The organism is Pseudomonas sp. NFACC24-1 (assembly GCF_900115235.1).
Lineage (GTDB): Bacteria > Pseudomonadota > Gammaproteobacteria > Pseudomonadales > Pseudomonadaceae > Aquipseudomonas > Aquipseudomonas fluorescens_AA.
This window is the reverse complement of sequence record NZ_FOVS01000002.1, coordinates 169,799-225,800: the sequence shown is the minus strand read 5'-3', so window position 1 is coordinate 225,800 and position 56,002 is coordinate 169,799. Positions and strand designations below refer to the sequence as shown.

Genomic DNA, 56,002 nt, shown 5'->3' with positions numbered 1-56,002 from the left:
GAAAACCCGTGGCGCATGTCCACCGGGTGCAGGCCCAGGCGAATCACCGGGGCCTGGCGCCAGCGCTGTTCACGCTGGTCGCTGATGACCTTCGACAGGCCACGACGCCAGGCACTGCGGGCACTCCAGACCAGGCCCGGCGCGTCGATGGCGCTGAAGTCGGGCAGGCGATAGAGGTGTTGGGTGTCACTGGTGTAGCTCAGCGGTAACTGGCGCAAGGCTTGGCGCGTGCCTTCGCTCATCAGCCAGGCCGGGGCGACGAAACCGTCCAGGGGCCAATGGTAGCGCTCGAAGGTGTCGATCCCGGCGCGCAGGCGGGCGAGGGCGGCGGCTTCGGACAGGTTGTAGAACTCCCCCTCATGGGTATAGATCCGGCGCATGAACCAGTCCTTGGGGTGGCGGGCGACAGGGCCATCGTCGCAATGGTAGTAGCCATGCAGCACCAACTCGTCGCCGCGCTCGACCCGACGGTCGAGCAGGCGGCGAAAGTCGGGGTGAGCCTCCAAGGCATTGGCCCGGTGAAAGTCCGGCACCACCAGCCAGGTCATCGGCACTTGGCCGAGGGCATCCACGGCTTCGACGAAGGGCTGGTAGTCGGGCCAGGTTTGCGGTGCCACGTCGTGCAACACCAATAGCACGCTGGGCGAATAACTCATCGACACGGTCCTCGCCTCAACCATTGGCCAGCAACGGCATTTGTTCGCCGAGCACGGCGTAGTAGTGCCCCAGCAAGCTGTTGACCACGGTGTCCCAGGCGTAATGACGCTCCACATGCCGGCGCGCCAGCAGGCCACGGCGTTGGCAGCCTTCGCTGAACAGTTGCCGCACGGCATTGGCCATGGCCTGCGGATTGTTGGGTGTGCACAGCAGGCCGCAGTCCTCGTGGACGATTTCGGTGAAAGCCCCGGCCGCCACCGCCACCACGGGAATACCGCTGGCCATGGCTTCGAGGATTACCAGGCCGAAGGTCTCCTGGTCGCCGGCGTGCACCAGGGCATCGGCGCTGGCCATGAGCCGGGCGACTTGCGGCGCCGGGCAGAATTCGTCGACCACCGTGACGTTGTCCGGCACCACGGCGGGCATCGACGAGCCCACCAACAACAGGTGATAGCGCTCGCCCAGGCGTTTCATGCACTTGAGCAGCACCGGCAGGTTTTTTTCCTTGGAGCCGCGACCGGCGAAAATCAGCAGGCGCGTGTCTTCGGCGATACCCAGCTCGGCCCGCAATCCCGGGTCGCGGGCGGCGGGGGTGAAGGTTTGCAGGTCAACGCCCAAGGGTTGTACATAGACGTTCTTGACCCCCAGCCCGATCAGCTTGTCGGCCATGACCTGGCTCGGTGCGAGGACCCGGTCGAAATTGCCGTACAACTTGCTGACATAGGCTTCGATATTGGGGGTGAACCAGTTGCCCATGCGGTTGCTCACCAACAGCGGCAGGTCGGAGTGATAGAAGCCGATGACGGGCACGTCGAGCTGACGGCGGGCATCCAATGCGGCCCAGGCGGTGAGGTACGGATCGCCGACCTCGATCAGATCCGGTTGCAGATCGCGCAGGACATTGCGCCAGGGCGCCAGGCGAAGGGGGAAGCGATAGCCCTTGCCGAACGGCAGCGCAGGGGCTGGCACCTTGTAGATTCCGTCGTGCTCGCTCAAATGCGCGCCGGGGATCAACAGGCTGTGGCGAATACCGGGCCGATCGCCCAGGCGCCGGTGCTTGGCATCCAGATAAGTGCGCACGCCTCCGCTGGCGGGGGCGTAGAACATGGTTATGTCCGCTATATGCACGATGAACGTCCCTCCGGTCTGTGTTCTCCTGTGTTGACCTTTATGAAGAATAGATGTTCGGTTGGGGTTGTGGGGCGGGTGCGCTGCCAGTGGAGTATTGCGGGGTTTGACAGGGCCTCATCGCGAGCAAGCTCGCTCCCACATGGGATCTGTGCCCCGCCCCAAATCTCTGTGGGAGCGAGCTTGCTCGCGATAGGGCCTGCCCAGGTTCGCAGCTATTATTCCTGCTGCCAGGGCCTTGATGCGCCAGGCATGCTTTTATATAAGCGTGCAAAATGGCGTCATATCGCAAACACCACGGGTGACCACATGCCTGACTCATCGCAACTCGTTATCGGCGCCGACCTCAGCGGCCAGCCCATCGCCCAGGCCATGCGCCTGGCGAACCGTCATGGCCTGGTGGCGGGCGCCACCGGGACCGGCAAGACGGTCACTTTGCAGCGCCTGGCCGAAATGTTCAGCGATGCCGGCGTGGCGGTGTTCGCGGCGGATATCAAGGGTGACCTGTGCGGCCTGGGTGCTGCCGGCAACCCCCAGGGCAAGATCGCCGAGCGCATCGCCGGCATGCCCTGGCTCGACCACAAGCCCCAGGCTTATCCGGTGACCTTGTGGGATATCCACGGCCAGTCCGGGCATCCACTGCGCACTACCCTGAGTGAGATGGGGCCGTTGTTGATCGGCAGCCTGCTGGAACTCACGGACAGCCAGCAGGCGGCGCTCTACGCCGCGTTCAAGGTGGCCGACCGTGAAGGCCTGTTGTTGCTGGACCTCAAGGACCTGAAGGCGCTGCTCAATCATCTCAAGGACAACCCCGAGCTGCTGGGGGATGACGCGGCGCTGATGACCACCGGCTCCAGTCAGGCGCTGCTGCGGCGCCTGTCCACTTTGGAGCAGCAGGGCGCGGACGCGTTGTTCGGCGAGCCGGCGTTGCAGCTCGAAGACATCCTGCAACCGGCCAGCGATGGCCGTGGTCGCATCCACTTGCTCGACGCCAGCCGCCTGGTCCACGAAGCGCCGAAGGTCTACGCGACGTTCCTGCTGTGGCTGCTGGCCGAGCTGTTCGAACAGTTGCCCGAGCGCGGCGATGCGGACAAGCCGCTGCTGGCGCTGTTCTTCGATGAGGCGCACTTGCTCTTTGCCGGTACGCCCAAGGCTTTGCAGGAGCGCCTGGAGCAAGTGGTGCGCCTGATCCGTTCCAAGGGCGTGGGGGTGTATTTCGTGACCCAGTCGCCGGGCGATTTGCCGGACGATGTGCTCGCCCAGTTAGGGTTGCGCATCCAGCACGGTTTGCGGGCCTTCACGGCCAAGGAACAGAAATCCCTGCGGGCGGTGGCCGACGGTTTCCGGCCCAACCCGCAATTCGATGCCCTGGCGGTGCTGACCGAGCTGGGCATCGGTGAAGCCCTGGTGGGCACCTTGCAGGAAAAAGGCACGCCGGAAATGGTCCAGCGCGTGCTGGTGGCGCCCCCGCAATCACGCATCGGGCCGCTGAGCGAGGCCGAGCGCGCCGGGTTGATCGCCCGTTCGTCGCTGCAAGGGCGCTACGACAAGCCCATTGATCGCGAATCAGCCTACGAAGTGCTGATGGGACGCAAGGGGCTGGAACCCCAGGCCGAAGCGGTTCCGGGCAAACCAGCGGCCGAAGAACCCAGCTTCACCGAAAAGGCCGGCGAGTTCCTCGGCACGGCAGCCGGCCAGGCGCTTAAATCGGCGATGCGCCAGGCGGCCAATCAATTGGGCCGGCAACTGGTGCGCGGGTTGATGGGGTCGTTGCTGGGGGGCAGCAAGCGGCGCCGTTAGTCGAGACCGAGTTGCCCCCTTCGCGAGCAAGCTCGCTCCCACAAGGGATTGGTGTCGTACGCGAAATAGGTGGCCGCTGCAGTTCCACTGTGGGAGCGAGCTTGCTCGCGATTGCTATCTAGCCGGCGCCGAAAATCTCAATCCTTGGGCCGCGCATGCGCCGCCAACCGCTCCAGCGCCGCCCGCAGGTTGGGATCGGTGATGCCGTCGGCGGTGGCCTGGATGGTTGCCGCGGCGTCGGTGGACAGATCCAGCGTATGGCCCTTGGCGCCGACCTGGACGGTGGGTGGCTGCACCTTGAACAGGATCCGCGTCAGGTTGGCGAATTCTTCGAACGCCTGGAGTTGGCGCAGCAGGCGTTTTTGCTGGTAGCGCAGGCGCGTGGCCCAGTGGCCGTCGGTGACGATCAACAGCAGGCTGCCTTCGCGCCAGGACGCCACGTGGCAATGCTCGCGCGCGGCCGGTTGCAACTGGCTGTCCAGCAGGCGCTGCAAGTGGCCCAGGCGTTTGGCGTGGCCGAAGATGGCTTTCAGCGGCTTGGCTTCGCGCAGCAGAACGGCGGGCGCTTTGGCTGGAAGAGGGCGGAAGGCCATGAATGAATACCGCAAGTGACAGAGGCGCCATGGTAGCAGAAAGCGCCGGACCCGCCTCGACCCTCTCGCCCAGCGGCTTTTGGCCACACAATCAGTGAGTAACTTCTGCGCTTTGTGGGTTGAAGTTCGCGCAAAAGCCCTTATTTTAGGGTGGCCCCGTCACAGCGCTGTGCCAGCATCGTGGAATAACGCCACTTTCCTCTCCATCGTTTCCGGGTAGAATGCTCGTTCGCATGCGGCCATGAGGGCTGCACGGGCGACTCATGGGGCCGCCCTCCATCCCTTTAGTGTGGAAGATCCTGCCGATATGTTTGCGCCTTTGTTAAAGAAACTTTTTGGAAGCAAGAACGAGCGTGAAGTCAAGCGCATGCTCAAGACGGTACAGACTGTCAATGCCTTCGAAGAGCAAATGGTGGCCCTTTCGGACGATCAGTTACGCGCCAAGACTGCCGAATTCAAGGACCGCATCGCCAAGGGGGAAACCCTTGACCAGCTCCTGCCCGAAGCCTTTGCGGTCGCCCGTGAAGCCGGCAAGCGGATCATGGGCATGCGCCACTTCGACGTTCAGTTGATCGGCGGCATGACCTTGCACGAAGGCAAGATCGCCGAAATGCGTACCGGTGAGGGCAAGACCCTCGTGGCGACCCTGGGCGTTTACCTCAACGCACTGTCCGGCAAGGGCGTGCACGTGGTGACGGTCAACGACTACCTGGCCCGCCGCGACGCCAACTGGATGCGCCCGCTCTACGAATTCCTCGGCCTGACCGTCGGCGTCGTCACGCCGTTCCAGCCGCCGGAAGAGAAGCGCGCCGCCTATGCCGCCGATATCACCTACGGCACCAACAACGAATTCGGGTTCGACTACCTGCGCGACAACATGGCGTTCAGCATGGAAGAAAAATTCCAGCGTGAACTCAACTTTGCCGTGATCGACGAAGTCGACTCCATCCTCATCGACGAAGCCCGTACCCCGCTGATCATTTCCGGTCAGGCCGAGGACAGCTCCAAGCTGTACATCGAGATCAACAAGTTGATCCCGCAGCTCAAATTGCACGTCGAGGAAGTCGAAGGCGAAGTGACCCAGCCCGGGCACTACACCATCGACGAGAAGACCCGCCAGGTCGAACTCAACGAAGCCGGTCACCAGTTCATCGAGGAAATGCTCACCCGCGTCGGCTTGCTGGCCGAAGGCGAGAGCCTGTACTCGGCCCATAACCTGGGCCTGCTGACCCACGTCTATGCCGGCTTGCGTGCCCACAAGCTGTTCCATCGCAACGTCGAGTACATCGTCCAGGACGGCCAGGTCGTGCTGGTGGACGAACACACTGGCCGTACCATGCCGGGTCGTCGCCTGTCCGAGGGCCTGCACCAGGCCATCGAAGCCAAGGAAGGCCTGAACATCCAGGCCGAGAGCCAGACCCTGGCCTCGACCACCTTCCAGAACTACTTCCGCCTGTACAACAAGCTGTCCGGCATGACCGGTACCGCCGACACCGAGGCGTTCGAATTCCACCAGATCTATGGCCTGCAAGTGGTGGTGATCCCGCCGAACAAGCCACTGGCCCGCAAGGACTACAACGACCTGGTGTTCCTGACCGCCGAAGAGAAGTACGCGGCGATCATCAACGACATCAAGGACGGCATGGCCCAGGGCCGTCCGATCCTGGTCGGTACCGCCACCATCGAGACCTCCGAGCACATGTCCGCCTTGCTCAACAAGGAAGGCATCGAGCACAAGGTCCTCAACGCCAAGTTCCACGAGAAGGAAGCCGAGATCATCGCCCAGGCCGGTCGCCCGGGTGCGCTGACCATCGCCACCAACATGGCCGGTCGTGGTACCGACATCCTGCTGGGCGGCAACTGGGAAGTGGAAGTCGCCAGCCTGGAAAGCCCGACCCCCGAGCAGATCGCGCAGATCAAGGCCGACTGGCAGAAGCGTCACCAGCAGGTGCTGGAGTCCGGCGGTTTGCAGGTGATCGCCTCCGAGCGTCACGAATCCCGTCGTATCGACAACCAGTTGCGTGGCCGTGCCGGTCGCCAGGGCGACGCCGGCTCCAGCCGTTTCTACCTGTCCCTGGAAGACAGCCTGATGCGCATCTTCGCCTCTGACCGGGTGAAGAACTTCATGAAGGCCCTGGGCATGCAGCCCGGCGAGGCGATCGAGCACCGCATGGTGACCAACGCCATCGAGAAGGCCCAGCGCAAGGTCGAAGGCCGCAACTTCGATATCCGCAAGCAATTGCTCGAGTTCGACGACGTCAACAACGAACAGCGTAAAGTGATCTATCACATGCGTAACAGTTTGTTGGCCGCCGACAACATTGGCGAAACCATCGCCGATTTCCGCCAGGACGTGCTCAACGCCACCGTCAGCGCCCACATCCCGCCGCAGTCGCTGCCGGAGCAGTGGGACGTCGCCGGCCTGGAAGCCGCCTTGCAGAGCGATTTCGGCGTGGCATTGCCGATCCAGCAATGGCTCGACGAAGACGATCACCTGTACGAAGAAACCCTGCGCGAAAAACTGCTGGCCGAACTGATCGCTGCCTACAACGAGAAGGAAGACCAGGCCGGCGCCGAGGCACTGCGCTCCTTCGAGAAGCAGATTGTGCTGCGGGTACTGGACGATTTGTGGAAAGACCACCTGTCGACCATGGACCACCTGCGCCACGGTATCCATTTGCGTGGTTACGCCCAGAAGAATCCGAAGCAGGAGTACAAGCGCGAGTCCTACACGCTGTTCTCCGAGTTGCTCGATTCGATCAAGCGCGACTCGATCCGCGTGTTGTCACACGTACAGGTTCGCCGCGAAGACCCAGCCGAGGAAGAGGCTCGCCTGCGTCAGGAGGCCGAAGCCCTGGCTGCGCGCATGCAGTTCGAACACGCCGAAGCCCCTGGCCTGGAAGTGGTCGCCGAAGAGGGCGTCGATGTGGATGTCGCCCTGGCGACCGCACCGGTGCGCAACGAGCAGAAGCTGGGCCGCAACGAACTGTGCTATTGCGGTTCGGGCAAGAAATACAAGCATTGCCACGGGCAGATCCAATAAACCCGTCTCAACGCTGACCACCCGCGCCGCGACCGGATTCCATCCGTCGCGGCGTTTTGCCATTTTGATTCGCCGTCCCAATGAGGACGGCGTCGATATACATCTAATTTAGGAGCGCATTCATGGCTGTTGGTCTTGGTCCGTTGCCAACGTTGCACCCGGTTGCCGGTTTTGAACTCGGTATCGCTTCGGCGGGCATCAAGCGCCCCGGGCGCAAGGATGTCGTGGTGATGCGCTGCGCTGAAGGCTCGACGGTGGCGGGCGTGTTCACCCTCAATGCCTTTTGCGCCGCGCCGGTCATCCTGGCCAAGCAGCGCGTGCAAGGGGCGGTGCGTTACCTGCTGACCAACACCGGTAACGCCAACGCCGGCACCGGCGCGCCAGGTCTGGCCGCCGCCGAGCGCACCTGCGCCAAGCTGGCGGAGTTGACTGGCGTCGACGCCAGCCAGGTGCTGCCCTATTCCACCGGCGTGATCGGCGAACCGCTGCCGGTCGAGAAGATCGAAGGCGCACTGCAAGCCGCCCTCGACGACCTGTCGGAAAACAACTGGGCCGCCGCCGCCACCGGCATCATGACCACCGACACCCTGCCCAAGGGCGCGAGCCGCCAGTTCCAGCATGACGGCGTGACCATCACCGTCACTGGCATCAGCAAAGGCGCTGGCATGATCCGGCCGAATATGGCGACCATGCTCGGCTACATCGCCACCGACGCCAAGGTTTCGCGCCAGGTGCTGCAAGACCTGATGCTCGATGGCGCCAACAAGTCGTTCAACCGCATCACCATCGACGGCGACACCTCCACCAACGACTGCTGCATGCTGATCGCCACCGGCCAGGCCAACCTGCCGCAGATCACCGAGGCCAGCGGCCCGCTGTTCGCTGCCCTGAAGCAGGCGGTATTCGAAGTGTGCATGGAAGTGGCCCAGGCCATCGTCCGGGACGGCGAAGGCGCGACCAAGTTCGTCACCGTGCAGGTCAACGGCGGTGGCAATCACCAGGAATGCCTGGATGTCGGCTACACCGTGGCGCACTCGCCGCTGATCAAGACCGCACTGTTCGCCTCCGACCCGAACTGGGGCCGCATCCTCGCCGCCGTGGGCCGGGCCGGCGTGCCTGAGCTGGACGTGAGCAAGATCGACGTGTTCCTCGGCGAAGTCTGCATCGCCAGCCAGGGTGCCCGTGCTGCAACCTACACCGAAGCCCAGGGCGCGGCGGTGATGCAGCAGGAAGAAATCACCATCCGTATCGAGCTGGGACGGGGTGACTGCAGCGAAACCATCTGGACCACCGACCTGTCCCACGAGTACGTCAAGATCAACGCTGAGTATCGGACTTAAACCGAGTCGTCCCCATTCGCGAGCAAGCCCGCTCCCACAGGGGATTTGTGGTGTGAACACTTGCTATGTCACCCCGCAAATCCCCTGTGGGAGCGGGCTTGCTCGCGAAGGCAGCCTGACAGACATCGCAAATGTCTCTAATTGACCATAAGAAAGGAATCCGGATATGAGCCTGCACCTGATCATCGGCGACCAGCGCATTTCTTCCTGGTCCCTGCGCGGCGCGCTGGCCCTGGCGCTCACCGGCGCGAAGTACACCGAAGAGTTGGTCAGGCTCGACCAGCCCGACACCCGCGAAAAGCTGCTCAAGTATTCGGCCACGGCCAAGGTCCCGTTGCTCAAGACCGAATTCGGCGTGATCGCTGATTCCCTGGCGATTGCCGAATACCTGGCCGAACAGTTCCCGCAGGCCGGTCTCTGGCCCAAGGATGTGGCCGCCCGGGCCCAGGCACGCTCGGCCTGTGCGCAAATGCACAGCGGGTTTTTCGCCATCCGCAGCCACATGCCGTTTGACCTGCTGCGCGATGCACCGCTGTCGCCCATGCCGGCTGATGTCCAGGTGGAAATCGAGCGGATGCTGGCGCTGTGGGCCGAATGCCGTGCCGCGGCGACCGAGGCCGGTCCCTACCTGTTCGGCCGCGTCAGCCTGGCCGACGCGGTTTTTGCCCCTGTTGCCGTGCGCTTGCGCACTTATCAGGTGAAACTGTCCGAGGTCGATGAGGCCTACGTCGAAACCCTATATCAATGGCCAGCGTTCAAGGCGTGGCAACAGGCTGGCCTGGAGGACACTGCGCGGTGAAACGAGTCCATGTGGCGGCAGCGGTCATCCGCGATGCCGCCGGCAAAATCCTGATCGCCCGACGGGCCGACACCCAGCACCAGGGCGGCCTGTGGGAATTTCCTGGCGGCAAGGTCGAGGCTGATGAGTCCGTCGAAACCGCCCTGGCCCGTGAACTTCACGAAGAGCTGGGCATTGTCGTCGACGCCGCCCGGCCGTTGATCAAGGTGCGTCACGATTACCCGGACAAGCAGGTGTTGCTGGATGTCTGGGAAGTCTCGGCGTTCACCGGCGAGCCCCATGGCGCCGAAGGGCAGCCGTTGGCCTGGGTGACGGCCCGCGACCTGACGAACCATGAGTTCCCGGCGGCCAATCAGCCCATCGTCGCGGCGGCCCGTTTGCCGGGCGAATACCTGATCACCCCGGAAGGCCTTGAGACGCCGGCCTTGCTGCGGGGCATGCAGAAGGCGATTGCCGGCGGGATCAAGTTGGTCCAGCTACGTGCGCCCAACGGCTACGACCCGCAATACCGCGACCTGGCGGTGGATGCGGCGGGCTTGTGTGCCGGCAAGGCCCAACTGATGCTCAAGGGACCGTTCGAATGGCTGGGGGATTTTCCTTCCGCTGGCTGGCACATTACCGCCGCGCAACTGCGCAAGCATGCCGCGGCCGGTCGACCGTTCGGCAAGGATCGCTGGCTGGCGGCTTCCTGCCATAACGCCGAGGAGCTGTCCCTGGCGCAGCGAATGGACGTGGACTTCGTCACGCTTTCGCCGGTGCAGCCGACCCTGACCCATCCCGATGCACAGCCGTTGGGCTGGGGAGAAGCGGCACGCCTGATCGAAGGCTTCAACCGGCCGGTCTATCTGTTGGGCGGGGTCGGGCCTGGTGACCGGCAAAAAGCCTGGGAGGCCGGGGCCCAGGGTGTGGCGGGGATTCGGGCGTTTTGGCCTGACGCATGATTCTGGGGTGTTACTGATCATTCCCACGCTCTGCGTGGGAATACCTCAGCGGACGCTCCGCGTTCGGCTCTGGAGGGGACGCGGAGCGTCCCGGGCTGCATTCCCACGCGGAGCGTGGGAATGATCGCCACAGGCACTACTTTCTCTGATCAGCCCCCAGGCTTGGCCGCCGCTTCCCACAGCACCTCCGCCACTCCTTGCCGCCGGGCAATGACTCGAGCGGCCACGAACAGCAAGTCCGACAACCGATTGATATAGGCCAACCCCGGCCCCGTCAGCGGCTCTACCGCGTTCAATTGCTGACAACGCCGCTCGGCACTGCGGGCCAGGCTGCGGCAGACGTGGGCCTGGGCGATCAGCGTCGAGCCACCGGGCAGGATGAAGTTTTCCAGTGGCCCCAATTCCTCGTTCCACACATCGATCGCAGCTTCCAGCCGCTCGATTTCCGTCACGTTCAAGGCTTGGTAGGCCGGCATCGCCAGCTCACCGCCCAGGTCGAACAATCGATGCTGACAAGGCTCCAGCACATCGCTGACTTCCTTCAGCGCCGGGTACCGGGCGGTTTCGGCGGCGAGCCCGGCCAGCAACAAGCCCAACTGGCTGTTCAGTGTGTCCACTTCGCCGATGGCCTCGACCCGTGGGTGGTCCTTTGCCACGCGGCGACCATCGCCCAACCCGGTTTCACCTTTGTCGCCGGTGCGGGTGTAAATCTTCGACAGGCGAAAGCCCATGCTCAACGCTCCAGTGGTTTGTTTTCCTGCGCCACCATCGAGGGGCCCGTCAGGGGCAGGCGCAAGGTGAAGCAGGTGCCTTGGCCTGGCGCCGACTGTACTTCCATCTGGCCCTTGTGGTTGTTGGTAATGATGAAATACGAGACCGACAGCCCAAGGCCTGTGCCCTGGCCGATCTCCTTGGTGGTGAAGAAGGGTTCGAAGGTGCGCTTGCGCACGTTCTCGCTCATGCCGATGCCATTGTCCTCGACCTGGATTTCCGCCCACGGCGGATTCAACCGCGTACGCAGGATGATGCGCCCGGGTTCGCTGTCGTCCTGGCGTTGGTGGATGGCTTGGGCGGCGTTTTTCAGCAGGTTGAGCAGCACTTGTTCCAGTTCGTTGGCCGTGCCGGGCACCGGGCCCAGGTTCGGGTCGAACTGACGGATGATCGCCTGGCCCTTGAAATCGAAGCCGATCGCCAGGTCGAAGTCATTACCGGCGATTTCCACTGCCTGGTCGATCAGCGCCGGCAGGTCGCAGGGCGCCATCTGCCGCGTGCTGCGCCGGCTGAAGCTGAGCATGTGGGTGACGATTTTCGCTGCCCGCGCGCCGGCCTGCTGGATGCCGTCGAGCAATTGCGGGATTTCCCGGCTTTCCAGGTAACGGTTGACCACCGGTAATTCGATGCCCAGTTGCTCGGCCTGTTCGAGATTCTTCGGCAATTCCGGCGACAAGCGTCGGCGGATGTTCTGCACATTGTGCAGGATGGCACCCAGGGGGTTATTGATCTCATGGGCCATGCCCGCCGCAAGACCGCCGACCGAGAGCATTTTTTCCGATTGCACCATCATTTCCTCCAGCGACAGGCGCTGGGTGATGTCGTCGATGCGGATCACCACGCCCCGCCCGGCGCCGCCCATCAGTGGATAGAACGTCAGGGCGTAATGCCGGGCCTCGTCGTCCTTGGTCCAGGTGACGCGTTCGATCTTGGCCACCGTATGTTGCTCCACGGTCTGCTTGAGCTGGGGCAGGTACGGCTTGAGCGGTTCGAAGGCGAGGAAGATCGGTTGGTTCAGGGCCTCGTCCAGTCGTGTGCCGGAGAGGGCGCTGGCTTCCTGGTTCCATTGGGTGACGTAGAGTTGCTCGTCGAGGGCGATCAGGGCCGACGGCATGGAGTCGATGATGCTATTGAGGTAATTCTGGAAGCCCGTGAGTTTTTTCTCGATCTTGCTGCGCACCTGGACTTCCAGCTCCAGCTTGCGATTGGTATGGCGGGTTTCTTCCGCCAGGCCCTGGGCCTGGTCATAGGCGGCCTGGGAATCGTCGCGGGCACGTTTGAGCTGTTGCTCCCGGGCTTCGATCCGCGAGAGCATGGTATTGAATGCCTCGGCCAGGCTGCCGATCTCATCGTGGTTGCCCCGTGCGGCGCGCAGGGCATAGTTCTCCTCCCGGGTGACCTGGCGCGACAGCTCTTCGAGTTGATGAATCGGCTGGGTGATCAGGCGTTTGATCTGTTGGGCAATGATCAGCCACAGCAACACGCTGAAAATCAGGATGCCGAGGCTGGCGGTCAGGGTGCCGGTGTAGAACGCGGTCGGCAATTCGCTGCTGGCCACCAGCAACAGATGGCCAGGCGTCGTGCCGGGGCGGGGCAGGGTAATGACCTGGTTGCTGCGGAACTCGCCCGCTTGCCAGGCCTGTATGTTGCGGAAATGGTCCGGCAGCTTGAGCTTTTCGCCCTGTTGCAGCTGTGCCAGGCGATCGCCCTGGCCGTCGTACAACGCCGCCGCCCGCAGCGGTGCGTAGCTGTTGAGCTCGTCGAGCAGGCGCTGGGCACTTTGTGGCGATTGCAGGGCGTCAGAGATCAGGCTCGGGTTGGCGATCAGTCGGCCAATGGTCTGCAGGGCCTGGGGCGCCATGCTTTCCTGGGAGATGTAGTAGGCGGCACTGATAAAGGTCAGGTTGGCCACCAGCAGGACAGTGGTCAACAACACCAACAGAGCGGCCAGCAGTTTCTGGCCGACCGGGAGGTTTTCAAGGCGCTGGCGCAAGGGCATCAGACTCGTCGCTAAGAAGGAACACGAGGGCCAGCGTAGCCGCTGCTCAGTCGCTGGGCAATCCGAGGTTGTCCAAGTGGACAATCAGTCGCTGGCGCAGTTGTTCCAGGTGCGGCACGCTCAGCCCATGGCGCTGGGCAACCTTGCAGGCGTAACCGAGCAAATAGCTGATTTCGGTACGACGCCGATTGGCCACATCCTGGTACATCGAGGAGTAATTGGCGGCCGTGGCCTGGATCACCCGTTCGACTTCCGGCTGCAAATCCTCGGCCGCCGCGGGCTGGCCGCACCGTTCGAGCACATCCGTGAGCTCCGCGCACAAGGTCGCCACTTCGCAGTGGTGTTCCAGCAGGCCGCCGTTCTTGCAGTGATGCAGCACGGTCAGTGGATTGATTGCACAGTTGAGTGCCAGCTTGCGCCAGAGGCGGGTGAGGATGTCGGCGCTCCAATCGTGGGGGATGCCGGCGGCGGCCAGGTCGTCCAGCCAGAACGGCGCCACCGGGTGAGCCGGGTCGCCCAACCAGGTGTAGCCATGGCCGGCGAATATCACGCGCCAGTCACCGTCGCGGAACGCGCCTTCGGTACTGGAGGCGCTGATGCAACGAGCCTGGGGCACACAATTGGCCACTGCGTCCTGGCTGCCGAGGCCGTTCTGCAACAGGATCAGTTCCGATTCTGCGTCCAGGCGGTGGGCCACCGAGGTCACCGCCGCTTCCGCGTCGTAGGCCTTGCAAGCCAGCAGCAGGCGCCTGATCGGCTCCGGGCTGTCCGCCGTTTCGCCCGGCACCGGGTAGCATTGCGCCTGGCCTTGTTCCACCAGTGTCAGGCCTGCGACGCTGCGGTAGGCCTGCAAGCGCGCTTCGTTGCGCAACACCAGCCGCACCGGTAACCCGGCCCGCGCCAGGCGCGTGGCCCACAACGTGCCGAGACTGCCGGCCCCGAGGACATGCCAGGTGGTCGACATCAGTTTTTTACTCGGATTGGCGCAGGCATCTGAGGGCTCGCAGTGTCGGCAGGAAAAGAGCCGTTATAATGAGCCCGATTTTAACCACAAGCCAAGCGCGCGCCGTTGATACTGGCGCGCCTTTTTATTTGGAGAACACTACATGCCGTCATTCGACGTGGTATCCGAACTGGACAAACACGAAGTCACCAACGCGGTTGAAAACGCCGTCAAGGAACTCGACCGTCGTTATGACCTCAAGGGCAAGGGCAGTTTCGAGTTCAAGGAAAAAGACCTGACCGTGAACCTGACCGCCGAGGCCGAGTTCCAGCTCGAGGCGATGATCGAGATCCTCAAGCTGGCGCTGGTCAAGCGCAAGATCGATGTGCAGTGCCTCGAGGTCAAGGACGCCTATGCCTCGGGCAAGCTGATGAAGCAGGAAGCCGTGCTCAAGGAAGGCATCGACAAGGAGCTGGCGAAGAAAATCGTCGCTCATATCAAGGACGCCAAGCTCAAGGTGCAAGCCGCCATCCAGGGCGAGCAGGTGCGGGTCACCGGCAAGAAGCGTGACGACCTGCAGGAAGCCATTGCGGCACTGCGCGGCAAAGAATTCGGCATGCCCCTGCAATTCACTAACTTCCGCGACTGATCCCCTGGTTGTCTGCATGTGGCGAGGGGATTTATCCCCGCTGGGCTGCGAAGCAGCCCCCAAAAGCTGATCATGTCGACCTGATACACCACGGCGCAGGCTTTAGGGCTGCTCCGCAGCCCAGCGGGGATAAATCCCCTCGCCACAATGTGTTTCGATTGGTCTTTCGCGGTAACAGGAACAAAGGAGAGAGAGATGGACTTGAATGCTGAAGTGGACAACCTGGTCAAGGCTTCCCAGACCTGGATCCCCATGATCATGGAGTACGGCAGCCGTGTGCTGCTGGCGGTCATCACCCTGGCCATCGGCTGGTGGTTGATCAACAAAGTGACGCAGAAACTGGGTGCGCTGCTGGCCCTGCGTAATGCCGACCTGGCGCTGCAAGGGTTCATCAGTACCCTGGCGAACATCATCCTGAAAATACTGCTGGTCGTCAGCGTCGCGTCGATGATCGGGGTGGAAACCACCTCATTCGTCGCCGCCATCGGTGCGGCAGGCCTGGCCATCGGCCTGGCGTTGCAGGGCAGCCTGGCGAACTTCGCAGGCGGCGTGCTGATCCTGTTGTTCCGTCCATTCCGCATCGGCGACTGGATCGAAGCCCAGGGCGTGGCCGGTACGGTCGACAGCATCCAGATCTTCCACACGGTGATTCGTACCGGTGACAACAAGACCGTCATCGTGCCCAACGGCAACCTGTCGAACGGCATCATCACCAACACCAATCGCCAGCCGACCCGTAAGGTCGTGTTCGACGTGGGCGTGGATTATCAGGCCGACCTGAAAAAGGCCCAGCAGGTGTTACTGGATTTGGCCAAGGATGAGCGCGTATTGGCCGAGCCGGCGCCGGAAGCGGTGATTTCCACCTTGGGCGACAGTTCGATCACGGTGTCGTTGCGGGTTTGGGTCAAGACGGCGGATTACTGGAGCGTGATGTTCATGTTCAATGAACAGGCCCGGGATCGTTTGAAAGAAGCGGGTATTGATATTCCGTTTCCCCAGCGAGTGATTCGAGTGGTTCAGGAAGGGGCGGCGCAATAAGGGTTTGAATATAACTTGGCGCTGGTGTCAGGTTATATTTAGCTAGCTTGCTATTTAAGTTAATTGCACGCACAAAAAAACCGCTCACCTGGAAACAGGTGAGCGGTTTTTGTTTGTTGCGGGTGTAGCTATCGAACTAGCACTGAATTACAAGATGCTCAGTGGGTATTCGACGATGAAGCGGAAGTCGTTGACGTTACCGCCATCGTAGGCATTGTTCGAACGAGCGATTGCACTACGAATCCGGAAAGACATGTCCTTCGCTGGACCGCTTTGCAGAACGTACTTGGTCTCGAAGTCGAACTCGTGTTCTTTACCTTCCTCACCGGAAGCGGTGGTGATGTTGTCGCCTTTGACGTAACGCGTCATGAAGCTCAGGCCGGGAACGCCGTAGGTCTTCATGTTCAGGTCGTAGCGAGCTTGCCAGGAGCGCTCGTCCTCACCGTTGAAGTCGGAGTATTGGATGGAGTTGGCGAGGAAGATAGTACCGCCGCCGTCTACGCCGTACCGATAGCCGCTATCACCCGAGGAACGTTGGTGGGCCAAGGTGAACTTGTGAGCGCCGACGCTATAGGCTGCCGCGAGGGACCAGATACGGTTGTCAACGTCACCGTCCAGCTCCTGACCCTGACTTTTGCTATCGTAGCCGTTGAAGTCGAAGTTCAGGGACTGATCTTCGTTGATCGGCAGGGTGTAGTTCAGGTTGACGTACTTCTTCTTGTAGTAGTCTTCAATGTCGGAAGCGGCTACACCAGCTACAAAGTTGTCATTGAACTGGTAGGTTGCACCGGCAATGTCAGCAGACTTCAAGCCCAGGCTGTCGCGACCCATGTGGTTCTGCGCACGCATGGAAGTGAAGCGACCAGCGCTCAATTCCAGGCCTTTGATTTCCTTGCTGGTGATCAAAGTACCGGTGGCGACTTCTGGCAGCAGACGGCTGTCATCAGTGGAGAACACAGGGCTGGCAACGTACTGGTTGCCGTACTTCAGAACAGTGTCAGAGAAGCGGAATTTGACCGCGCCGCCAACGTTGGATTGAGTGTCTTCGGGATGGCCTTCGCTATCCTTGCCGAACATGCCGTTACCGGTACGACCGGCACCGCTGTCCAGCTTGACCATGCCATTGGCCAGCGCGTCCAGGCCAAAACCGATGGTGCCTTGGGTGAAGCCCGACTCGTAAACCGCCTGTACACCCAGACCGGTTTCTTCGCGGTAGCCTTTTTCACGAGCTTTGTTAGGGGTGCTCTGGTCGTTGGATTCACCGTGTTTGAAATCACGGTTCATGTACAGCATACGATTTTTAACGGTCAGGCTCTGATCTTCAAAAAAGCCCTTGGATTCTTCCTGGGAAGAGGCCATTGCGAACTGCGAGGTACTGGCCGATACAGCCAGTGCGATCATGCTCCACTTCATCACGCGCATCGTGATTTGCTCCTTTGGTTTTTAGAAGAGTACTGCCGTCCCACCTGTTTTTTTATCTGGGCGGCTCTTTCTTTTTGTGTCGGCGCAAACTTATATCACGTCGACATTCTTTGGCGATACTTGCCCATTCAACCTTTCAGCTTCTTTACGACCATGTCGCCAATGGCTCGATCCATGTCGCATTTCAGCTGTTCCGACGCAACCGTATTCACAACTTTGATGTTGTTTTTTCTTTCCGGCATCGGTGTAAAGAGTCCGTCATTACCGCGCTTGAAGCTCCTGTGGGCAGCCTTGCCACTTTAATTTGTATGTCGGCAGGTCCCCGCTTCCGGCGAGCCCTTTGGACAGTGCGGGTATGAATGCAACAAGCATGCTCAAACCCTAATTTCGTTTACATTTTTTTCACATTTCACCGGTTGACGCGGTGAAACCTCATGAAACCGGGCTCCAAAGGCCTTGTTTTAAATAGGGTTGACTCGTGTGAGCTCCCGTGTTTGGTGTCGATAAAATCGGCGAGACAACCAAAAACGTTACCGGTTCACCCTACCCAGTGAGTAAATCACGGATGCTTTGTGCACTGAGCGTAGACGTACTGTGCTGTTTTGGTGCAAAAAAATTTCAGGTTGTACGAAAATCTTACAGCGTCGAGGCTTTGCCTGGGCCCTGGCACGGATCTCTCGGGACTGTGCCGTGCCGCTGCGCTGTGTTGGTGCGTCAGCTTGCACAGGTTGATACTCCGGTGTTGAAAAAAAACATTCGAAGGAACGGACAGCAGGACGGTACGCCGTGATCGATCCGGCGTTCGCGGGTATGCTGCGCATCTGTGCCCGATGCAGGCCCGCGGGTCGCTGAGCCGGGCAAAATCGATAACGAGGAGTACGCGCGGTGTTTGCCTTAGATCCACGACTGCAACAAGACACATTGCCCATCGGCGATTTCCCGTTGTGCCGTTTGCTCTTGTCCAACGACGCCCATTACCCGTGGTTCATCCTCGTGCCGCGGCGGGAAGATATCAGCGAATTGTTTCAGTTGGATGACGCGGATCAATTACAGCTGTGGAAAGAAACCACGGCACTTGCCGAAAACCTCAAGGATTCGTTCGATGCCGACAAGATGAACGTTGCAACCTTAGGTAACGTCGTCAGTCAATTGCATATGCATGTCATCGTGCGCAAACGTGATGATGCCGCCTGGCCTGCGCCGGTCTGGGGCAAGCACCCGGCCCAGCCTTATAATGCAGAGCAGGTCTTGGCCATTCGCGAACGGTTGCGAGTGGCCCTGGCCGATGATTTCAAGTTTCTGGAGGGCTGAACCATGAACCTTGAAGAGCGCGTAACCGATCTGGAAAGCCGCCTGGCGTTTCAGGATGACACCATCCAGGCATTGAATGATGTGCTGGTAGCGCAGCAGCGGGTGGTCGAGCGCCTGCAGCTGCAGATGGCGGCGTTGCTCAAGCGCCAGGAAGAAATGGCAGGTCAATTCGAATCGTTCGAAGAAGAGGCGCCGCCCCCTCACTACTGATAGGGCCCGATTGCCGTTTGACGGGCAATAAAAAACCGCGAGCAGCCAGGCTGCATCGCGGTTTTTTTACGCTTGGATCAGCGGCGCGGCAGCGCGGCGATCACGTCTTCGGCCTGCAGGCCCTTGTCGCGGTTCATCACGGAGAATTCCACGCGCTGGCCTTCCACCAGGACGCGATGACCTTCGCCACGAATGGCCCGGAAATGCACGAAAATGTCATCGCCGGAGTCGCGGGAAATGAAGCCGAACCCTTTGGACGTGTTGAACCACTTCACCGTGCCGGTATCGCGGTTGGACATGTCGTAGTTCTGCGCAGCGGCGGCCGGCGACGACTTCTTGTAGAAGCTGACGGCCAGGTGCAGTGCCACGGCGAGCAGTGCCGCGCCCAGGCTGAACAGAATGGCCGGTTGACCGCCGATTTCCGGCATGGGTGCCAGCAGGGCCAGGGTTTGCAGGGCAACGGCCAGCACCAGCAGGGCGCTGACAAGGTTTTGCAGTTGGTGACGTGGACCCTTGTTCCAGTAAGGGATGACGGGGGCAAGGGTCAGGTTGAGCAGGCCGAAAAAGGCCAGGTACAGTGCATCGGGGTGTTGCAGGTAAGGTGTGGCTTCGGAACCCAGGCTAGGGATGAAGGACAGCAGCAGGGCAGCTGCGCCCATTAGCAAGTGGACGATTTTCAACATTTTGATTGGCTCACGGTTAAGACAGATCACAAGGAAGAGCGGGTCGGGCACGGTTCGCTTCGAAACAATGAGAGGCGTTGGACACGTACCCGAATCAGCCTATGCGTTACGCCCGGGAAAATAGGCGTAGCGACACACTGCCTATTTAACAGCAAAGCTCGGGCCTTCTCAAACCCGTTACGGGCGCGCACCGCGCTGTTCGTCGGCCAGAAAAGCCCCGCGGCTGCTTGAATGCACCAGGCAAGCGGCGTTGAATTTTCCAGGTGTCGGAACCGTCGGTCGTCCTGGCTTGTCGGTTCTGCAGGGCTGGCAATCTGTCGCAGGCCGTAGGCGGCCAGAACCACTAGAGTGGTTAGGGTCGTTGTCGAATTCATCACCCTAAGGAGATCAACCCCCATGGCAATTGATATCGGTATCAGTGAAGAAGACCGCAAGTCCATCGTCGACGGGCTTTCGCGCCTGCTGTCGGATACCTACGTGTTGTATCTCAAGACCCACAATTTCCACTGGAACGTCACAGGGCCGATGTTTCGGACCCTGCACCTGATGTTCGAGGAGCAATACAACGAGCTGGCCCTGGCGGTGGACCTGATTGCCGAGCGAATCCGCGCCCTTGGCTTCCCGGCCCCGGGTGCCTACTCGGTGTATGCACGGCTGTCCTCTATCAAGGAAGAGGAAGGTGTGCCTGCTGCCGAAGACATGATCCGGCAACTGGTCGAGGGCCAGGAAGCGGTGACGCGTACGGCCCGTGGCATCTTTCCTTTATTGGACAAGGTCAGCGACGAGCCCACGGCCGACCTGCTGACCCAGCGCATGCAGGTTCACGAAAAGACCGCGTGGATGCTGCGGGCGCTGTTGGAAAACTAGTAGGGCGTCGTGGCGAGGGAGCAAGCTCCCTCGCCACGACGGCGATATCGCCTGCGCGCTGGGTGTAGGACGGCGTAATTCGTCGCCGGCCTGCTGTTGGCTTGTCCTACGTCCATGGTCATAAAGTCGTCTGGAACTGGCGATGCCGTTGAGCTTCCATAGAGCCACAGATGGGTTGTTCCAACCCAGAGGCTCGTATGGCAAAGGAGTGTCAACGGTATGATTCAAGGAAAAGAACCCGGGGAAGGGCGGCTGGGGCGTTTTCAGCCCATCAGCGTCGACCCGTTCATCCAGGGGTTCGATATGCAACTGGCCCGGCCCTTGGCCCGATCCATTCGCCTGAACGGGTTCGCCACCTGTCTGCGGCTGGAACAGGTCTACTGGGATATCCTCGGTGACATGGCCGAGCTCAACCGCTGCTCCATCAGCACGTTGCTGTCCCATGTGGACAGGGAAGTGCACTTGCGCCATGGCGGGGTGCGCAATTTCAGCGGGCTGGTGCGCGTGGTCTGCGTGGTGCACAGTTTGAAGGAAACCGGGATGGATCATGGTGCGGCGTAGGCGCTGCCGGAGGCTGGGATCTTTTGATCTTGATCTTGCGCTTGGGACTCAAGTGTCTGGGGCAAGATCGCAGCCTCGTTGCACTCGTCAGCTCCTACATGGTGTTCACTCGGCAATGACTGTGCGGTCTTACGGCTGCACAGGCCGCATTTAATGGATATAATCCCGCTCTTTGCCGCAAAGCCCCGCCTTTGCGCGTGTAACCTGATCGCCGAGACAACCCCATGCCGATGTACGACTATCAATGTGCTTCCTGTGGTCATCAGATGGAAGCCATTCAAAAGATCAGCGCGGCACCGCTGGTCGACTGCCCTGCCTGCCAGGCGCCGGAACTGAAAAAGATGCTTTCCATGCCTGGTTTCCGCCTCGGCGGCACGGGCTGGTATGAAACCGACTTCAAGACCGGCGCCAAGAAAAACCTGGCCGGTGGCGACAAAGCTGATTGAGTTGAATACGCGCGAGTTCTTGCACGGGCAGGGCCTCCAACCGAATGTCGAATTACGAGAAGTGAAACCACTACCATGATGCGCAGCCATTATTGCGGCCAACTGAACGAAAGCCTGGAAGGTCAGGAAGTTACTCTTTGCGGATGGGTCCATCGTCGCCGTGACCATGGCGGGGTGATTTTCCTCGATATCCGTGATCGTGAAGGCCTGGCCCAGGTGGTGTTCGATCCGGACCGCGCTGAAACCTTCGCCACCGCCGACCGCGTGCGCAGCGAATACGTCGTCAAGATCACCGGCAAGGTGCGCTTGCGCCCGGCCGGCGCCGGCAACGCCAACATGGCGTCGGGCATGATCGAAGTGCTGGGCTACGAGCTGGAAGTGCTCAACGAGTCGGAAACCCCGCCGTTCCCACTCAACGAATACTCCGACGTGGGCGAGGAAACCCGCCTGCGCTACCGCTTCATCGACCTGCGTCGCCCGGAAATGGCCGAGAAGCTGCGCCTGCGTTCGCGCATGACCACCAGCATCCGTCGTTACCTGGACGAAAACGGCTTCCTCGACGTCGAGACGCCGATCCTGACCCGCGCCACGCCGGAAGGCGCCCGCGACTACCTGGTGCCGAGCCGTACCCACCCCGGCAGCTTCTTTGCCCTGCCGCAGTCGCCACAGCTGTTCAAGCAACTGCTGATGGTGGCCGGGTTCGATCGCTACTACCAGATCGCCAAGTGCTTCCGCGACGAAGACCTGCGTGCCGACCGTCAGCCTGAGTTCACTCAGATCGACATCGAGACCAGCTTCCTCGACGAAAAAGACATCATGGGCCTGACCGAAGGCATGATCCGCAACCTGTTCAAGGAAGTGTTGGGTCTGGAATTCGGCGAGTTCCCGCACATGACGTTCGAAGAGGCCATGCGCCGCTACGGTTCCGACAAACCGGACCTGCGCAACCCGCTGGAACTGGTGGACGTGGCCGATCAGCTCAAGGACGTCGAGTTCAAGGTGTTCAGCGGCCCGGCCAACGACCCGAAATGCCGTATCGCGGCCCTGCGTGTTCCAGGCGGCGCCAGCATGCCGCGCAAGCAGATCGACGATTACACCAAGTTCGTCGGTATCTACGGTGCCAAGGGCCTGGCGTACATCAAGGTCAACGAGCGCGCCGCCGGTGTCGACGGCCTGCAATCGCCCATCGTGAAGAACATTCCGGAAGCCAACCTCAATGTGATCCTCGATCGCGTGGGTGCGGTTGACGGCGACATCGTGTTCTTCGGCGCCGACAAGGCCAAGATTGTCAGCGAAGCCCTGGGCGCGCTGCGCATCAAGCTGGGCCACGACCTGAATCTGCTGACGTGCGAGTGGGCGCCGATGTGGGTCGTTGACTTCCCGATGTTCGAAGAAAACGACGACGGCAGCTTCTCCGCGCTGCACCACCCGTTCACCGCGCCGAAGTGCTCGCCGCAAGAGCTGGAGGCCAACCCGGCCACCGCTCTGTCGCGCGCCTACGACATGGTCCTGAACGGTACCGAGCTGGGTGGCGGTTCGATCCGTATCCATCGCAAGGAAATGCAACAGGCGGTGTTCCGCCTGCTGGGCATCGACGAAGCCGAGCAGGAAGAGAAGTTCGGCTTCCTGCTGGACGCGCTGAAGTACGGTGCACCGCCCCATGGTGGCCTGGCCTTCGGCCTGGACCGCCTGGTGATGTTGATGACCGGCGCCCAGTCGATCCGTGAAGTGATCGCGTTCCCGAAAACCCAGAGCGCGGCCGATGTCATGACCCAGGCGCCGGGCGTGGTGGACGCCAAGGCGTTGCGCGAGTTGCACATCCGTCTGCGTGAACAGCCAAAGGCTGAGTAAGGCTGGCACCTGAGAGGGCGCATCTTCGGATGCGCCTTTTCATTGGGGTCGATATTTCTGATTGCCGGCCACTGCCCACGCGCAGGGCGGGCAATGTTCCAAAGAGAAACGGAGCGAGTTATGGCAGGTCATTCCAAGTGGGCGAACATCAAGCACCGCAAAGAACGTCAGGATGCCAAGAGAGGCAAGATCTTCACCAAGTGGATCCGTGAGCTGACGGTCGCGGCCCGCCAGGGTGGCGGCGATCCCGGTTCCAACCCGCGTCTGCGCCTGGCCCTGGACAAGGCCTTGGGTGCCAACATGAGCCGCGACATCATCGACCGGGCCATCGCCCGTGGCGCGGGTGCGACCGAGGCCGACAACGTTGAAGAACTGACTTACGAAGGGTATGGCCCGGGCGGCGTGGCGGTGATGGTCGAATGCATGACCGACAACCGCAACCGTACCGCAGCCGCCGTGCGTCACGCGTTCAGCAAATGTGGTGGCAACCTGGGCACCGATGGCTCGGTGGCCTATCTGTTCGAGCGCAAGGGTCAAATCAGCTTCGCCCCGGGCCTCGATGAAGATGCCCTGACGGAAGCGGCCCTGGAGGCCGACGCCGATGACGTGGTCAGCCATGAAGACGGCTCGTTCGACGTGTTCACGTCGTTCGCCAGCTTCTATGCCGTGCGCAATGCCCTGGAGGCGGCCGGTTTCAAGCCCGCCGACGCGGAAATCGTCATGCAGCCGACCACCAGTGCCGAACTGGACCTGGAAGGCGCCGAGAAGGTGCTCAAGCTGATCGACATGCTGGAAGACCTGGATGACGTTCAGAACGTTTATTCCAACGCCGATATTCCGGAGTCGGTGGCTGAACAGCTGGGCTGATCCACAAGTGTGATCCGTCAAGCGGAACCCTGTGGCGAGGGGATTTATCCCCGTTGGGCTGCGTAGCAGCCCCAATAGTCAACTCAATCTGTCTGGTACACCGAGCTGCCGGACTTGGGGTCGCTGCGCGACCCAGCGGGGATAAATCCCCTCGCCACAGGCATATTGCTCGACCTTATCTATTGTGCGACCGGCATTGGGTTAAGCCCTTACTGTATCCTCACTTGTAACCGTATTACTCTTCGCAGGCGCTATGACTTTAATCCTTGGTATCGACCCTGGTTCGCGCATCACCGGCTATGGTGTGGTTCGCGATACCGGGCGCGGCTGCGTGTACGTCGCCTCTGGTTGCATCCGCACCGGTGCGGGGGAGCTGCATGAGCGCTTGCAGATCGTTTATCGCGGCGTGCGCGAAGTCATCCAGACCTATGGCCCGGTGACCATGGGCATCGAGCGGGTCTTCATGGCGCGCAACGCCGATTCGGCCCTGAAGCTGGGGCAGGCCCGGGGCGCGGCCATCGTGGCTGGCGCCGAGGAAAACCTGGAGATCGCCGAGTACACCGCGACCCAGGTCAAGCAGGCGGTCGTCGGCACAGGGGCGGCGAACAAGGAGCAGGTGCAAATGATGGTGATGCACCTGTTGAAACTGGTCAGCAAGCCGCAAATCGACGCCTCCGACGCCCTGGCCATCGCCATTTGCCATGCCCATACCCGTTCCAGTCTGTTGCCTCATGGCCTGGGGACTGCACGCAGTCGTGGCGGGCGCCTGCGTCTCTGATAGCATCAGCGCAATCTTCGTGAGCCCGAGCATCTTGCGCCTGTGTCGTCGGCCTTCCTGCCCGGGCTGTTACTCGCCAGCCCGCGGGCTGGCCAACACCCAAGGATCTGAAACGTGATTGGACGCTTGCGCGGCACCCTGGCTGAAAAACAGCCGCCGCACCTGATTCTGGATGTAAATGGCCTGGGTTATGAGCTGGAAGTGCCCATGACCACGCTGTATCGCTTGCCGTCGGTCGGCGAGCCGCTGACCCTGCACACCCATTTGGTCGTGCGCGAGGATGCGCAGTTACTCTATGGTTTCGTCGGCAAGCGCGAGCGGGATTTCTTCCGCGAGTTGATCCGTCTCAATGGCGTCGGCCCGAAATTGGCCCTGGCCTTGATGTCGAGCCTGGAAGTCGACGAACTGGTGCGCTGCGTGCAGTCCCAGGACACCTCGGCGCTGACCAAGGTGCCTGGGGTGGGCAAGAAAACCGCCGAGCGCCTGCTGGTCGAACTCAAGGACCGCTTCAAGGCCTGGGAGGCGGTGCCGGCGATGTTCGCCTTGGTGCCGAACCAGCCGGACGCGCCGGTGCCGGCGGTCAGCGCCGAAAACGATGCAGTCACCGCGCTGATCTCCCTGGGCTACAAGCCGCAGGAGGCCAGCAAGGCGATTTCCGCCATCAAGGAAAAAGGCCTGAGTACCGAAGACATGATTCGCCGTGCCCTGAAGGGAATGATTTAAGTGATTGAAGCTGACCGTCTGATCGCCGCCACGGGCGTACCCCGTGACCGCGAGGAAATCCAGGACCGCGCGATTCGTCCTGTCAGCCTGGCCGACTACATCGGCCAACCGACCGTGCGCGAGCAGATGGAGCTGTTCATCCAGGCGGCCCGTGGGCGCAGCGAGTCGCTGGACCACACCTTGATCTTCGGCCCGCCGGGCCTGGGCAAGACCACCCTGGCCAACATCATTGCCCAGGAAATGGGCGTCTCGATCAAGAGCACGTCGGGGCCGGTGCTTGAACGGCCGGGCGACCTGGCGGCGTTGCTGACCAACCTTGAGCCCCATGACGTACTCTTCATCGACGAAATCCATCGGTTGTCGCCGATCGTCGAGGAAGTGCTGTACCCGGCCATGGAAGATTTCCAGCTCGACATCATGATTGGCGAAGGGCCGGCGGCGCGCTCCATCAAGCTGGACCTGCCGCCCTTCACCCTGGTGGGCGCCACCACTCGTGCCGGCATGCTGACCAACCCGCTGCGGGACCGTTTCGGTATCGTCCAGCGCCTGGAGTTCTACAACAACGCCGACCTGGCGACGATTGTCAGCCGCTCGGCGGGTATCCTCGGCTTGCCGCTGGACCCGGACGGTGCTTATGAGATCGCCCGGCGTGCCCGGGGGACGCCGCGGATCGCCAACCGCTTGTTGCGCCGGGTCCGGGATTTTGCCGAAGTCCGGGCCAAGGGCCACATCACCAAGCCGATTGCCGACCTGGCGCTGAACCTGCTGGACATCGACGAGCGTGGTTTCGACCACCAGGACCGGCGCCTGCTGCTGACCATGATCGAGAAGTTCGACGGTGGCCCGGTGGGCGTGGACAGCCTGGCGGCGGCCATCAGCGAAGAGCGCCACACCATTGAAGATGTGCTGGAACCGTACCTGATCCAACAGGGCTACATCATGCGCACGCCTCGCGGGCGCGTGGTGACCCGTCATGCTTATCTGCACTTTGGCTTAAACATCCCGACACGAATGGGCGAGATGCCGGTGGTAGACGAATTCCTCGATGCCGTGGACGATTGAACGAGCTCTGTACGCCGACTTTTTTCCGGTTCGTGCTGTCCCAGACGACGCCTGGAGCGTCAATGCGTTCGAGAATGAAAAAACAGTTGCCTGGCCGATTGGCAACCTGAGGAGTAAGCACTAGAGTATGCGCGCGCAAAACGGGCTGGAGTCGTTCGCACATCGCTGTCGCGTTTATTACGAGGACACCGATGCTGGCGGCATCGTCTACTACGTCAATTACCTCAAGTTTATGGAACGGGCTCGAACCGAACGGCTGCGGGAACTGGGTTTTGCCCAATCCGCGCTGGCAGGGGAGGACCTGTTATTCGTCGTGCATTCCAGCGAAGCGCGTTACCACGCGCCGGCGCGACTGGACGACGAACTGGTGGTAAGTGCCGATGTCATCGAATTGAACCGTGTCAGCCTGCGCTTCAAGCAGCAGGTCAGGCGGGCTACGGATAACGTGCTGCTCTGCGAAGGGCAGTTTTTGGTGGCCTGTGTGCGCACCCATAGTTTGAAACCCCGGGCCATTCCCGAAGCTCTACGTGCGGCCTTTGCCGGCGTGAGCGGCGCGGGTACACACTCAGAGCAGGAGATAAAGCGTGGAAGCTAACGTCGTCGACCATTCCTCCATGTGGAGCCTGGTCAGCAATGCCAGCGTCGTGGTGCAACTGGTAATGCTGACCCTGGTAGCCGCATCGGTGACCTCATGGATCATGATCTTTCAGCGCAGCAACATGCTGCGTGCCGGTCGTCGCGCCCTGGAGAGCTTCGAAGAGCGCTTCTGGTCCGGCATCGACCTGTCCAAGCTCTATCGCCAGGCCGGCAGCAACCCGGACCCGGACTCGGGCGTCGAGCAGATCTTCCGTGCCGGCTTCAAGGAGTTCTCTCGCCTGCGCCAGCAGCCGGGCGTCGACCCTGAGGCGGTGATGGAAGGTGTGGCCCGTGCCATGCGCGTCGCCATTTCCCGCGAGGAAGAAAAGCTCGAGCAGGGCCTGTCGTTCCTGGCCACCGTTGGCTCGGTCAGCCCGTACATCGGTCTGTTCGGTACCGTGTGGGGGATCATGAACTCCTTCCGTGGCCTGGCTTCCGCCCAGCAAGCGACCCTCGCCACCGTGGCCCCGGGCATCGCCGAGGCACTGATCGCCACCGCCATCGGTCTGTTCGCGGCCATCCCGGCCGTTATCGCCTACAACCGCTTCGCCGCCCGCAGCGAGATGCTGACTGGCCGTTACTACACCTTCGCCGATGAATTCCAGGCGATCCTGCACCGTAAAGTGCACACCAGCGAAGAATAAGCAGGTATTTCCCAATGGCTTTAATCGCTCGAGCCCGAAAAAAGCGCAAGCCGGTCGCCGAGATGAACGTGGTGCCCTACATCGACGTGATGTTGGTGCTGCTGGTCATCTTCATGGTGACCGCGCCGATGCTCAATCAGGGCGTGAAGGTCGATCTGCCCAAGGTTTCCAGCGAAGCCTTGCCGCAGGACAACAACACCCAGGTACTGACCATTTCGATCAAGGCTGACAAGACCTACTACTGGAACCTTGGCAGTGAAGTGGACACCGAGAAGCAGCAGGACCGGGCCATGACCTTGCCGCAGATGACCGATGCGGTGACCAAGATCATTCGCGTCGGCAACGATGCCGGCAAGCGCACCCAGGTCTTCATTCGTGGCGACAAGACCGTCGACTACGGTGCCGTGATGGGCGCCATGGGCGGCCTGCAGAAAGCCGGGGTCGGTAATGTTGGCTTGATCACCGAGGCCCCCTGATGCAGCAACAGCGAGAGCCGTCCGCCTCGGAAAGCTACTTCTGGCCCAGTGTCCTGGCCATCGGCCTGCATGTGCTGGTGTTCGGCATGCTGTTCGTCAGTTTTGCCATGACCCCGGAGTTGCCGCCGGCCAAGCCGATCGTGCAGGCGACGTTGTACCAGCTCAAGTCGAAAAGCCAGGCGACGACCCAGACGAACCAGAAGCTTGCCGGTGAGGCGAAGAAATCCGCCGCGCGCCAGACTGAAGTCGAGCAGATGGAACAGAAGAAGGTCGAGCAGGAAGCGATAAAGGCCGCGGAACAAAAGAAAGAGGAAGCGGCTCAAAAGGCCGAGGAAGCCAAGAAGGCCGATGAGGCGAAAAAAGCGGACGAGGCGAAAAAGGCTGATGAAGCCAAGAAAGCCGACGACGCGAAGAAAGCCGAGGCCAAAAAGGCAGAAGAGAAACAATTGGCTGATATAGCCAAGAAGAAAGCCGAAGAAGAAGCCAAGAAAGCCGCTGAAGAAGAGGCCAAGAAAGCGGCCGCTGAAGAAGCGAAGAAAAAGATCGTCGAGGACGCCAAGAAGAAAGCGGCCGAAGACGCCAAGAAAAAAGCTGAAGCTGAAGAGGCGAAAAAGAAAGTCGCCGAAGACGCGAAGAAGAAAGCCGCCGCCGACGCCGCCAAGAAAAAGGCCCAGGACGCAGCGCGTAAGTCCGCCGAAGACAAAAAGGCCCAGGCCTTGGCAGATTTGCTTTCCGACACGCCGGAGCGCCAGCAGGCCTTGGCCGATGAGCAGGGTGATGAGGTTGCCGGCAGCTACGATGATCTGATTCGCGCCCGGGCGGCGGAAGGTTGGGCTCGCCCACCTTCGGCGCGCAAAGGCATGACGGTAGTATTGCAAATCGGCATGTTGCCCGACGGTACGGTTACCTCGGTCAGCGTCGCCAAGTCCAGCGGTGACGGTCCGTTCGACGCTTCGGCGGTCGCAGCGGTCAAGAACATTGGGCGTTTGACGGAAATGCAAGGAATGAAACCGAGCGACTTTGCTCCCTATCGTTCATTCAAGATGACATTCACACCTGAGGATCTAGCCTTGTGAGAAACCTTCTTCGATCAATGCTGGTCGTTATCTGCTGCCTGGCAGGGATAGCGGTAGCAGAGGAAAAGAACATCCTGGTCACCAGCGGCAGCGACCGGGCCACCCCGATCGCCGTCGTACCGTTCGGCTGGCAGGGCGGTAACGTCCTGCCGGACGACATGGCGGAAATCATCGGCAACGACCTGCGCAACTCGGGTTACTACGCGCCGATTCCGAAACAGAACATGATCAGCCTGCCAACCCAGGCCAGCGAAGTCATCTACCGTGACTGGAAGGCCCTGGGCGCCCAGTACATCATGGTCGGCAGCATCGTTCCGGCCGGCGGTCGCCTGCAGGTGCAGTACGCCCTGTTCAACGTCGCCACCGAGCAGCAAGTGCTGACCGGCAGCGTGTCGGGCAGCGTCGATCAACTGCGCGACATGGCGCACTACATCGCCGACCAGTCGTTCGAGAAACTCACCGGTATCAAGGGCGCGTTCTCCACTCGCATGCTCTACGTGACGGCCGAGCGTTTCTCCGAGAACAACACCCGCTACACCCTGCAGCGTTCCGACTATGACGGCGCCCGTGCGGTGACTCTGCTGCAATCGCGCGAGCCGATCCTGTCGCCGCGCTTTGCCCCCGATGGCAAGCGCATCGCCTATGTCTCGTTCGAGCAGAAGCGTCCGCGTATTTTCGTGCAGCACATCGACACCGGTCGTCGTGAGCAGATCACCAACTTCGAAGGCCTGAACGGCGCGCCAGCCTGGTCGCCGGACGGTTCGCGCCTGGCGTTCGTGCTGTCCAAGGACGGTAACCCGGACATCTATGTGATGAACCTGGCTTCGCGCTCGATCTCCCGCGTCACCAACGGCCCGGGCATCAACACCGAGCCTTTCTGGGGCAAGGATGGCTCGACCATCTACTTCACCTCCGACCGTGGCGGCAAGCCTCAGATCTACAAGACCAGCGCCGGTGGCGGCGGTGCCGAGCGCGTGACTTTCGTCGGTAACTACAACGCCAACCCTAAACTGTCGGCGGACGAAAAGACCCTGGTGATGATCCATCGCCAGGACGGTTTCACCAATTTCAAGGTGGCGGCCCAGGATTTGCAGCGCGGAAGTGTAAAAATCCTCACTGATAGCACTCTGGACGAGTCACCCACTGTTGCGCCCAACGGCACCATGGTAATCTACGCCACCCGCCAGCAGGGCCGGGGAGTCTTGATGCTCGTGTCCATTAATGGACGCGTGAGGCTCCCGCTTCCTACCGCACAAGGCGAAGTCAGAGAACCGTCCTGGTCCCCTTACCTGAACTGACGCGGCGCAATACGTTTTACTTAACACACTGGGGTTCATTAGGAGTTTCACGATGGAAATGCTGAAGTTTGGTAAATTTGCTGCGCTGGCTCTGGCCATGGCTGTAGCTGTAGGTTGCTCGTCCAAAGGCGGCGACAATGCCGGTGAAGGCGCTGTTGATCCAAACGCTGGTTACGGCGCTAACACTGGTGCAGTTGACGGCTCCCTGAGCGAAGAAGCTGCTCTGCGCGCAATCACCACCTTCTACTTCGAATACGACAGCTCGGACCTGAAGCCAGAAGCCATGCGCGCTCTGGACGTTCACGCCAAGGACCTGAAAGCGAACGGCGCTCGCGTTGTTCTGGAAGGCAACACCGACGAACGTGGTACTCGTGAGTACAACATGGCACTGGGCGAGCGTCGTGCGAAAGCCGTTCAGCGCTACCTGGTACTGCAAGGTGTTTCCCCAGCTCAGCTGGAACTGGTTTCCTACGGCGAAGAGCGTCCAGTTGCCACCGGCAACGACGAGCAGTCCTGGGCTCAAAACCGTCGCGTCGAACTGCGTAAGTAATTCGTCATGCGAACGTGCCGTCGTGCTGTAACTGTTCTGGCTCTCAGCCTCGCGCCGCTTGCGGCGTGGGCTGCGGTTCCTGTGGTCGATAACGATGCCGGCTATAACAATAGCGGGAGCAGCTATCCGCCTGCAGGTTACGGTACGAGCGGCGCCTATGCCGGGGGAGGGGTTTCGGCCCCTGTCTCGGCACAGGGCCAGCTGTTCAACCAACTGCAGCAAATGCAGGATCAGATCTCGCGCCAACAGGGTGTGATCGAAGAACTGCAAAATGATATTTCGCGCATGAAGCAGGAAAGCCTGGAGCGATACCAGGATCTTGATCGGCGCATAGGATCCGGCGTTGCACCTGCCGCGACTCCTGAGAATTCTCCAGCCGGTGGCGACTTGAACGCCCCCGGTGCAGCCGCAGGCGCGGGGGCAGCTGCTCCAGCAGCACCTGCCGCCGGTGGCGAGCCGGCTGATCCGGCGAAGGAAAAGCTCTACTACGATGCTGCCTTCGACCTGATCAAGGCCAAGGATTTCGACAAGGCCAGCCAGGCCTTTGCCGCTTTCCTGCGCAAATACCCAAACAGCCAGTACGCGGGCAATGCCCAATACTGGCTGGGCGAAGTGAACCTGGCCAAGGGCGACCTGCAAGGTGCCGGCCAAGCGTTCGCCAAGGTTTCGCAGCTGTATCCCAAGCATGCCAAGGTGCCGGATTCGCTGTACAAGCTGGCTGACGTCGAGCGCCGCCTCGGTCACGCCGACAAGGTGAAAGGCATTCTGCAGCAGGTGGTGGCCCAATATCCGGGTACATCCGCCGCTCAGTTGGCCCAGCGTGATCTGCAACGCATGTAAGCCGGTTTGATCTGTTTTGAAGAAACCCGCGCCTGTCGCGGGTTTTTTCGTTAGAATTCACGCCCTTTTTATGAAACACGCTTTTTGGGATCTGCGCGTTGGCGGGGTTCCTTGAAGTGCCTGACGGAGGCGGACAGCCTGTTTAGCTGTTACGCCCGTGGCGACTATGCAAGACACATTGAGAATCACCGAAGTTTTTCACTCGTTGCAGGGTGAAACGCGAACGGCTGGGCTGCCCACGGTATTCGTGCGCCTCACCGGTTGTCCGTTGCGTTGCCAATACTGTGACAGCGCCTACGCCTTCAGTGGCGGCACCGTGCGAACTCTCGACGATATCCTGGAGCAAGTGGCCAGTTATCGTCCGCGTTATGTCTGTGTCACGGGCGGCGAGCCCTTGGCGCAACCCAACGCCATCCCCTTGCTCAAGCAGCTATGTGATGCCGGTTACGAGGTTTCGCTGGAAACCAGCGGCGCCTTGGATATCTCGGCCGTCGACCCGCGCGTCAGTCGCGTCGTGGACCTGAAAACCCCAGGCTCCAAGGAAGCGCACCGCAACCGCTATGAGAATATCGAACTGCTGACACCCAACGATCAGGTCAAGTTCGTGATCTGTTCGCGGGAGGATTACGACTGGGCCGTGTCCAAGTTGATCCAGTACGGGCTCGACCAGCGGGCCGGCGAAGTGTTGTTGTCGCCGAGCCATCACGATTTGAGCGCCCGGGATCTGGCGGATTGGGTGGTGGCGGATAACTTGCCGGTGCGCCTGCAACTGCAGCTGCATAAATATCTTTGGAACGACGAGCCGGGGCGCTGAGATGACTGAACATTCAAACATGGCTGAAAAACGTGCGGTCATCCTGTTGTCCGGTGGCCTGGATTCGGCCACGGTCGTGGCCATGGCCTGTGCCGAAGGCTACCGCTGCTACACCATGAGTTTCGACTATGGCCAGCGCCACCGCGCTGAATTGCAGGCCGCAGAGCGGGTTGCCCGGGACTTGGGCGTGGTGGAACACAAAGTGATAGGCCTGAACCTCAACGGCATCGGTGGCTCGGCCCTGACCGACAGTTCCATCGACGTGCCCGAGGCGCCTGGCGAGGGCATTCCGGTGACCTATGTGCCTGCGCGTAACACGGTGTTCCTGTCCCTGGCGTTGGGCTGGGCCGAAGTGCTGGGCGCCCGTGACATTTTCATTGGCGTCAATGCCGTGGATTACTCCGGCTATCCGGATTGCCGCCCGGAGTTCGTCGAAGCGTTCGAGCGCATGGCCAACCTGGCGACCAAGGCCGGCGTGGAAGGGCAGGGTTTCCGCATCCAGGCGCCGTTGCAGAATCTCAGCAAGGCCGACATCGTCAAGGCGGGCGTGAAGCTTGGCGTGGACTACGGACTCACCGTTTCCTGCTATCAGGCCGACGATCAGGGCCGTGCTTGCGGCAAATGCGACAGCTGCCGCCTGCGTGCAGAAGGCTTCGCGGCGGCGGGTGTGAGCGATCCAACCCGTTATTTTTGATTTATTTCAAATTAAGTGTTGAATAGTCCTTAGAAATCAGTATTATACGCGCCACCACACAGCGGGTCGTTAGCTCAGTTGGTAGAGCAGTTGGCTTTTAACCAATTGGTCGTAGGTTCGAATCCCACACGACCCACCATTTTTAGCTGTTTTAAAAGTCTGGAAGGCCCACGAAAGTGCGGATTTCCGGATTTTTTTTTGCCTGATGAAAAGTCAGAACCAGAACCGCTCGACGACTCGAGCGATTCTTGGTGGGTCAAAGCAGGCCGTCCTCGGCACAAACCTTGATGATCTGTTCGCGAAACCAGCTGTTGGCGCTGTCCTGGCTCGGTTTTTCGCTCCACATCATGTCCAGCGTGAAGTTCGGTAGGCCTGCCGGTGGGCGACGGTGGCCGAACGTGTTCTTGTCGCAGGTCAGCGCTTGAATGCGTCGCGGCAAGGTCAGGATGAAGTCGGTACCGGCGATCATGTTCAATGCCGCTACGTAGCTGTTGGCTCGAGCGACAATTTGGCGGTTATAGCCTTGCCGGGCGAGCCATCCATCGATCATGTTGGTGTCGGATGTCCAGGGTGTCGGAAAAACGTGCTGGCAGGCGACGAACGTTTCCAGGTTGAACGCCTCTTCCGCCAATGTGAAGTTCTTATCGACCACGCAAACCAGTTCATCTTCCAGTAGTACTTGCGAGCGCAGTCCCTTGACGCCGCGATGGAAGTTTGGGCCAAAACAAATAACCAGATCGAAGCGCCCCTCCATCAACTCATCGGCTGGAATATCCCTGTGAAACTTAGTGATATTAATGATGACCGGGAAGCGGCTGCCAATAAAGCGTTTGACCAGTTTAGGTAGGATAAGGAGTTCAAAGTATTCCGGTGCGCAGACATTGAAGGTTATCTCTTTCTGGGTCGGATCGAATGCCGGAATACCAGAGTGGCATGTGTTTATTGTCTTGAGGATACTAAGTATGTGAGGGTACATGGCTGTGGCTTTGCTTGTCGGCAACATGCCACTACGGGTATTAACAAAAAGTTCATCTTCGAAGCTCGTGCGCAGCTTCTTCAGGCAATAGCTTACGGTTGACTGGCTGACACACAGGGCTTCGGACACCTCGGTGACGCTGCTCTGCTCGTACACCGCGACAAACACCATCAAGTCCTGCATATCCAGCTTTCTAAGCATATTACTATTGAGCATAAGATCCTTCTTGGCGCATTCCGTTGGCTAGTATCCCCGGGTTTTATGACAGGGACGTTTATTTATATATTAGCGGAAGCATTTTATTTTTTAAATGGCCTGTAGGAAATTTCCCCAATATGCTCGCCTCGCTTTTTTAGAAATCCTGTACATGGACGGAGGAGGACGATATGAAAATACGTGTCGCAGAAACTAAGACACCGTTATGGGTGCAAGCCACAGAAGTTGTAAGGGATAAATTTCGAAGTTCTTATTCGGCCTCGGTTGAACCGAATCCGCAGTACTTTGCGGTTACTCAGGATCCGGCGGATCGTATTCTTGCCTGCGCCGGTATTACTTTTGCCGATCACCGCATACTGTTTTCCGAGCAATACCTGACGCAGCCCATCGACGAGATTTTGTCCCAGCGTTTCGAGAAAACCATCGAGCGCTCGAACATTGTCGAAATCGGCAATCTGGTCTCCCATCACCTGACGGCCGGAATGATCCTGGTCAATATGATTCCGTTGTTGGCCTGGTGCATGGGCGGGCATTACCTGTTGTGCACCGTGACACCTCGCGTCCGGCAAATGATGGAAAGTTGCCAGATCGATTTCGAGCCCCTGCTGACCGCAGACCCAACGCGCCTGGCCGACGACGGCGGCAAGAATTGGGGAAGCTATTACGCCAAGTTGCCCGTCACCGGTTTCATCCGGGTCGACCCGCAACGTTCACGTTTCGCCGCCATGACGCTCAATACTTCATTCACTCAACTGCCCGGCGATGTCATGGCGAGGGCGCAGCCATGAGCGGCGGGTTTATCACTCAGCTACAACGGGCGTTGCAAGACAATCGCCAGGCCGTCTGTGCGGTGGACTGGTTGGATTCAGGCACGGAGTCGGTGACGCTGACCTATGGCGAACTGGAGCACCGGGCCCTTAACCTGGCAGCCGAGCTGCAGCGACGTTTCCCTGAGCCGGCCTATGGCGATCGTGTGGTGTTGGGGATTGCGACGCGCAACAGCAGCGACTGGCTGGTCGCCGACCTGGCCTGTCTGTTCGCCGGGATCACCGCACTGCCGCTGCCACTGGCGTTCAGCCAATCCCAGGCCGAACACCTGGCATCACGCTGCGATGGATTTCTGGTGGATGCGGCAGGGCAGCGAACGCTGGCGCAGCGCTGGAAGCTGAATTTTGCCGACAGTCGCCTGCGCCGCCTCAACGAGCCGGTGATCGAACAGCCTTTGCTGCGGCTGCCGGACGGCGAGGGTGACTGGATCTGCAAGATCATTCACACCTCGGGCACCACCAGTCGGCCAAAGGGTGTGCGCCTGAGCAACCAGGCGGTCGGCACGGTGCTCGCCTCGCTGCGCCAGAGCATGCCGGTCGGTGCTCATCGCCGTTACCTGTCGCTGGTACCCCTGAGTCTGCTGCTTGAGCAAGTCACCGCCGCATATCTGCCGCTGCTGGCGGGCGGCACCGTGCACTTCCTGCCGGCGGACGAACCGTTGCTCGGCGAGCCAGGGGCGTCGGCACAGCGCCTGGTCGACTGGATCCTGCGAGTCCAGCCAACGGCCCTGACGGTGCCGCCGGTCATGATCAATCGTTTCCTGGAGCAATTGAACGAAGGGGGCGAGCAGGGCGAGCGGCTGGCGCGTTACCTGCAATCGGGCGCGCATATCACCTGCGGCGGCGCGGCGGTGAGTATCGATGCCCTGCGTGGCCTGGCTGAGCAAGGCATTGAGGTATACCAGGGCTATGGGCTTTCGGAGAACGCGTCGGTGGTCAGTGTGAATACCTTCGAACAGCAGCGTCTCGGCAGCGTTGGCAAGCCGTTGCCCCATGTCCAGGTGCGCATCGGCGCCGACCAGACCATCGAGGTCAAGAGCAGCTCGCTGTTCAGCGGTTACTCAGGCACGGACCCGAGTGCCTGTTCCATGTCGGACGACGGCTGGATGGACACCGGTGACCTGGGCGCGCTGGATGCCGATGGCTACCTCTATGTGCACGGGCGCAAGAAGAACGTGATCTGCCTGCCCAATGGCCGCAACGTCAGCCCCGAGCAGGTTGAACTGGAGTATCGCAAATACCCCGGCGTGAGCGACGCAGCGGTGTTTTTCGATGAGCAGCACGGTCTGGTGGCGTTGCTATGCGTCGAGTCGACACCGGCGCGCGATGAACTGCTCGCCTGGTCGGCGGGGCGCTTCTCTGACATCGAACGCCCGAACCGGCTCTGGTTGTTGACCCAGGACGACCCGTTGCTTGAGCAACTCTACACCGTTACGGGGCGGCCGAAACGCGCCGATATCGCCACGACTTTTTCCACGCTGCAAAGGAATGCATCCAATGAGCACACCTGCCTTTCACTTTGAGAACCCGGACGTCTCTATCGTTGAGTCGCGCCACTTCGCCAGCCTGGGCAAGGCTGAGTTGTATGAGTTGCTGGGGCATTACGGCGTCGTACTGTTTCGCAACTGTATCCACAACGCCGAGGATTTCAGTGCCTACGTGAAGCAAAACAGTTCGAGGTTGAGCCTGGACCCAGCCCGGGTCATGGTCGGTGGCGCGGCGCAATTGGTGGACGCCGGGCGCCAGGCGGTTGGCCTGCACTGCGAAAATGGCAACTCACCGTTCTGGCCGGACATGACCTGGTTCTATTGCCAGGAAGCACCGCGCAAGGGTTCGCAAACCACCCTGTGCGATGGCGAACGGGTGCTGGAGAAACTGTCCCCAGTCTGCCGCACGTTCTTTGAAGAAAATCCGATTCGCTACAGCCGCACCGTGGCGGGGGAGAAATGGCGCCGGCTGGTCTGTCATTACTCGCCAACGTTGTCGGATCCGGCAGCCGTCGTGATCGAAGATCTGTTGCAGATCATCGGTGATGACCCGCAAACCCTGATTGCCTTCAACCCGGCCGATGACTCGATCCATTACGCCTTCAGCACGTCGGCGATCCTGACGTCCCCCTTCAGCCAACGTCCGGCCTTTGCCAACAGCATTCTGGGCCCTTCCTTCAATTACGAGGCGCCGGTCATCGACACGGTGGCCGGGCAGCCGATCCCTGCCGAATTCCTGGCTGAAATCGCTGAGGTTTCCGCCCAATACACCTACCCGGTTGGCTGGCGTGACCACGACATGGTGATGATCGATAACCGTCGGGTCATGCACGGTCGGGAAACCATCGTCGACGAGCGTCGACGCATTTTCAACGCCTTGAGCTATCGCTGAGAGCATTCATGAAAAACAACAAACAGATTATCGGCGGGCAGTACGAGACCTACCTCGACGGCGAGGGTCGGCAGATCATTGACCTGACCGGCGGGTTTGGCTTCCAGGTGCCGCCCGTGATCGAGGCGGTCACCCGCCAGGCAGAGATCATGGGCCTGTCCAATCGGGTGCTGATGTCCGAACCGCTGATTGCCTTGTGCCGACGCCTGGCCGAACTGCTGCCCGCCCCGCTGGCCAGCTCTTATGTGTGCAGCTCTGGCGACGAAGCGTTCGAGGGCGCCTTGAAGTTGTGCAAAGGGCTCAAGCCCAAGGGCAACACCATCGTGTTCATCCAGGGCGGCGACTACGGTTCGCTGACGTACGGGCGCTGCCTCAATGCCGCGCAGGGCGACCTGGGTGTCCAGGCGTTCCTGGGGTTCAAGCGGGTGGCGATCCGTCACCTGGCTGACCTGGACACGGTGGACTGGAATGATTGCTTCGCGGTGTGCCACAGCAATACCCGCACGGATGCAAACGGCCGGTTGCAGTTGCTCGATGCCGATTTGATCGAGCAATTGCATGCTCGCGCGGCAAAAGCGTCGGCACCGGTCATCGCGGTCGATACCCACAGTTGCCTTGGCAGCCTGGGTTCGCTGTTCGGCTTCCAGCGTTATCGTCCGATTCCGGACATCGTTGTACTCGGCGGGCCCCTGGGCGGCAGTGCAATTCCCATCGGCACCTATACCTGCAGCGAACACATGGCCTGGCAGGTCTATGGGCGCAGCAGCCCGGCCAAACACGGCAGCACCACTGCCGGTAATCCCATGGCCTGTGTGGCAGCCCTGGCCGCGCTGGATTACGTGCAAGCCCACGACTCGCCCCGGCACTGTCAGGAAAACGGCCAGTACCTGACACAAGCCCTGGCGTCATTGGGGGCTGTGGCCGTCGGTGCCTGGGTCAGCTTGCCGCTGGCCGACGACCTGCAACCGTCCATGCTGTGCGAGGCGCTTTACCAGCAGGGGGTCTATGTCAGTACGCCCCGTGGCCGCGAAGTGATTTTGCGCTGCCCGATCACTGCACGTCCCGAGCAGATCCAACGTGCCGCACTCATCATCAAGGAGACGTTAAGCCATGTCCTTACTCAGGCCGCATGAACAATTGCTGGACGATTGCCAGCGCCACTGGAGTGCGTCGGCGGCCAAGCTGTATCGCCTTGGCAAGACCACTGTCGAACAGCAGACCGATGGCATCCATGTCACTGACCACACCGGCAAGCGCTTCATCGACTGCGCGTGCAGCTACGGGGTGTTTATCGTCGGGCATCGCAACCCGATGGTGCGTGAGCGGGTGCAGGCGCAATTGAATCAACTGGCCTGGGTGCCGGAAGGCCGGCGTCATCCGCTGCAGGACACCTTGTCCGAGCGACTGTGCCAGTTGGTGCCGGGGGAGTGGGGCGACGTGCAATTCATGGTCTCGGGGGCCGAGGCCGTCGAGCAGAGCCTGCGCTATGTGCTGCGGATCCAGCCCCAACGGCGTGGCATCGTGGTGATGAGCGGCTCCTACCACGGCAAGACCCTGGCGGCGATGAGCATCCTGGGCCAGCAGCAGAACCATGGCAGCTATGGTATCGATCCTCCCGACGTGACCTGCGTGCCCTATGGTGATTTCGCCGCGTTGCAGAAGGCCGTGGGCGAGGGCGTGTGTGCGGTGTACGTCGAGCCGATTCTGGGCGGGGCCCATTTGCAGGTGCCGCCGGTGGGCTACATGGCCAACATCCGGGCCCTGTGCGACGCCACCGGCACCCTGTTGGTGGCCGATGAAATCCAGACCGGTTTCGGTCGCTGCGGCAAATGGTTCGCCGTGCAATACGATGACGTGGTGCCCGACATCATGATTCTCTCCAAGGGCTTGACCGGCGGCTATACCTCGTTTGCCTGTGCCATGTACAGCCAGCGCCTGGCCACCCAGTACCCCCTCAGTGATATCGAGCCGGATACGCGCACCAACGGCGGGCATCCGGTCGCATGCGCGTCGGCGCTCGCGGCCATCGATTACATCGAGCAAAACAACCTGGTGGAGCTGTCCCGGGTCAACGGCGGCGTGTTGCGCCACGGTCTGCAACGGTTGGCCCTGCGCTATCCGCACATTGTCGAAGACGTCCCGGGTGTCGGCTTGATGACAGGGCTGCGCCTGCGTGGCTCGGTTTATGAAGCCTTGATGAGCATGGAGTTGGGCAAGCGTGGCGTGCATGCCGGGCATTCGATGAATGAGAAGGCCGAACGCCCGGTGCTGCGCTTCTATCCGCCGTTGAATATCGAACCCGAAGCGTTGCGGCATGTGCTGGCGATGATCGAAGAGGCCCTGGAGGCCATCGACCAACGTCCGGCACTGGCGGTGAAGGCGTTTTCCCTGGTGGTGCGCAATATGTATCAGTTGCCCAACAAGTGGTTGCGCAGCAAGGAGGCGTCGTGAGTATGTTCAACCCCGACACGCTGACGTTGCGGGAAATGGCCGGCCTGCTGCGCCGTGGCGTGCTGACCAGCGTGACGTTGCTGGAGTTTTACCTGCAACGTATCGCCGAGCGTAACCGGCAGATCAATGCATTGATCCAACTGGCGCCGGTCGAGGAACTGCGGCGCCAGGCCCGAGAGGCGGACGAGATGGCGCGCATCGGCCAGATCAGCGGTCCGCTGCATGGCATCCCCATCACTGTCAAAGACGTCCTCCATGTTCGCGGATTCAAGATGTCCCGCGGCGTGGGGGAGCTGATGGGGGATGTCAGCCAGGAAGATGCGACGGCGGTCGCCCGACTTCGGCAGGCCGGCGCGATCATTCTGGGCATCAGTAATGTGCCGGAACTGTGCATGGCTTTCGAGACCGAGAACCTGATCTACGGGCGCACCCTCAACCCCCACGATCTGCTGCGCTCGGCGGGCGGCAGCAGTGGCGGTGAAGCGGCCGCCATCGCCGCCGGGTGTTCGCCCGCGGGGCTGGCGTCCGATGCCTGCGGCAGTGTGCGGATCCCGGCGCACTTCAATGGCATCTGCGGCCTGAAACTGACCCAGGGACGGGTGCCTTTGACCGGCCAGTTCCCCAATGACCGTTCCGGGCTGTTTCACCTGACCTCGGCCTTTGGCGTGATGGGGCGCTATGTCGATGACCTGGCGCTGCTCGGGCCGCTGATCAGCGGTGCCGACGGCCATGACCCAGACACCGTCGATGTGCCGTTCGCTGCCAGCGAGCCCCTGGCCGACCTGCGTATCGCGCTGTTCTCGGCGTCGAGCCGAACCCCTGTCAGCGCGGCGGTGAGCCAGGTGTTGCAGCAGGTCGAGCGGTGCTTGAGCTCTGTGGTGACGCAGGTGAGCGAGGTCGCGCCGCCGATGCTCGATGAAGCCTGCGATGTCCTGTGGCGGGTGTTCATCACGGGCGCCGACGCCGGACGCGGCTGGCGGCGTTTGTTCGAGTCCATGAACAAACGCAGCTTTACCCCGGCGATCGCTCAGTTGCTGGACATGAGCGAGGCCGTGGAATTGAGCGTGGATGAAGTCAAGCGCGACTGGATCATGATCGATACCTTCCGCTATCAGTTGGCGAAGTTCTTCAAGCAGCACGATCTGTTCATCTGTCCGGTCTTCCCGGATGTCGCGTTCCGTCATGGGGCGTCCCTGGAGGACCGCGATCAGTATGCCTTCGTGTTCCCGTTCAGTCTCAGCGGCTCACCCGCGGTGGTGATCCGCGCCGGCGTCGACCCGGCCACCGGGATGCCCATCGGCATTCAGATTGTCGGGCCTCACTGGCAAGAGGAACGGTTGTTGGCGGTGGCCGCTTTCCTTGAGCGGGAACTGGAGCGCTGGAGCCCGGTTTCGCCCCGCCCGGTATCGACGTACTGAGGGGCTCAAGCCGTAACGGTTCTGGCGTTACGGCTGCTGACCACCAGTGCCAGCATGCCGCCTCCCACCAGCGCAGCGCCGATGATCTCGATCATCATCGGTTGCTGCCTGAGCCAGAACCAATTCAGCAGGGTGACGAACAGGGTGTTGAGGTAAACGTAGGAAATCACCGTGGAGGGCGAGATCACCCCGATTGCCCGGTGCAGCAACCAGAACGTGGCGAGGGTGCCGAACAAGGCCAGGTACACCAGCCAGCCGATGTCCAGCGTCGACAACTGCAGGCCGCTGCGCCATCCGCCACTGATCAGGCAGAACACCAGTAGGAACAGCGAACCGAACAGCATGTTCCAGAACGTCATCGCCACCGGATCGCGGCCCTGCAACGCTGTTGCCTTGAAGCGTTGGCTCAGCGGCGAATACAACGCCATCGCCAGGCAACCGGCACCGAACACCAGCACTGGATAGAGCGCCGGCATTTGCCCCGGGGCCGAGCCCTTGAGCGTCAGCAACACGGCGCCGACTGCCGCCACCAACATGGGCAGCAGGCGGGTCTTGAGGCTGGGACTGGGCAGCAGGAATACCTCGAAAAACAAGGTCATCAAGGGCACCAGCGTGTACAGCGTCGCGGTGTTGACCGCCGAGGTGTAGCGCAGCGCTTCGAACAACGAACCAAAGTAAGTCGCCAACAGCAGGCCGAGCACGGCGTGGGCCAGCAGGCCCCGGATGGAAATGGGCGAGGTGTTTTTCAGGAGCAGCAGCGGCAGGAACATCAGTGCGGAAAACAGCAGCCGCAGGCCTGTGAGCAGGATCGGGTCGATCGTCTGGCTGACCTGGGCCGCGGCAAAGAACGACGAGGCGATCAGCATTGCCCAAATGAGCATGCCCCAGTGAGCGGCGGCAAAACCGACGTTTTTCATCAAGGTCTTATTCCTGTGTGCGGATCGGAACGTCATGATGGGCAAAACGGTCTGCCGTCATGGGTGAACTGTCAAAACCGGGGCTGCATCGAATGCAGCCCCGGGCGCGAGTGGCCGGTCTTTGACGACTAGCTGATATGCCGCGCGTATTGCTTGGGATTGAAGCGCAGGACCATCAGGAGCATCAACGCCATGACGGCGGTGAGCGACCACCAGGCCCATTCGAAGCTGCCCAACTGATCGCGGATCATCCCGGCAATCAAGGGCGAGAGCCCGGCGATCAGGTAGCCGATGCCTTGCACGAACGCGGTCAGGCCACCGGCCCGTCGCGGGTTGTCCAAGTGGTCGAGGGACACGATCAAGCTCATCGGGAACAGGCCACCGATGCCCAGGCCCAGCAGGCAAGGCCACAACAGGCTGAAGCGTTCCGGGCTGAGGATCAGGCCGCAGAAGCCGCCCATGATCAGCACCAGCAACACGGCGAGGACCACGCGTTTATCCCGGCTGCGGTTGGCAATCGCCGGGGTGACGAGGCCGGACAGCACTTCCATGGCCGTGAGGAACCCCAGCAGCAGGCCCGCGTGTTGTTCACTCCAACCCTTTTCCACGTAGTACGGGGCCAGCCAGGCCAGCACACAGGTGTAGGAGGCGGTGCCCAGGCCGAAGAAAATCGCCAGCAACCAAGCCCGGGAATTGCTGAAGAATGATTCTTGCTGCCGGACAGGGGCTTCGGGTAACGGGGTCACGGTTGAGCGCTGGGCGTACCAGCAACCCAGGGCGACCAACGCCAACAGCGCCCAGATCGCCAGGCCGATGCGCCAACTGCCGGTCTGCGCCAGGACAAACGGCGAAAACGACGCGGCAAGCGCCGCGCCGCCCATGATCGACGTGACATACAGGCCCATGAACAGCGAGACGTTGTCGGCGTAGCGCGACTTGATCAGTGCTGGCATCACCGCCTGGATCAGGGCGATGCCGAGTCCGGCCAGCACCGCGCTGACGATCAGCTCCGCGGCGCTGTCCAGGTACAAGCGCGATGCGGTGGCGATACCGATGATCAACAGCGACAGGACAATGGTGCGGTGCTCACCGATGCGCAGGGCGATGCGCATGCCCAGGAACATCGCCAGGCCCATGGCCATGACCGGCAACATGGTCAGCAGCGAGGCCGTGCTGAAGCTCAGGGGGACCTCGCCGCGAATGGCTGACAGCAACGGCCCGACCGCGGCCATCGAGGGCCGCAGGTTAAGCGCCACCAGCACGATGCTGACCATCAGCCAGACGGCGTGGGTGCTTGAGGTTCGAACGTTTTCCATAACAGAGCCTTGGCTAAAACAAAGCATCATTTAGGCTGGGATGGCCTGTTATGGGCAAACTGAAAACTGGCGGGGGGTATTGAAAAATTAAATGCTGCAGGTAATGGTAATCAGTGAAGGGATCAGAGTTTTTGTGGCGAGGGGATTTATCCCCGCTGGGCTGCGAAGCAGACCTGAAAAGTATGGACGCACTTGCCTGACACACCGAGCGCTCAGGCTTGGGGGTTGCTTTGCAACCCAGCGGGGATAAATCCCCTCGCCACAATGTAGTTCACTACCCCTTATTCCATCACCGGGCTCAGCGTGCCCAGCCAGGCCACCAACCCCAGGATGACCACCGCCACGGCGAACTCCAGGACCATGCTGCGCCGCAGGGCCTTCACCGCAACCCCATGCTCGCCGCTCTGTCGGGCCTGTTCCAGCAGCGGGCTCAGGTGAAAACGATTCAGCGCGGCGAACACCAGCATGGCCGCGAACAATATGAGTTTGAGCGCCAGCAACTGACCATAGGTGCTGTCCAGCAGCCCTTCGACACTCGGGCCGACGATAAACAGATAGTTCACCACCCCCGTCACGCTGATGACCACCACGATCACCGCCCCGGCGGTTTCGAATCCGGTCAATGTCCGGGCCAGCACCGCCAACGCGGGTTCGGCTTGGCGAAGCAGCAGGGCAAACGCGGCCAAGGCTCCGACCCAGCCACCTGCCGCCCACAGGTGCAGGAAGTCGGTGATGAAGTGCCAGTTGCGACGGCTGCCTTCGTCCATGGCGCCGTGACCTGCCCAAGCCAGTGTCGCCAGCGCTACGGCCCCGGCCAGCGTGGCCAGGCCGAGGCTGGCGCTCGGCCAACGGTGATTGAGTGTCACGGCGAAACCAGCCAGCAGCAGCGCCGCCATGCGCACCGTCCAACTCAAGCCGACATCGGTTTGCACGACCATCATCTCAAGGTGCGGCCACAGTTCGGCCCACGCCGAAACACCGCTCATGGCCCAGGCCATGCACGCCATGGCCGCCAGGGAAAGCAAGCCTCCCAGCACCGCCGTGGCCAGCAGCAGCGGCGCGAAAGGCAACTGCTCGCCCGAGACCCGCTCCTGGCCTCGCAGGCTATAGAGGCCAAACGCAGCCAGGCCGAACAGCAACATCAAATCCAGGTACAACGCAAAGCGCAGCGCGATGTTGATCGAGTCGCTCATCAACTCACTTCACCTTGAACGTGACGTTGCCGGTGATCGGATGAGTGTCGGACGACACCGCGCGCCACTGGACCTGGTAAGTGCCGGTGGTAAGCGGGGCATTCGGCGTGATGACCATGGTTTTCGGATCATCGCTGCCGGACACCTTGGCCGGCATGGGCATCGGCGAATGCGCCGCCATGCCCGGCATCGCGGTCATCATCAGTTTGGCGCCGGAAAACTGGGTCATCAGGTTCTCGGAAAAGTGCAGCTCGATCTTCGCCGGCGCCGCCCCTTCGGCGCCTTCGGCCGGGGAGGAGGACAGCAGTTTCGGATGGGCCTGGGCCAGGCCACTGAGCAACAGGCCGGCGGACAAGGCGACGGCGGTTTTGATAAATGACATGCAAGGACTCCTACAGCTTGGTTTTAGTTTTAGTGAAACAGGTCAGAACCACAGGCGCAGGCCCAGCACCAGGCGCGCCTCGCTGCGGTCTTCGCCTTCTTCCCGGGCGTAGTCGGCGGTGTTGCCGTAGACCCGATTCCAGGTGACGCCAATGTAGGGTGCGAATTCGCGGCGAATTTCGTAGCGCAGCCGCAGGCCGAGTTCGGTGTCCGACAGCCCCGAGCCGACGCCACGGGTGGGATCGTTCTTGCCATAGAAGTTGGCTTCGGCGGTGGGCTGCAGGATCAGGCGGTTGGTCAGCAAGATGTCATAGTCGCCCTCCAGGCGCGCCGCGCTCTGGCCACCTTCGCCGATGAATGCGGTGGCCTCGGCTTCGAAGTTGTAGAGCGCCATGCCTTGCACGCCGAAGGCGGCCCAGGTTTGCGGATCGCCTGGCTTGAAGTCCTGGCGCACGCCGGCCACCAGGTCCCACCAGGGGCTGACGGCGTGGCCCCACAGGGCCTGCAATTCGGCTTCTTCGGTCTTGCCGTTGAGGCGTTCACCTTCGGAGCGCAGCCACAAACGGTCGATGTCGCCGCCGATCCAGCCCGATGCATCCCAGCTCAGGGCGCTGCCGTCATCGGCGTCCTGCCATTCCAGTTGGTCAATGAGGAAAAACGAGTTGATGGCGCTGTCATGCACCGCATGTCCGCCATGATCCTCGTAGACGGCGGCGCGGTCGGCGGCAGTCAGTGCCGGGATCGGTGTGCGGCTGCTGGTCGGCGCTGATTGCATGGGTTCCATGCCCTGCATTGAGTCCATGCCTTGCATCTGGCCGTGGTCCATTCCCGGCATCTGGCTGTGATCCATGCCGGGCATGTCGTTGCTGGCTGCCCAGGTCGAGGTGATGGTCCCGAGGGCCAGGCTGGCAATGAGTGCCGTGGAGTATTGAAAAACAGTGGTCATGGTCGGCTCCTCATTCCTGCACCCGAACTTCACGGAACATGCCCATCTCCATGTGAAACAGCAGATGGCAGTGATACGCCCAGCGCCCGAGGGCATCGGCGGTGACCCGGTAGCTGCGCCTGGCACCCGGTGGCACGTCGATGGTGTGCTTGCGGACCATGAACTGGCCGTTCTCATCCTCCAGGTCGCTCCACATGCCGTGCAGGTGGATGGGATGGGTCATCATGGTGTCGTTGATCAGCACGATGCGCAGTCGCTCGCCGTACTTGAGCAGCAGTGGCGCGGCGTCGGCGAACTTCACGCCGTTGAACGACCAGACGAATTTCTCCATGTGCCCGGTCAGGTGCAGCTCGATCGTGCGGCCCGGCTCGCGGCCGTCGGGGTCGGGAAAGGTGCTGCGCAGGTCGGAGTAGGTCAGCACTTTGCGGCCGTTGTCCCGCAGCCCCATGCCCGGGTCATCGAGCTTGGGCTTGACGCTCATGGCCTGCATGTCCACCAGGGGATTGTCTTTCTCGGTGTCGGGGTGCGCGAGCATGTTGTCCATGCCCTGCATGGCACCGTGATCCATGCCGGCCATGTCGCCCATGCCCTGCATCTGGCTGTGATCCATGCCTTGCATCGAGCTGTCGTCCATTCCCGCCATGCCCTGCATCGAGCCGTGGTCCATGCCGTTCATTTGCCCCATGCCGCCGTGGTCCATGCCACCCATGCCCATGTCGTCCATGGTCACCAAGGGCCGAGGGTCCAAGGGCGGCACCGGTGCCGACAATCCGGCCCTGGTCGCGAGGGTGCCGCGGGCATACCCGGTGCGGTCCATGGACTGGGCGAACAGGGTGTAGGCCTCTTGGGTCGGTTCGACGATGACGTCATAGGTTTCGGCCACGGCGATCCGGAACTCATCGACACTTACCGGTTTGACGTATTGGCCGTCGGACGCCACCACGGTCATCTTCAAGCCGGGAATGCGCACGTCGAAATAGCTCATGGACGAGCCGTTGATAAAGCGCAGGCGAAGGCGCTCGCCAGGCTTGAACAGGCCGGTCCAGTTCATGTCCGGCGCCTGGCCGTTCATGAGGTAGGTATAGGTGGCACCACTGACGTCGGCCAGGTCTGTGGGGTTCATCTTCATCTCGGCCCACATCTTGCGGTCGGCCACGGTTTTGGCCCAGCCGTTCTTGCCCACGTCGTCGATGAAGTCGCCGACGGTGCGTTTGTTGTAGTTGTAGTAGTCCGATTGCTTCTTGAGCTTGCGCAGGATGTTAGCGGGGTCTTCATCGGTCCAGTCGGTGAGCATCACCACATAGTCCCGTTCGTACTGGAAGGGCTCGGGCTCCCTGGCGTCAATCACCAGTGGACCATAGACCCCGGACTGCTCCTGGAAACCGGAGTGGCTGTGGTACCAGTAAGTGCCGTTCTGTCGGACCTTGAATTGATACACGTACAGGCCGCCGGGCTCGATGCCTTTGAAACTCAACCCCGGAACGCCGTCCATGTTGGCCGGCAGCAGGATGCCGTGCCAGTGGATGGAGGTGGTGTCCTGCAAGCGATTGCGCACCCGCAGGGTCACGGTGTCGCCTTCACGCCAGCGCAGCAACGGGCCGGGGATGCCGCCGTTGATGGTCTGGGCGGTGCGGGGGGTGCCGGTGAAATTGACCGGGCTTTCGCCGATGAACAGGTCGAATTCGGTGCCGCTCAGCACGTTGGGCTGGCCCGGGCCGGTGACTGCCCAGACGGGCGGGCGCCACAAACCCAGGCCGCCGAGGATGCCGCCGGCAGTCAGGCCCTTTACGAAGGTTCGCCGGGAAGTTTTTGTTTGCATGCGATGAGAGTCCGTCAGTCGATTCGCTGCGTGCATGGGAGGTGGTCTCCCTGTGCAGGTTTGAGCGAAAGATGACACAGGCGGACGAGGCGAGTGATTACATTTCAGTCAGCTTGGCGGGGCGCGAAGTCGCCTGGCGGGGCACAGGTCAGAATGATCTTTTGCATCGGCGGGATATTCTGTAGCCTTGCCGGCTTCACGCTGTCCCGTGCCTGATTGATACCCACTTTCCCGGCGGTACCCGAGTGGTCCGGAGCCGGGTGTATACTCGACTTTCGCGCTAAACGCGCTTGCAGGTCTTGCGAACATGACGCAAATTTCCGAACGCCTTCTGGTCCAGGCCCACCTCGACGCCAAGCAGCCCAAGCCGCTGACCGCCGAGCAAGAAGCCTGGTACCGCGCCGCCATCGCCGCCGAGCTCAAGGCTCAGGACGCGGTACTGGTCGCGCACTTCTACTGTGACCCGATCATCCAGGCCCTGGCCGAAGAGACCGGTGGTTGCGTGTCCGACTCCTTGGAAATGGCCCGCTTCGGCAATGCCCACCCGGCCAAGAGCGTGGTGGTGGCCGGGGTCAAGTTCATGGGCGAGACGGCCAAGATTCTCAACCCCGAGAAACGCGTGCTGATGCCCACCCTGGAGGCCACCTGCTCCCTGGACCTGGGTTGCCCGGTGGACGAGTTCTCGGCGTTCTGCGACCAGCATCCGGAGCGCACCGTGGTGGTGTATGCCAACACCTCGGCGGCGGTCAAGGCCCGGGCCGACTGGGTGGTGACGTCCAGTTGCGCCCTGGAAATCGTCGAGAGCCTGATGGACAACGGCGAGACGATCATCTGGGGGCCGGACAAGCACCTGGGCACTTACATCCAGCGCAAGACCGGCGCCGACATGCTGCTCTGGGACGGTGCCTGCATCGTCCACGAAGAGTTCAAGTCCAAGCAGTTGGAGGACATGAAGGCGCTGTACCCGGACGCCGCGATCCTGGTGCACCCGGAGTCGCCGACGTCGGTGATCGAGCTGGCGGATGCCGTGGGCTCCACCAGCCAGTTGATCGCCGCGGCCCAGACCCTGCCGAACAAGACGCTGATCGTCGCCACCGACCGGGGCATTTTCTACAAGATGCAGCAGCTGTGCCCGGACAAGGTCTTCATAGAAGCCCCTACCGCCGGTAACGGCGCGGCGTGCCGCAGTTGCGCACACTGCCCATGGATGGCCATGAACACCCTGGAGCGCACGCTCAAGAGCTTGCAGGAAGGTGCCAACGAGATCTTCGTCGACCCGGCGCTGATCCCCCAGGCCATTCGCCCGCTCAAGCGCATGCTGGACTTCACCCAGGCGGCGCGGATGAAGCTGGCGGGGAATGCTTGAGACAGAAGATATTGAGACTTGCGAGGCTTTTTTGTGGCGAGGGGATTTATCTGTGGCGAGGGGATTTATCTGTGGTGAGGGGATTTATCCCCGTTGGGCTGCGAAGCAGCCCCCTCTGTTTTTCCTGACATTGCACGGTGTCAGGTTTTAGGGCCGCTTCGCGCCCCAGCGGGGATAAATCCCCTCGCCACAATGTATTTCAATCCGCTGATGTGGTGTTTTTTACTTGGTCTTCTTGGGAATCCGCACCAGCTGCGTTTCCGAGTAGATGTCATGCCAGCTGCGCTGGCGCTTGTCGAACAGCGCCCAGATGAAACCCAACCCCACCAGCAGCAGTGACGCGATCGACACCACGAACCGCAACAGCGCCTGCCACAGGCTGATGGCCGTGCCATCGGCGTTCTGTACGCGGATGCACCACACCTGCATGCCCAGGGTCTGGCCGTTGTGGGTCCAGAACTTGGCGAAGAAGCCGAACAGCACGAACAGCAACACGGTGGACAGCAGTGGGTCGCCGTCCAGCGCACCGGCTTCGGTCAGGGCGCGCATTTTTTCTTCGCCAATGATCGCCATCTGGATCATCTTGTAGGCACCGCTGGTGACAATCAGCAGCGCTGTGCACAGCAAAAAGTCATAAAACATCGCCGCCAGGCGACGACCCAGGCCGGCGGGGGGGAAGTCGCCCTGGGGCGTGAGCAGGTGTTTCGGCATGACGGCCTCGGCTGAAAAAAGAAGCCATTTTACGGATTTACGCCCATAAAAAAGCCCCTGATATCAATCAGGGGCTTTTTAGTGTGCGAAAGCCTTAGGCTTCGGCTTGAACCTCGTCAGCCTGCATGCCTTTCTGGCCTTGCACGGCAACGAAAGTGACTTTCTGGCCTTCTTTCAGGCTCTTGAAGCCGTTGCCCTGGATGGCGCGGAAATGCACGAACAGGTCCGGACCGCTTTCAGGCGTGATAAAACCAAAACCCTTTTCGTCGTTGAACCACTTGACGGTACCGCTCTGACGTTGAGACATTTTCTTATTTCCTTTGACGCTAAAATTGATGACAGCCTCTTTCACATGAAAGAGTACTGGGCTGGGTTGCAGGAAAGTAAGAGACGTCGAACGGGATGTAGCGAACTTCATAAGCTACTGCCCAGGTCACGATTCCAAGCGACCCATGCAAACACAGTGACCAAACTCTACGCCAACTTCGAATAAAAAAACAACCCCCCCGGGAGGCCCGTATTTGCTCAGCTTGTCCGCATTTACGCCGCTTGCGGAGCAGGGCTTATTCGATAGGCTAGTTCAATTGTTTACGACCGTTATAAGGTCGCTTGAATGTCTAAAGATATGCACCTTTTTATGGCGGTTGCGTGACACATTAGTGCACGTATAACGCAACCGCGTTACTTATAGAAACAACCAATCAGCCGCGGTAGTAGCGCTGTGGGACGAATGGCATTTTGCTTACAAGCAAAGGCACCTTTTTCCCACGCACGATGGCCCAGACCGGCGTATCCAGTGCCACATAGGCGCTGTCCAGGTAACCCATCGCCAACGGAGCGCCCAGGGTCGGGCCGAAACCGCCGCTGCACACAGAGCCGATGGGCTCGCCGGCTTCGTTGACGATCTCCGCGCCTTCACGCACGGGTGTGCGTTCCTGGGGCAGCAGGCCGACGCGTTTGCGCTTCACGCCGCCCTGTTGTTGGGCGAACACGCTCTCCGCGCCGGGGAAACCACCGGCGCGGGCGCCATCGGCACGGCGCACTTTGGAAATGGCCCACAGCAGGCTGGCTTCGATCGGCGTCGTTTCGGTGTTCATGTCGTGGCCATACAGGCACAGGCCGGCTTCCAGGCGCAGGGAGTCACGGGCACCGAGGCCGATGGCCGCGACTTCCGGCTCGGCCAGCAAGGCGCGGGCGAGTTTTTCCGTGTCGGCGGCGGGGACGGAGATTTCGAAACCGTCTTCACCGGTGTAGCCCGAACGGCTGACAAAGCAATCCACGCCCAACAGCGTGACGCGCTGGAACTGCATGAAGGTCATTTTCGCCACGTCCGGCGCCAGGCGGGCGAGCACGGTGACGGCGGCCGGGCCTTGCAGGGCGAGCAGGGCGCGGGCCTCGAACAGCGGCTCGATAGTGCACTGATCGCCAATCTGCGCACGCAGGTGGGCCAGGTCCTGTTCCTTGCAGGCGGCGTTGACCACCAGGAACAGTTCGTCATTGCCCAGGTTGGCGACCATCAGGTCGTCAAGGATGCCGCCGTTCTCGTTGGTGAACATGGCGTAGCGCTGCATGCCCACCGGCAGGTCGATGATGTCCACTGGTACCAGGGTTTCCAGGGCCTTGGCAGCGCTTGCGCCGCTCAGGCGGATCTGGCCCATGTGGGACACGTCGAACAGCCCGGCCTGATCGCGGGTGTGCTGGTGTTCCTTCATCACGCCCAGTGGGTACTGCACCGGCATGTCGTAGCCGGCGAACGGCACCATGCGGGCGCCGAGTTCGAGGTGCAGGGCGTGCAGCGGGGTTTTCAACAGTTGTTCGGTGGACATATCAGCTCCTGGAAAATGAGAATGGCGCGCGTCAGCATTCGATGATGTTGACCGCCAGACCGCCGCGGGCGGTCTCCTTGTATTTGCTTTTCATGTCGGCGCCGGTCTGGCGCATGGTGCGGATGACTTTGTCGAGGGAGACGAAGTGATGCCCATCGCCGCGCATGGCCATGCGCACCGCGTTGATGGCTTTCACCGAGCCCATGGCGTTGCGTTCGATGCACGGCACCTGCACCAGCCCGCCGATCGGGTCGCAGGTCAGGCCGAGGTTGTGTTCCATGCCGATCTCGGCGGCGTTTTCCACTTGCTGCACGCTGCCGCCGAGCACTTCGCACAAGGCGCCGGCGGCCATGGAACAGGCCACGCCGACTTCACCCTGGCAACCGACTTCGGCGCCGGAGATGGAGGCGTTTTCCTTGTACAGGATGCCGATGGCGGCGGCCGTCAGCAGGAACCGCACCACGCCATCCTCGCTGGCCCCAGGGATGAAGCGCATGTAGTAATGCAGCACGGCCGGGACGATGCCCGCCGCCCCGTTGGTCGGGGCGGTGACGACGCGCCCGCCGTAGGCGTTTTCTTCGTTGACCGCCAAGGCGTACAGGTTGACCCAGTCGAGCACCGACAGCGGGTCGCGCAGGGCGGCCTCCGGGTTCTTGCACAGCTGGCGGTGCAACGCCGCGGCCCGGCGCTTGACCTTCAGCCCGCCCGGCAGAATCCCTTCGTTGCGGCAGCCGGCCGCCACGCAATCCTGCATCACCTGCCATATCTTCAGCAGGCCGGCGCGGGTCTCGGCTTCGGGGCGCCAGGCGCTTTCGTTGGTCAGCATCACCTGGCTGATGGACAGGCCATAGGTGGTGCAATGGCCCAGCAGGTCCTTGGCGCTCTTGAACGGGAAGGTCAGGGGCGTGGCGTCTTCGACGATGCGGTCGGCGCCAGCGGCGTCTTCATCCACGACAAAGCCGCCACCGACCGAGTAGTACTCACGGCTGCGCACTTGCAGCCCGGCGGCATCGAAGGCGCGGAAGATCATGCCGTTGGGGTGAAAGGCCAACGGCTTGCGAATCATGGCCAGGTGCAGTTTTTCGTTGAATTCGATGGCGTGTTGGCCGAGCAGGTTCAGGCGACCGTTGCTGCGGATCTCCTGGAGCCGGGCGTTCACCGTTTCGGTGTCCACGGTGTCGGGATGCTCGCCCTCCAGGCCCAGCAGCACGGCCTTGTCACTGCCGTGGCCCTTGCCGGTGGCACCGAGGGAGCCGTAGAGCTCGACCTTGACGCTGGTAATGCTTTCAAGCAGGTCGTCACGGCGCAGCCCCTCGGCGAAACGGGCAGCGGCACGCATCGGGCCGACGGTATGGGAGCTGGAAGGACCGATACCGATCTTGAACAGGTCGAACACGCTTAACGACATGGTGTTTCTCCGGTTTCTTTTTATGAGGATCGACGGTTGAAGATATTGGTGTAGATCTCCTGTGGGAGCGAGCAAGCCCGCTCCCACAAGGGGAAATGCGGTGATTGTGAGGGGAGAAGGTCCTTCTCCCCTCACAGGTCAAGCGTAGCTTTCGATCGACGGGCAGGCGCAGACCAGGTTGCGGTCGCCGAACACGTTGTCGACCCGGCCCACCGGCGGCCAGTACTTGCCATCGATCAACGACGCCACCGGGTACACCGCCTGTTCGCGGCTGTAGGGGTGGGTCCACTCGCCGACGAGTTCCGCCGCGGTGTGCGGGGCGTTCTTCAGCGGGTTGTCGTCTTTGTCCAGGCTGCCGTTTTCCACCGCGCGGATTTCTTCGCGGATGCAGATCATGGCGTCGCAGAAGCGGTCCAGTTCTTCCTTGGATTCGCTTTCGGTCGGTTCGATCATCAACGTGCCGGCCACCGGGAACGACATGGTCGGCGCGTGGAAACCGAAGTCGATCAGGCGCTTGGCCACGTCATCGACACTGATGCCACTGCTGTCCTTGAGCGGACGCAAATCGAGAATGCACTCGTGGGCCACCAGGCCGTTGCTGCCGGAGTAGAGCACCGGGTAGTGCTCTTCCAGGCGACGGGCGATGTAGTTGGCGTTGAGGATGGCCAGTTGCGAGGCGCGCTTGAGGCCCGCGCCGCCCATCATGCGGATGTACATCCAGGTGATCGGCAGGATGCTCGCGCTGCCGAACGGCGCCGCGCACACCGCGCCTTCCTTGCGTGCCATGTTGGCGTGGCCCGGCAGGAACGGTGCCAGGTGCGACTTGACGCCAATCGGGCCGACGCCCGGGCCGCCACCGCCGTGGGGAATGCAGAAGGTCTTGTGCAGGTTCAGGTGCGACACGTCGCCGCCGAACTTGCCCGGGGCGCAGAGGCCGACCATGGCGTTCATGTTGGCGCCGTCGATGTACACCTGGCCGCCGTTGTCATGAATGATGCCGCAGATTTCGCGGATGCCTTCTTCGAATACGCCGTGGGTGGACGGGTAGGTGATCATCAGCGCGGCGAGGTGTTCGCGGTGCTCGATGGCCTTGGCCCGCAGGTCTTCGATGTCGACGTTGCCACGGGCATCGCAGGCGGTCACGACCACGCGCATGCCGGCCATGTTGGCGGTGGCCGGGTTGGTGCCGTGGGCCGAGGAGGGGATCAGGCAGATGTCGCGACGGTCTTCGCCACGGCTCTGGTGATAGGCGCGGATCGCCAGCAGGCCGGCGTACTCGCCTTGGGAACCGGCGTTGGGTTGCAGCGACACCGCGTCATAGCCGGTGGCGGCGCAAAGCATGGCTTCCAGCTCGTCGGTCAGTTGCTGGTAGCCAGCGCTTTGCTCGGCCGGGGCGAACGGGTGCAGGGCGCCGAACTCGGCCCAGGTCACCGGGATCATTTCGCTGGCGGCGTTGAGTTTCATGGTGCAGGAACCCAGCGGGATCATGGTGCGATCCAGGGCCAGGTCCTTGTCGGCGAGCTTGCGCAGGTAGCGCATCAGCTCGGTTTCGGAGTGGTAGCGGTTGAACACCGGGTGGCTGAGGATCGCCGATTGGCGCACCAGCTCGGCCGGGATGCGGCTTTGCACGGTGGCGGCCAGTGCCGCGAAGTCCGGAAGGGCCTTGCCGTCGGCCAACAGGCTCCACAGTGCTTCGACGTCAGCTTGGCTGGTGGTCTCGTCCAGGGACAGGCCCAGGCGTTGCGTGTCCACCACACGCAGGTTGATGCGTTGGGCGCGGGCCTTGTCGTGCAGGGCGGCGGTTTGCGCGCCGGTGTGCAGGGTCAGGGTGTCGAAGAAGCTCTCTTGCTCGACGCTCAGGCCCAGCGCGCCCAGGCCCTTGGCGAGGATCGCGGTCAGGTGATGGATGCGATTGGCAATTTGCACCAGGCCCTTGGGGCCGTGGTACACGGCGTACATGCTGGCGATGTTGGCCAGCAGCACCTGGGCCGTGCAGATGTTGCTCGTGGCTTTCTCGCGGCGGATGTGTTGCTCGCGGGTCTGCATTGCCAGGCGCAGGGCCGGCTTGCCGAAACGGTCCACGGAAACACCGACCAGGCGGCCCGGCATGTCGCGCTTGAAGGCATCCTTGGTGGAGAAGTACGCCGCGTGTGGGCCGCCGAAGCCCAGCGGTACGCCGAAGCGCTGGGCGCTGCCGATGGCGACGTCGGCACCGAATTCACCCGGTGGGGTCAACAGCGTCAGGGCCAGCAGGTCCGCGGCAACGGCCACCAGGGCGTTGGCGGCGTGGAAGCGTTCGGTCAGTTCGCGGTAGTCGAACAGGTCGCCGTTGCTGGCGGGGT

General features: G+C 61.4%; 53 protein-coding genes and 1 tRNA gene (2 of these 54 cut by a window edge). 34 read left to right on the top strand and 20 right to left on the bottom strand.

What is annotated here, in order from left to right:
• Together BM317_RS03235 and BM317_RS03230 are read right to left on the bottom strand one after the other, a co-directional pair.
• Positions 1-656, bottom strand: partial view of an N-acetylglucosaminyl phosphatidylglycerol deacetylase gene (locus BM317_RS03235; RefSeq protein WP_092473068.1) — the 5' portion only. Its footprint begins 112 nt before the window's first position; only the first 656 of its 768 coding nucleotides appear in the window; the start codon lies at positions 654-656; its stop codon lies beyond the left edge, outside the window.
• A gap of 16 nt (positions 657-672) precedes the next feature.
• A complete protein-coding gene (locus BM317_RS03230) occupies positions 673-1,764 on the bottom strand; it encodes an N-acetylglucosaminyl phosphatidylglycerol synthase (RefSeq protein ID WP_092473066.1) in 1,092 nt (363 codons plus the stop codon).
• A gap of 330 nt (positions 1,765-2,094) precedes the next feature.
• Here BM317_RS03230 and BM317_RS03225 point away from each other — a divergent pair, with 330 nt between their 5' ends.
• Positions 2,095-3,585: a helicase HerA-like domain-containing protein gene (locus tag BM317_RS03225; protein WP_092473064.1), complete on the top strand. Its 1,491-nt coding sequence runs from the start codon at positions 2,095-2,097 to the stop codon at positions 3,583-3,585.
• Positions 3,586-3,722: 137 nt separating this feature from the next.
• Here BM317_RS03225 and BM317_RS03220 read toward each other — a convergent pair whose 3' ends face one another.
• Positions 3,723-4,178, bottom strand: a complete 456-nt coding sequence (locus BM317_RS03220) for a DUF721 domain-containing protein (RefSeq protein ID WP_003205074.1) — start codon at positions 4,176-4,178, stop codon at positions 3,723-3,725.
• A 307-nt stretch (positions 4,179-4,485) separates the two neighbouring features.
• On the opposite strand from BM317_RS03220, the gene secA reads away from it, so the two are divergent.
• From secA to BM317_RS03200, 4 genes are all read left to right on the top strand, one after another.
• On the top strand, positions 4,486-7,221 hold the full coding sequence (gene secA, locus BM317_RS03215; protein ID WP_092166392.1) for a preprotein translocase subunit SecA: 2,736 nt from the start codon (positions 4,486-4,488) through the stop codon (positions 7,219-7,221).
• A gap of 122 nt (positions 7,222-7,343) precedes the next feature.
• A complete protein-coding gene (gene argJ, locus BM317_RS03210; protein WP_092473062.1) occupies positions 7,344-8,561 on the top strand; it encodes a bifunctional glutamate N-acetyltransferase/amino-acid acetyltransferase ArgJ in 1,218 nt (405 codons plus the stop codon).
• Positions 8,562-8,727: 166 nt separating this feature from the next.
• The gene (locus BM317_RS03205; RefSeq protein WP_092473060.1) at positions 8,728-9,360 is read left to right on the top strand and encodes a glutathione S-transferase family protein; all 633 of its coding nucleotides are present in this window, start codon (positions 8,728-8,730) and stop codon (positions 9,358-9,360) included.
• Positions 9,357-10,301 carry a Nudix family hydrolase gene (locus tag BM317_RS03200; protein ID WP_092473058.1) on the top strand — a complete coding sequence of 315 codons (945 nt, stop codon included), beginning with the start codon at positions 9,357-9,359 and terminating at the stop codon, positions 10,299-10,301. The genes BM317_RS03205 and BM317_RS03200 overlap by 4 nt, the downstream gene beginning before the upstream one ends.
• Positions 10,302-10,450: 149 nt before the next feature.
• On the opposite strand, the gene BM317_RS03195 is transcribed toward BM317_RS03200, so the two are convergent.
• Genes BM317_RS03195 through BM317_RS03185 form a run of 3 tightly spaced genes read right to left on the bottom strand, consistent with a single transcriptional unit; the run spans position 10,451 to position 14,035 of the window.
• Positions 10,451-11,032, bottom strand: coding sequence for a cob(I)yrinic acid a,c-diamide adenosyltransferase (locus tag BM317_RS03195; RefSeq protein ID WP_092166396.1), 582 nt, complete (start codon positions 11,030-11,032; stop codon positions 10,451-10,453).
• Positions 11,033-11,034: 2 nt separating this feature from the next.
• Positions 11,035-13,071 carry a sensor histidine kinase gene (locus BM317_RS03190; protein ID WP_092166397.1) on the bottom strand — a complete coding sequence of 679 codons (2,037 nt, stop codon included), beginning with the start codon at positions 13,069-13,071 and terminating at the stop codon, positions 11,035-11,037.
• A gap of 46 nt (positions 13,072-13,117) precedes the next feature.
• Positions 13,118-14,035 carry a putative 2-dehydropantoate 2-reductase gene (locus BM317_RS03185; protein WP_092473056.1) on the bottom strand — a complete coding sequence of 306 codons (918 nt, stop codon included), beginning with the start codon at positions 14,033-14,035 and terminating at the stop codon, positions 13,118-13,120.
• Between the two features lie 142 nt (positions 14,036-14,177).
• Here BM317_RS03185 and BM317_RS03180 point away from each other — a divergent pair, with 142 nt between their 5' ends.
• Positions 14,178-14,663 carry a YajQ family cyclic di-GMP-binding protein gene (locus BM317_RS03180; RefSeq protein ID WP_092166399.1) on the top strand — a complete coding sequence of 162 codons (486 nt, stop codon included), beginning with the start codon at positions 14,178-14,180 and terminating at the stop codon, positions 14,661-14,663.
• Between the two features lie 195 nt (positions 14,664-14,858).
• Positions 14,859-15,701 carry a mechanosensitive ion channel family protein gene (locus tag BM317_RS03175; protein WP_092473054.1) on the top strand — a complete coding sequence of 281 codons (843 nt, stop codon included), beginning with the start codon at positions 14,859-14,861 and terminating at the stop codon, positions 15,699-15,701.
• A 147-nt stretch (positions 15,702-15,848) separates the two neighbouring features.
• Here BM317_RS03175 and BM317_RS03170 read toward each other — a convergent pair whose 3' ends face one another.
• A complete protein-coding gene (locus BM317_RS03170) occupies positions 15,849-17,123 on the bottom strand; it encodes an OprD family porin (RefSeq protein WP_092473052.1) in 1,275 nt (424 codons plus the stop codon).
• A gap of 885 nt (positions 17,124-18,008) precedes the next feature.
• On the opposite strand from BM317_RS03170, the gene BM317_RS03165 reads away from it, so the two are divergent.
• Both BM317_RS03165 and BM317_RS03160 read left to right on the top strand, forming a co-directional pair.
• On the top strand, positions 18,009-18,434 hold the full coding sequence (locus BM317_RS03165; protein WP_092473050.1) for an HIT domain-containing protein: 426 nt from the start codon (positions 18,009-18,011) through the stop codon (positions 18,432-18,434).
• 3 nt (positions 18,435-18,437) lie between these two features.
• Positions 18,438-18,644 carry a SlyX family protein gene (locus BM317_RS03160; RefSeq protein ID WP_060740896.1) on the top strand — a complete coding sequence of 69 codons (207 nt, stop codon included), beginning with the start codon at positions 18,438-18,440 and terminating at the stop codon, positions 18,642-18,644.
• 77 nt (positions 18,645-18,721) lie between these two features.
• Here the strand turns inward: BM317_RS03160 and BM317_RS31340 are convergent, their stop codons facing one another.
• Positions 18,722-19,327, bottom strand: a complete 606-nt coding sequence (locus BM317_RS31340; protein ID WP_003205048.1) for a cold-shock protein — start codon at positions 19,325-19,327, stop codon at positions 18,722-18,724.
• 396 nt (positions 19,328-19,723) lie between these two features.
• Here BM317_RS31340 and BM317_RS03150 point away from each other — a divergent pair, with 396 nt between their 5' ends.
• The 18 genes from BM317_RS03150 to BM317_RS03065 all read left to right on the top strand — a co-directional run bounded on the left by BM317_RS03150 (position 19,724) and on the right by BM317_RS03065 (position 33,649).
• The gene (locus tag BM317_RS03150; RefSeq protein ID WP_060740897.1) at positions 19,724-20,194 is read left to right on the top strand and encodes a Dps family protein; all 471 of its coding nucleotides are present in this window, start codon (positions 19,724-19,726) and stop codon (positions 20,192-20,194) included.
• A gap of 219 nt (positions 20,195-20,413) precedes the next feature.
• Positions 20,414-20,755, top strand: coding sequence for a ribbon-helix-helix domain-containing protein (locus BM317_RS03145; RefSeq protein ID WP_092473048.1), 342 nt, complete (start codon positions 20,414-20,416; stop codon positions 20,753-20,755).
• Between the two features lie 224 nt (positions 20,756-20,979).
• Complete coding sequence (locus tag BM317_RS03140; RefSeq protein ID WP_003178589.1) at positions 20,980-21,201, top strand: FmdB family zinc ribbon protein; 222 nt, start codon at positions 20,980-20,982, stop codon at positions 21,199-21,201.
• Between the two features lie 75 nt (positions 21,202-21,276).
• The gene (aspS, locus tag BM317_RS03135; RefSeq protein ID WP_092166408.1) at positions 21,277-23,052 is read left to right on the top strand and encodes an aspartate--tRNA ligase; all 1,776 of its coding nucleotides are present in this window, start codon (positions 21,277-21,279) and stop codon (positions 23,050-23,052) included.
• A 120-nt stretch (positions 23,053-23,172) separates the two neighbouring features.
• On the top strand, positions 23,173-23,919 hold the full coding sequence (locus BM317_RS03130) for a YebC/PmpR family DNA-binding transcriptional regulator (protein WP_018614256.1): 747 nt from the start codon (positions 23,173-23,175) through the stop codon (positions 23,917-23,919).
• Between the two features lie 253 nt (positions 23,920-24,172).
• Positions 24,173-24,697 carry a crossover junction endodeoxyribonuclease RuvC gene (gene ruvC / locus BM317_RS03125; RefSeq protein ID WP_014339919.1) on the top strand — a complete coding sequence of 175 codons (525 nt, stop codon included), beginning with the start codon at positions 24,173-24,175 and terminating at the stop codon, positions 24,695-24,697.
• A 114-nt stretch (positions 24,698-24,811) separates the two neighbouring features.
• Positions 24,812-25,420 carry a Holliday junction branch migration protein RuvA gene (gene ruvA / locus BM317_RS03120; protein WP_053124616.1) on the top strand — a complete coding sequence of 203 codons (609 nt, stop codon included), beginning with the start codon at positions 24,812-24,814 and terminating at the stop codon, positions 25,418-25,420.
• Complete coding sequence (gene ruvB, locus BM317_RS03115; RefSeq protein WP_092166409.1) at positions 25,421-26,482, top strand: Holliday junction branch migration DNA helicase RuvB; 1,062 nt, start codon at positions 25,421-25,423, stop codon at positions 26,480-26,482.
• Positions 26,483-26,609: 127 nt separating this feature from the next.
• Positions 26,610-27,077, top strand: a complete 468-nt coding sequence (gene ybgC / locus BM317_RS03110) for a tol-pal system-associated acyl-CoA thioesterase (protein ID WP_003205037.1) — start codon at positions 26,610-26,612, stop codon at positions 27,075-27,077.
• A complete protein-coding gene (gene tolQ, locus BM317_RS03105; RefSeq protein WP_014339916.1) occupies positions 27,067-27,762 on the top strand; it encodes a protein TolQ in 696 nt (231 codons plus the stop codon). The genes ybgC and tolQ overlap by 11 nt, the downstream gene beginning before the upstream one ends.
• A 23-nt stretch (positions 27,763-27,785) precedes the next feature.
• Entirely contained in the window at positions 27,786-28,238 is a 453-nt protein-coding gene (gene tolR, locus BM317_RS03100) for a protein TolR (protein WP_161798348.1), read from the top strand.
• Entirely contained in the window at positions 28,238-29,314 is a 1,077-nt protein-coding gene (tolA, locus tag BM317_RS03095) for a cell envelope integrity protein TolA (RefSeq protein WP_072408783.1), read from the top strand. The genes tolR and tolA overlap by 1 nt, the downstream gene beginning before the upstream one ends.
• Before the next feature lie 17 nt (positions 29,315-29,331).
• Positions 29,332-30,612, top strand: a complete 1,281-nt coding sequence (tolB, locus tag BM317_RS03090) for a Tol-Pal system beta propeller repeat protein TolB (protein WP_163006904.1) — start codon at positions 29,332-29,334, stop codon at positions 30,610-30,612.
• Positions 30,613-30,664: 52 nt separating this feature from the next.
• A complete protein-coding gene (gene pal, locus BM317_RS03085; protein ID WP_003178634.1) occupies positions 30,665-31,162 on the top strand; it encodes a peptidoglycan-associated lipoprotein Pal in 498 nt (165 codons plus the stop codon).
• Between the two features lie 6 nt (positions 31,163-31,168).
• Positions 31,169-32,002 (top strand): tol-pal system protein YbgF, encoded by an 834-nt coding sequence (gene ybgF / locus BM317_RS03080; protein ID WP_092166411.1) that lies wholly within the window; start codon positions 31,169-31,171, stop codon positions 32,000-32,002.
• A 166-nt stretch (positions 32,003-32,168) separates the two neighbouring features.
• Entirely contained in the window at positions 32,169-32,816 is a 648-nt protein-coding gene (gene queE / locus BM317_RS03075) for a 7-carboxy-7-deazaguanine synthase QueE (protein WP_072348921.1), read from the top strand.
• A 19-nt stretch (positions 32,817-32,835) separates the two neighbouring features.
• The gene (queC, locus tag BM317_RS03070; RefSeq protein WP_170842283.1) at positions 32,836-33,510 is read left to right on the top strand and encodes a 7-cyano-7-deazaguanine synthase QueC; all 675 of its coding nucleotides are present in this window, start codon (positions 32,836-32,838) and stop codon (positions 33,508-33,510) included.
• A gap of 63 nt (positions 33,511-33,573) precedes the next feature.
• Positions 33,574-33,649: transfer RNA gene (locus tag BM317_RS03065), tRNA-Lys, on the top strand.
• A 117-nt stretch (positions 33,650-33,766) separates the two neighbouring features.
• On the opposite strand, the gene BM317_RS03060 is transcribed toward BM317_RS03065, so the two are convergent.
• The gene (locus tag BM317_RS03060; protein ID WP_092473046.1) at positions 33,767-34,702 is read right to left on the bottom strand and encodes a LysR family transcriptional regulator; all 936 of its coding nucleotides are present in this window, start codon (positions 34,700-34,702) and stop codon (positions 33,767-33,769) included.
• Between the two features lie 170 nt (positions 34,703-34,872).
• On the opposite strand from BM317_RS03060, the gene BM317_RS03055 reads away from it, so the two are divergent.
• The 6 genes from BM317_RS03055 to BM317_RS03030 are packed head-to-tail and all read left to right on the top strand — an operon-like array spanning position 34,873 to position 41,777.
• On the top strand, positions 34,873-35,490 hold the full coding sequence (locus BM317_RS03055; protein ID WP_092473044.1) for a thermostable hemolysin: 618 nt from the start codon (positions 34,873-34,875) through the stop codon (positions 35,488-35,490).
• Positions 35,487-37,052: an AMP-binding protein gene (locus BM317_RS03050; RefSeq protein WP_092473042.1), complete on the top strand. Its 1,566-nt coding sequence runs from the start codon at positions 35,487-35,489 to the stop codon at positions 37,050-37,052. Before BM317_RS03055 ends, BM317_RS03050 begins: the two co-directional genes overlap by 4 nt.
• Positions 37,027-37,908 carry a TauD/TfdA family dioxygenase gene (locus BM317_RS03045; protein ID WP_092166419.1) on the top strand — a complete coding sequence of 294 codons (882 nt, stop codon included), beginning with the start codon at positions 37,027-37,029 and terminating at the stop codon, positions 37,906-37,908. Before BM317_RS03050 ends, BM317_RS03045 begins: the two co-directional genes overlap by 26 nt.
• Before the next feature lie 8 nt (positions 37,909-37,916).
• A complete protein-coding gene (locus tag BM317_RS03040) occupies positions 37,917-39,041 on the top strand; it encodes an aminotransferase class III-fold pyridoxal phosphate-dependent enzyme (RefSeq protein ID WP_092473040.1) in 1,125 nt (374 codons plus the stop codon).
• Positions 39,019-40,359: an aspartate aminotransferase family protein gene (locus BM317_RS03035; protein ID WP_092166431.1), complete on the top strand. Its 1,341-nt coding sequence runs from the start codon at positions 39,019-39,021 to the stop codon at positions 40,357-40,359. The genes BM317_RS03040 and BM317_RS03035 overlap by 23 nt, the downstream gene beginning before the upstream one ends.
• Positions 40,360-40,361: 2 nt before the next feature.
• Positions 40,362-41,777 carry an amidase gene (locus tag BM317_RS03030; RefSeq protein WP_092473038.1) on the top strand — a complete coding sequence of 472 codons (1,416 nt, stop codon included), beginning with the start codon at positions 40,362-40,364 and terminating at the stop codon, positions 41,775-41,777.
• 5 nt (positions 41,778-41,782) lie between these two features.
• Here the strand turns inward: BM317_RS03030 and BM317_RS03025 are convergent, their stop codons facing one another.
• From BM317_RS03025 to BM317_RS03000, 6 genes are all read right to left on the bottom strand, one after another.
• Entirely contained in the window at positions 41,783-42,694 is a 912-nt protein-coding gene (locus tag BM317_RS03025; protein WP_060740910.1) for a DMT family transporter, read from the bottom strand.
• 128 nt (positions 42,695-42,822) lie between these two features.
• Positions 42,823-44,010 carry a cyanate transporter gene (locus tag BM317_RS03020; RefSeq protein WP_092473036.1) on the bottom strand — a complete coding sequence of 396 codons (1,188 nt, stop codon included), beginning with the start codon at positions 44,008-44,010 and terminating at the stop codon, positions 42,823-42,825.
• 281 nt (positions 44,011-44,291) lie between these two features.
• Positions 44,292-45,203 carry a copper homeostasis membrane protein CopD gene (copD, locus tag BM317_RS03015; protein WP_092473034.1) on the bottom strand — a complete coding sequence of 304 codons (912 nt, stop codon included), beginning with the start codon at positions 45,201-45,203 and terminating at the stop codon, positions 44,292-44,294.
• A gap of 4 nt (positions 45,204-45,207) precedes the next feature.
• A complete protein-coding gene (copC, locus tag BM317_RS03010) occupies positions 45,208-45,585 on the bottom strand; it encodes a copper homeostasis periplasmic binding protein CopC (RefSeq protein ID WP_092166436.1) in 378 nt (125 codons plus the stop codon).
• A gap of 42 nt (positions 45,586-45,627) precedes the next feature.
• On the bottom strand, positions 45,628-46,530 hold the full coding sequence (locus BM317_RS03005; protein ID WP_092473032.1) for a copper resistance protein B: 903 nt from the start codon (positions 46,528-46,530) through the stop codon (positions 45,628-45,630).
• A 10-nt stretch (positions 46,531-46,540) separates the two neighbouring features.
• On the bottom strand, positions 46,541-48,349 hold the full coding sequence (locus BM317_RS03000; RefSeq protein WP_092473030.1) for a copper resistance system multicopper oxidase: 1,809 nt from the start codon (positions 48,347-48,349) through the stop codon (positions 46,541-46,543).
• A gap of 307 nt (positions 48,350-48,656) precedes the next feature.
• Between BM317_RS03000 and nadA the strand changes: the two genes are divergently transcribed.
• The gene (gene nadA / locus BM317_RS02995; RefSeq protein ID WP_092473028.1) at positions 48,657-49,715 is read left to right on the top strand and encodes a quinolinate synthase NadA; all 1,059 of its coding nucleotides are present in this window, start codon (positions 48,657-48,659) and stop codon (positions 49,713-49,715) included.
• A 222-nt stretch (positions 49,716-49,937) separates the two neighbouring features.
• On the opposite strand, the gene BM317_RS02990 is transcribed toward nadA, so the two are convergent.
• The 5 genes from BM317_RS02990 to gcvP all read right to left on the bottom strand — a co-directional run.
• Positions 49,938-50,426 carry an RDD family protein gene (locus BM317_RS02990; RefSeq protein WP_060740916.1) on the bottom strand — a complete coding sequence of 163 codons (489 nt, stop codon included), beginning with the start codon at positions 50,424-50,426 and terminating at the stop codon, positions 49,938-49,940.
• A gap of 94 nt (positions 50,427-50,520) precedes the next feature.
• Entirely contained in the window at positions 50,521-50,733 is a 213-nt protein-coding gene (locus BM317_RS02985) for a cold-shock protein (protein ID WP_003175786.1), read from the bottom strand.
• Positions 50,734-51,127: 394 nt separating this feature from the next.
• On the bottom strand, positions 51,128-52,252 hold the full coding sequence (gene gcvT / locus BM317_RS02980; protein WP_092473026.1) for a glycine cleavage system aminomethyltransferase GcvT: 1,125 nt from the start codon (positions 52,250-52,252) through the stop codon (positions 51,128-51,130).
• A 31-nt stretch (positions 52,253-52,283) separates the two neighbouring features.
• Complete coding sequence (locus BM317_RS02975) at positions 52,284-53,660, bottom strand: L-serine ammonia-lyase (protein WP_092166446.1); 1,377 nt, start codon at positions 53,658-53,660, stop codon at positions 52,284-52,286.
• A gap of 138 nt (positions 53,661-53,798) precedes the next feature.
• A protein-coding gene (gene gcvP / locus BM317_RS02970; protein ID WP_092473024.1) for an aminomethyl-transferring glycine dehydrogenase crosses the window boundary here: on the bottom strand, positions 53,799-56,002 show its 3' portion. Its footprint extends 646 nt past the window's final position; the window shows 2,204 of its 2,850 coding nt (coding positions 647-2,850); the start codon falls outside the window, past its right edge — the gene reads right to left on this strand; it ends in the stop codon at positions 53,799-53,801.

Excerpts from the sequence above, each read along its gene's own strand:
- BM317_RS03230 (WP_092473066.1), bottom strand. The coding sequence starts at position 1,764 with ATGTTCTACGCCCCCGCCAGCGGAGGCGTGCGCACTTATCTGGATGCC.
- BM317_RS03225 (WP_092473064.1), top strand. The coding sequence starts at position 2,095 with ATGCCTGACTCATCGCAACTCGTTATCGGCGCCGACCTCAGCGGCCAG.
- BM317_RS03220 (WP_003205074.1), bottom strand. The coding sequence starts at position 4,178 with ATGGCCTTCCGCCCTCTTCCAGCCAAAGCGCCCGCCGTTCTGCTGCGC.
- secA (WP_092166392.1), top strand. The coding sequence starts at position 4,486 with ATGTTTGCGCCTTTGTTAAAGAAACTTTTTGGAAGCAAGAACGAGCGT.
- argJ (WP_092473062.1), top strand. The coding sequence starts at position 7,344 with ATGGCTGTTGGTCTTGGTCCGTTGCCAACGTTGCACCCGGTTGCCGGT.
- BM317_RS03205 (WP_092473060.1), top strand. The coding sequence starts at position 8,728 with ATGAGCCTGCACCTGATCATCGGCGACCAGCGCATTTCTTCCTGGTCC.
- BM317_RS03195 (WP_092166396.1), bottom strand. The coding sequence starts at position 11,032 with ATGGGCTTTCGCCTGTCGAAGATTTACACCCGCACCGGCGACAAAGGT.
- BM317_RS03190 (WP_092166397.1), bottom strand. The coding sequence starts at position 13,071 with ATGCCCTTGCGCCAGCGCCTTGAAAACCTCCCGGTCGGCCAGAAACTG.
- BM317_RS03185 (WP_092473056.1), bottom strand. The coding sequence starts at position 14,035 with ATGTCGACCACCTGGCATGTCCTCGGGGCCGGCAGTCTCGGCACGTTG.
- BM317_RS03180 (WP_092166399.1), top strand. The coding sequence starts at position 14,178 with ATGCCGTCATTCGACGTGGTATCCGAACTGGACAAACACGAAGTCACC.
- BM317_RS03175 (WP_092473054.1), top strand. The coding sequence starts at position 14,859 with ATGGACTTGAATGCTGAAGTGGACAACCTGGTCAAGGCTTCCCAGACC.
- BM317_RS03170 (WP_092473052.1), bottom strand. The coding sequence starts at position 17,123 with ATGCGCGTGATGAAGTGGAGCATGATCGCACTGGCTGTATCGGCCAGT.
- BM317_RS03160 (WP_060740896.1), top strand. The coding sequence starts at position 18,438 with ATGAACCTTGAAGAGCGCGTAACCGATCTGGAAAGCCGCCTGGCGTTT.
- BM317_RS31340 (WP_003205048.1), bottom strand. The coding sequence starts at position 19,327 with ATGTTGAAAATCGTCCACTTGCTAATGGGCGCAGCTGCCCTGCTGCTG.
- BM317_RS03150 (WP_060740897.1), top strand. The coding sequence starts at position 19,724 with ATGGCAATTGATATCGGTATCAGTGAAGAAGACCGCAAGTCCATCGTC.
- BM317_RS03145 (WP_092473048.1), top strand. The coding sequence starts at position 20,414 with ATGATTCAAGGAAAAGAACCCGGGGAAGGGCGGCTGGGGCGTTTTCAG.
- BM317_RS03140 (WP_003178589.1), top strand. The coding sequence starts at position 20,980 with ATGCCGATGTACGACTATCAATGTGCTTCCTGTGGTCATCAGATGGAA.
- aspS (WP_092166408.1), top strand. The coding sequence starts at position 21,277 with ATGATGCGCAGCCATTATTGCGGCCAACTGAACGAAAGCCTGGAAGGT.
- BM317_RS03130 (WP_018614256.1), top strand. The coding sequence starts at position 23,173 with ATGGCAGGTCATTCCAAGTGGGCGAACATCAAGCACCGCAAAGAACGT.
- ruvC (WP_014339919.1), top strand. The coding sequence starts at position 24,173 with ATGACTTTAATCCTTGGTATCGACCCTGGTTCGCGCATCACCGGCTAT.
- ybgC (WP_003205037.1), top strand. The coding sequence starts at position 26,610 with ATGCGCGCGCAAAACGGGCTGGAGTCGTTCGCACATCGCTGTCGCGTT.
- tolA (WP_072408783.1), top strand. The coding sequence starts at position 28,238 with ATGCAGCAACAGCGAGAGCCGTCCGCCTCGGAAAGCTACTTCTGGCCC.
- tolB (WP_163006904.1), top strand. The coding sequence starts at position 29,332 with ATGCTGGTCGTTATCTGCTGCCTGGCAGGGATAGCGGTAGCAGAGGAA.
- pal (WP_003178634.1), top strand. The coding sequence starts at position 30,665 with ATGGAAATGCTGAAGTTTGGTAAATTTGCTGCGCTGGCTCTGGCCATG.
- ybgF (WP_092166411.1), top strand. The coding sequence starts at position 31,169 with ATGCGAACGTGCCGTCGTGCTGTAACTGTTCTGGCTCTCAGCCTCGCG.
- queE (WP_072348921.1), top strand. The coding sequence starts at position 32,169 with ATGCAAGACACATTGAGAATCACCGAAGTTTTTCACTCGTTGCAGGGT.
- queC (WP_170842283.1), top strand. The coding sequence starts at position 32,836 with ATGGCTGAAAAACGTGCGGTCATCCTGTTGTCCGGTGGCCTGGATTCG.
- BM317_RS03060 (WP_092473046.1), bottom strand. The coding sequence starts at position 34,702 with ATGCTCAATAGTAATATGCTTAGAAAGCTGGATATGCAGGACTTGATG.
- BM317_RS03055 (WP_092473044.1), top strand. The coding sequence starts at position 34,873 with ATGAAAATACGTGTCGCAGAAACTAAGACACCGTTATGGGTGCAAGCC.
- BM317_RS03050 (WP_092473042.1), top strand. The coding sequence starts at position 35,487 with ATGAGCGGCGGGTTTATCACTCAGCTACAACGGGCGTTGCAAGACAAT.
- BM317_RS03045 (WP_092166419.1), top strand. The coding sequence starts at position 37,027 with ATGAGCACACCTGCCTTTCACTTTGAGAACCCGGACGTCTCTATCGTT.
- BM317_RS03040 (WP_092473040.1), top strand. The coding sequence starts at position 37,917 with ATGAAAAACAACAAACAGATTATCGGCGGGCAGTACGAGACCTACCTC.
- BM317_RS03035 (WP_092166431.1), top strand. The coding sequence starts at position 39,019 with ATGTCCTTACTCAGGCCGCATGAACAATTGCTGGACGATTGCCAGCGC.
- BM317_RS03030 (WP_092473038.1), top strand. The coding sequence starts at position 40,362 with ATGTTCAACCCCGACACGCTGACGTTGCGGGAAATGGCCGGCCTGCTG.
- BM317_RS03025 (WP_060740910.1), bottom strand. The coding sequence starts at position 42,694 with ATGAAAAACGTCGGTTTTGCCGCCGCTCACTGGGGCATGCTCATTTGG.
- BM317_RS03020 (WP_092473036.1), bottom strand. The coding sequence starts at position 44,010 with ATGGAAAACGTTCGAACCTCAAGCACCCACGCCGTCTGGCTGATGGTC.
- copD (WP_092473034.1), bottom strand. The coding sequence starts at position 45,203 with ATGAGCGACTCGATCAACATCGCGCTGCGCTTTGCGTTGTACCTGGAT.
- copC (WP_092166436.1), bottom strand. The coding sequence starts at position 45,585 with ATGTCATTTATCAAAACCGCCGTCGCCTTGTCCGCCGGCCTGTTGCTC.
- BM317_RS03005 (WP_092473032.1), bottom strand. The coding sequence starts at position 46,530 with ATGACCACTGTTTTTCAATACTCCACGGCACTCATTGCCAGCCTGGCC.
- BM317_RS03000 (WP_092473030.1), bottom strand. The coding sequence starts at position 48,349 with ATGCAAACAAAAACTTCCCGGCGAACCTTCGTAAAGGGCCTGACTGCC.
- nadA (WP_092473028.1), top strand. The coding sequence starts at position 48,657 with ATGACGCAAATTTCCGAACGCCTTCTGGTCCAGGCCCACCTCGACGCC.
- BM317_RS02990 (WP_060740916.1), bottom strand. The coding sequence starts at position 50,426 with ATGCCGAAACACCTGCTCACGCCCCAGGGCGACTTCCCCCCCGCCGGC.
- BM317_RS02985 (WP_003175786.1), bottom strand. The coding sequence starts at position 50,733 with ATGTCTCAACGTCAGAGCGGTACCGTCAAGTGGTTCAACGACGAAAAG.
- gcvT (WP_092473026.1), bottom strand. The coding sequence starts at position 52,252 with ATGTCCACCGAACAACTGTTGAAAACCCCGCTGCACGCCCTGCACCTC.
- BM317_RS02975 (WP_092166446.1), bottom strand. The coding sequence starts at position 53,660 with ATGTCGTTAAGCGTGTTCGACCTGTTCAAGATCGGTATCGGTCCTTCC.